This is a genomic window from Stenotrophomonas veracruzanensis, from assembly GCF_032911525.1.
Lineage (GTDB): Bacteria > Pseudomonadota > Gammaproteobacteria > Xanthomonadales > Xanthomonadaceae > Stenotrophomonas > Stenotrophomonas africana.
On record NZ_JAWJTI010000029.1, the window covers coordinates 1 to 48,616 of the forward strand.

A 48,616-nucleotide genomic window follows, 5' to 3' on the forward strand; every position below is an offset into this window, starting at 1 on the left:
TGAGCCGCATGGATGCGGCGACCGAGCTTACATGGACGTACTTGCAGCGTCCCCCTCGACCGGACCCACCCCGCCAACCCACGGATAGCCGGCTTTTGCCGTTGCTTCGGCCGTTGCCGTGGCTTCGACGGGTGCCGGGCAAAGCCCGGCCGAACTACAATCCCGCTCATGCTGAATTTCTCGAATACCTCCCGTCGGGGGCGCCGATGAGCGGCCGTGGGGGCAATGACGGCCAGGTCCGCATCATCGGCGGGCGCTGGCGCAATACCCGTCTGCCGGTGCCGACCCTGCCGGGGCTGCGGCCCAGCAGCGATCGCGTGCGCGAGACCCTTTTCAACTGGTTGATGCCCAGGCTGGGCGGCGCGCGGGTGCTGGACCTGTTCGCCGGCAGCGGCGCGCTGGGCCTGGAGGCGGTCTCGCGTGGTGCCGCCCACGCCACCCTGGTCGAGCGCGACGCACAGCTGGGACGCAATCTGACCGCGGCCGTGGCCAAGCTGCAGGCCTCCGAGCAGGTCACCGTCGTGCAGGCCGATGCCCTGCGCTGGCTGCAAGGGGCGCAGGCGCAGCAGGCCGACCTGGTCTTCATCGACCCGCCGTTCGCCGATGGCCTGTGGCAGGACGTGCTGGCCCAGCTGCCGCGGCATCTGGCTGCCGATGCCTGGCTGTACCTGGAATCGCCGGCCGGCCACGTGCCGATGCTGCCGCCGGACTGGTTGCTGCACCGCGAGGGCGGCACCCGTGAGGTGCGCTTTGCCCTGTACCGCCGCGCCACTGCTACACTTTGACCTCATCTGAACATCTGCATCCGCCCATGACCGTGGCCAACCGCCGCATTGCCGTCTACCCCGGCACGTTCGACCCCATCACCAACGGTCATATCGACCTGGTAAGCCGGGCCGCACCACTGTTCGAAAAGGTCGTGGTCGGCGTGGCACAGAGCCCGTCGAAGGGACCGGCACTGCCGCTGGAGCAGCGCGTGCAGCTGGCACGTGGCGCATTGGGCCACCACGGCAACGTCGAAGTCATCGGCTTCGACACCCTGCTGGCCCATTTCGTACGTTCGGTCCAGGGCGGGGTGCTGCTGCGCGGCCTGCGCGCGGTGTCCGATTTCGAGTACGAGTTCCAGATGGCCAGCATGAACCGCCATCTGATTCCGGAGGTCGAGACCCTGTTCCTGACCCCGGCCGAGCAGCACAGCTTCATTTCGTCCTCGCTGGTCCGCGAGATCGCGCGCCTGGGCGGCGACGTGTCCGGCTTCGTGCCGGCCGCGGTGCTCGAAGCCCTGCGCAAGGTCCGCGAAGCGAAGGCTGCACAGTCGTAAGCCCTGCTGTACCCGCACCCCATTACGTACAACACCACGCACCATTCCGGGAGGAAACCCATGAACACCACCATGCGCGCGATGCTGATCGCTTCGTTGGCCCTGGCCTTCACCGCCTGCAAGAAGGAAGAGGCCGCTCCGGTCGACGAGGCCAAGCAGGCCCTGGTCGCTCCGTCCAAGGACGACGATGCAGGCTGGAAGAAGTACCTGCAGGAAGTGGCCATCCAGAACATGGGCAACATCACCAACAGCCCGTTCCTGTACTACCTCTCGCCGGAGTCGGACCCGGACTTCCAGGCCAAGTACGAGCGCCAGACCGAGAGCGCGACCCAGGCCGTGGCCCGTGGCGTGCAGCCGGGCAACATGCTGGCCTTCGGTTCGTCGGCCTCGGGCAAGATGGCTGACATGATCCAGGCCGTCTTCAAGGACGTGTCGCCCGATTCGATGAAGGGCGTGCGCGTCGTCTTCATCGGCCAGTCGGCCGACAACGCCCGCGTACAGGCTGCGATCCAGCCGACCGGTGCCGAGTACATTTTCGTCGAAGCCAAGTAATACCGAGCCATGGCGGCCATGCTCCGGCATGGCCCGGGCGGCGTCCTGCAAGGGCGCCGCTGATGACCTGACCGGCCCGCGCGCCCGCGCTGGCCGGTCCTTTGTCCCAGGGCGCGGGCGAGGAGTATCGCCGTGTCGCTGAAAATCAACGAGCTCTGCGTCAACTGCGACGTATGCGAGCCGGCCTGCCCGAACCAGGCCATTGCGATGGGTGAAACCATCTACGTGATCGACCCTGCGCGCTGCACCGAATGCGTGGGTCATTTCGACGAGCCACAGTGCGTGGTCGTCTGCCCGGTCGAGTGCATCGACCCGGATCCGGAGATCGTGGAAACGGAAGACCAGCTGCTGGCCAAGCTGCGCCAGTTGCAGCACGATCACCCCGAACTCTACGCGGAGCCCCCATCCGAATGAAGACGCTGATCGTCCGCCCCCTGTTGCTGCTCGGCCTGCTGCTGAGCCCGATGGCCTGGGCCGACAGCCCGGCCCGTGCCGAGCGCCCCGACGGCGCAGCCATTGCCAGCGGCCACGCGCTGGCCACCCAGGCCGGCATCGACATCCTGGCGCAGGGCGGCAACGCCTTCGACGCCGCGGTGGCGGTGTCGTCCACGCTGGCGGTGGTCGAGCCGATCAGTTCCGGGCTGGGCGGCGGCGGCTTCTTCCTGCTGCACGACGCGGCCACCGGCAAGGACGTGATGCTGGATGCACGCGAGACCGCACCGGCCGCGGCAACTCCGCAGGCCTTCCTCGACAAGCAGGGCAACCTGGACCGTGATCGTTCGGTCAACGGCGCCTGGTCGGCCGGTATTCCCGGCTTGCCCGCGGCGCTGGTCGAGCTGTCGGCCAAGCACGGCAAGCTGCCGTTGTCGGCCTCGCTGCAGCCGGCGATCCGCATCGCGCGCGAAGGCTTCCCGGTGTACGACCGCATGGCCAAGGGCTATGCCTCGCGTCGCGAAGTGATGGAACGCTACCCCGGCACCCGTGAGGTCTACCTGCGCAACGGCAAGCCGATCGCCAGCGGCGACCTGTTCAAGCAGCCGGAACTGGCACAGACCCTGGAGCGACTGGCCGCGGGTGGCTTCGATGGTTTCTACAAGGGCCAGACCGGCAAGCTGCTGCTGGCCGGCGTGAAGCAGGCCGGCGGCCAGTGGACCTCTGAAGAGCTGGCCGGCTACCGCGTGAAGCAGCGCGAGCCGATCGTGTTCAACTACAACGGGTGGAAGATCACCACCGCGCCGCCGCCGTCGTCCGGCGGCATCGCGCTGGCCAGCATGCTGCAGATCCTGGAAGGCTGGGACATCAAGAAGATGGACCCGGCACATCGCACCCATCTGGTGGTGGAGTCGATGCGTCGCGCCTACCGCGACCGCACCTTCTTCCTCGGCGATCCGGACTTCGTGCAGATCCCGCAGAAGGTGCTGACCAGCAAGGATTACGCACAGGGCCTGCGCGCGACCATCCATCCGGAGAAGGCCACGCCCAGCGACCTGCTGTCGGGCAACCCGACGCCGCTGGAAGACGACGAAACCACGCACTTCTCGATCATCGACCGTGACGGCAACCGTGTCGGCGCCACCCAGACCGTCAATCTGCTTTACGGCTCGGGGCTGATTCCCAAGGGCACCGGCGTGCTGCTGAACAACGAGATGGACGACTTCGCACTGAAGCCGGGCACGCCCAATGCGTTCGGCGTGATGGGCTATGAAGCCAATGCGCCGAAGGCGGGCAAGCGCATGCTCAGCTCGATGACGCCGACCTTCATGGAGAACGCCGACAAGGTGGTGGTGCTGGGTACCCCCGGTGGCAGTCGCATCATCACCATGGTGCTGCTGGGCATCCTGGGCTACGACGACGGCCTGGACGCGCAGCAGGTTGCCGCGCTGCCGCGCTACCACCACCAGTGGCTGCCGGACCTGATCGAAGCCGAGGACGATGCGTTCGACGCGGCGACGGTGAAGCAGCTGCAGGCCATGGGTCACAAGATCGACCTGCCGGGCGACGTTGCCGCCGGTGGCCGCGGTTCCAGCCACGTGTGGGGCAATCTGCAGACCGTGGAATGGGACCGCAAGGCCAACAAACTGTTCGGCGGCAGCGACCCGCGCAATCCGGTGGGCAGTGCCCAGGTCGTACCGGCACACTGATCCGGTCGTGCCGGCCGTTGGCCGGCAATCTGGCCGATTACCGAAACCCCGCCTTTGCCGGTGGGGTTTTCTGTTTTCCTCCTAGCGATTATTTAACGAGCCGGCGCCGATAATCGACGCATGAAACTCTGGTCTATTCGTGGAAACTCGCAGCGCCTCGACGGCGGCGCGATGTTCGGCAACGCGCCGCGCGCGTTGTGGGAAAAATGGGCGGCACCGGACGAGCTCAATCGCATCGAGCTGGCCTGCCGTGCACTGCTTGCCAGCCCGCTGGAAGGCAAGACCGTGCTGTTTGAAACCGGTATCGGCGCGTTCTTCGATCCGCGCATGCGCGAGCGCTATGGCGTGCAGGAAAGCCAGCACGTGCTGATCGATTCGCTGCGCGAAGCCGGCTTCGAGCACGAGGATATCGACGTAGTGGTGCTCAGCCACCTGCACTTCGATCATGCCGGTGGCCTGCTGGCGGCGTGGAGCGAGGGTCGCGAGCCGGAACTGCTGTTCCCCAACGCAACCTACGTGGTCGGCGCGCAGCATTGGCAGCGCGCCGTGCAGCCACACCCGCGCGACCGCGCCAGCTTCATTCCGGAACTGCCCGGCCTGCTGCAGGCCAGTGGCCGTCTGGAAGTGGTGGACGGTGAATACTCCAAGGCGTTGGGGCGCAGCGTACGCTTCAGCTACAGCGACGGGCACACACCGGGGCTGATGCTGGCCGAGATCGTCGGCCATGCGCAGGCCGGCGAGGGGCCGCATGGCGGCGTGGTGTTCTGCGCCGACCTGATTCCCGGCCGTTCATGGGTGCACGTGCCGATCACCATGGGCTATGACCGCAACGCCGAGCTGCTGATCGACGAGAAGCGGCAGTTCCTCGAAGACAAGCTGGCGCGCAACGTGCGGCTGTTCTTCACCCACGACCCGCAGGTGGCACTGGCGCAGCTGGGCCGCGATGACAAGGGTCGTTTCGTGACCATGCACGAGCAGGGTGAACTGAAGGCGCGCGCGTTGGGGTAATGAAATGGCCGGGCATTGCCCGGCCATTCACTGATGCCCGTGGATCCACGCCACGCGTGTATTGTTTTCCCGGTCGCGACCGTTACGACGCCTTCAGGCAGCTGCTCATGAAGGTCTTGCGCGCATCACCGGCGAGCTTCTTGGCACCCGCGTCAGCGTTGCACTTGCGCATGCGTTCCTGCTGCGCATTGACAGGCTTGGTGTCGGCGGCATGGCCGCTGAGGCAGGAACTCTGTGCGGTCTTGTAGGCATCACCCTTCAAACCCTTGTTCTTGGCCGAGCATTCGGCCATGCGCTGCTGCTGCGGCGTGGTGGCGTTGGCAGCCAGGGGCAGGCTGACCAGCAGGACAGCGGCCAGCAGGAAAGAAGCTTTCATCGACAGCACTCCAAGCGGTGGCGGGTGCGCGGAGCATTCGCTTCCACACGGCAAGACCACGTGAAGAATCATGCCCCGGCCGCGCTTGCTTGCAGCGGCATTCAGATCGGCGTATTACTTAGCCATATGGGTAAGTATGATCCCGCCATCCAAGACGTGTTCCAGGCACTGGCCGACCCCACCCGATGCGCGATCGTAGCCGCGCTGGGGCAGGGGCCGCGCACGGTGTCGACGCTGGCAGAGCCGTTCGAGATGGCCTTGCCCTCGCTGATGAAACATCTGGCCGTGCTGGAGCGCAATGGCGTGGTGCGCAGCCACAAGCAGGGACGTGTACGCACCTGCGAACTGGTGCCGGAACGGTTGGCCCAGGCCGAGCAATGGCTGGCCGGGCAGCGTGCCGCATGGGAAGCGCGTGCCGACCGCATGGTCGATTTCGTCGAAACCCTTCACCGACAGGAGCAGGCCCATGGCCGTAGACGCAGGCAACAACCCTGACACCGATCTGGTCATCAGCCGCGTGCTGAATGCACCGCGTGCCGCCCTGTGGCGGGCCTGGACCGATCCGGAACTGCTGCGCCAGTGGTGGTGCCCGAAGCCCTGGACCACCGAGGTGCGAGCGTTCGACCTGCGCCCCGGTGGGGCCTTCCACACCTTCATGCAGGGCCCCGACGGCGGCAGCAGTGACAACCCGGGCAGCTTCCTGGAGATCGTGCCGCAGCAGCGCCTGGTGTTCACCTCGATGCTCGGCCCGGGCTGGCGGCCGCAGTCACCGTGGTTGGGTTTCACCGCCATCATCACGATGGAGGACGAAGGGCAGGGCTGCCGCTATACCGCGCGGGTGATGCACCCGGACAAGGCCCTGCGTGACCAGCATGAGCAGTTGGGCTTCTTCGACGGCTGGAACACCGTCATCGGCCAGCTGGAAGCGTTCGCCGCCGGCCTGTAGTACAGCGCTTGGGGTCAGATCCCTTTCTGCGAAAGGGATCCGACACCGGTCCGCCGGATCAGCCGACGCGGGTACCGAAGATGCGGTCACCGGCATCACCCAGGCCCGGAAGGATGTAGCCCTTGTCGTTGAGCTGGGCATCGACGGCTGCGGTGTAGATCTCCACGTCCGGGTGCACGGCCTTGACCGCTTCGATGCCTTCCGGCGCGGCCACCAGGAAGATGCCCTTGATGCGGCGGGCGCCGGCACGCTTGAGCATGTCGATGGTGGCGATCAGCGTGCCGCCGGTGGCCAGCATCGGGTCCAGGATCAGCGCGTCGCGCTCTTCCAGGCGGCCGGTCAGGCGCTCGAAGTAGGGCACCGGCTGCAGGGTTTCCTCATCGCGCTGCAGGCCGACCACGCTGACGCGGGCGGCCGGGATCAGCGACAGCACGCCGCTGAGCATGCCCAGGCCAGCGCGCAGGATCGGCACCACGGTGATCTTGGCGCCCGCAATGCGCTGCACGGTGACCGGGCCGGCCCAGCCGGGCAGGGTGTGCGGCTCGGTATCCAGGTCGGCGGTGGCCTCATAGGCCAGCAGCGTGCCGAGCTCGTTGGCCAGCTCGCGGAAGTCCTTGGTGCTGAGCGCAGCGTTGCGCATCAGGCCGATCTTGTGCTGCACCAGCGGGTGGCGCACTTCGACGATCTTCATGGTCGGAAGGGGGGAGAAGGAGAGAGGGCGCCATTTTGCCGGATTGGCGGGCCGAACCCAAACCTGGCCCGGAGCGGTGTTACTCGAAATGTGCAGACGCATGTCACGGCCATGCAACCTTGCGGACATACCGTGCAGACCCATTCTTAACAGGAATGGGGATTCCCAGTGCATATCAAGACTCCGTTGGCCGTTGCCATCACCCTGACCCTGGCAATGGGGGCCGCAGCACCGCTGCAGGCCGCCGGGCAGCAGGCGGTAGCCGCCACCGGCGCCGTGGCGTCGGATGCAGTCGACCTGGACCGCATCGAGGTGCGTGCCCAGCTCGAATCGCAGATCCGCGCAGTCGACCTCAAGCGCAGCAGCGACGCCATCGAAGACGCAGTGTCCTCCGATGCTCTGGGCCAGTATCCGGACAAGAACGTGGCCGAGTCGCTGCAGCGCCTGCCGGGCATCAGCGTGACCCGCGACCAGGGCGAAGGCCGCTTCGTGGTCATCCGTGGCCTGGACGCCAACCTCAACAGCGTCAGCGTAGATGGCATCGCGGTCGGCACGCCGGAGGATTCCAGCCGTGCCGCGCCGCTGGACGTGATCCCGTCCGACTCCACCGAGCGCCTGCGCGTGGTCAAGTCGCCGACCCCGGACATGCCCGGTGATGCCATCGGCGGCGCGGTGCTGGTGGAATCGGCCTCGGCCTTCGACCGCGACGGTCGCAGCCTGCGCGGCAAGATCGAGGGCAGCCACCAGCAGCTGTCCGGCGAGACAAGCCCCAAGGCCGCCTTCAACTACAGCGAAGTGTTCAACGACACGTTCGGCGTGGCGTTGGGCGTGAACTACCAGAAGCGCCGGTTCGAGTCGGACAACACCGAAGTGGAGTACGACGGCGAGGACGATGCCGCCCCCGGTGACGTGACCGCGATCAACCTGCAGCACCGCAAGTACGAGATCGAGCGCAAGCGCATCGGTGCCAACCTCAACCTCGACTGGCGGCCGAACGACGACAGCAAGTACTACCTGCGCACGCTCTACAGCCAGTTCGACGATGCGGAGACCCGCCAGCGCGTGATCTTCAACTTCGATGACGCGAAGATGGTCAAGACCGGCACTGACCAGTACCGCCTGGATGGCATGCCGAAGGATTCGATCGACAAGCGCATGCGCTACCGCACCAAGAAGGAAAACACCTTCGCGGCCAGTCTCGGTGGCGAGAACAAGCTGACCAACGCCGTGGTCGATTACCGGATCGGCTACACCCGCACCGAGGAGCGGGTGAACGACGAGATGGAGGCGCGCTTCAAGCTCAACGGCAAGGCCTTCAACGGCACGCTTGACCAGCGCAGCCGCCTGCCCAGCTACAGCTTCGACAACCCGCAGTGGCTGGACAACAGCAACTATGCGTTCGACCGCTTCGTACTCTCGCCCAAGCAGGTGAACGACAAGGAGCACAGCGCGCAGGTCAACGTACGCTTCGACGGCGACAGCAGCAGCATCAAGTTCGGCCTGCTGGGACGCTGGCGCGACCGCGACGTGAATGTGGACGAGCGCGAACTGCGCGTCGGCCCGAAGGTGGCGCTGTCGAGCTGGAGCACCTCCTCGCCCGAACACCGCCACGGCAACCTGGGTGACGGCATGGATTCGGCCGCGATGCGCGCCTTCTGGGCCGCCAACGGTGGCCAGTACAGCGCCCGCCCGCAGGATGCCGGTGGCAACGCGATGACATCGCTGGAAGAGGACTACGTTGCCAGCGAAGACATCTTCGCCACCTATGCGATGGGTACCTGGGACGTGGGCGCGCTGCGTATCATTGGCGGCGTGCGCGTGGAAAACACCCAGTTCAAGGCGGTTGGCAACCAGGTGGACGTGGCCGCCAACGGCCGCAGCTTCACCGTCACCCCGCGCGTGGCCAACAGCAGCTATACCAACGTGCTGCCGGGCCTGCACCTGCGCTATGACGCTGCAGACGACTGGGTGCTGCGTGCCTCGGCCAACAAGACCGTATCGCGCCCCTCGTTCGGTGACATTTCACCGCGCGTGGGCTACAGCCGCGGTGACGAGGAAGTGCGCCTGGGCAATCCGGAACTGGACCCGTACGAGTCGAAGAACATCGACCTGTCGGTGGAGAAGTACATCGGAAGCACCGGTATCGTCTCGCTGGGCCTGTTCCACAAGTCCATCGACGGCTACATCGTGGAGACCGTGCGCACCAACGACCCGGCTTACGGCGGCTTCGACGTGACCCAGCCGATCAACGGCCGCAAGGCCACCGTGCGTGGTGCCGAGTTCAACTGGCAGCAGCAGCTGGCCTTCCTGCCTTCCGGGCTGGATGGATTGCTGGTCGGTGCCAGTGGCACCTGGCTGGATACCAAATTCGATGCCGGCATCAAGGACCGTGCAGGGGAGGATTTCACGCTGCCGCGCGCCTCCAAGCATGTCTACAGCGCACACATCGGCTATGAAAAGTACGGTGTGAGCACGCGCCTGGCGGCCGTATACCGCAGCGAGTACCTGGACAGCATCGGCAAGGGCCGCGCGTTCGACATCTATGTTGCACCCAACACCCAGCTCGATTTCTCGCTGGATTACAAGTTCACCCCGCGGGTGAGCATGTACTTCGAGGCGCAGAACCTGCTGGACAAGCCGCTGGAGCTGTACCAGGGCACGCGTTCGCGCACCCTGCAGATGGAAGAATATGGCCGCACCTATGCGCTGGGCCTGAAGGTGGCACTGTGATGGCGCGTGGCATCACTGCCCTGGCCGTTGCACTGGCCGCCGGCTGCACACCGTCCGCCGGCAACGATCCTGCCATGGCCGCGACGCCAGCGAAGGCCAGCGGCGAGCGCACGGTGACCACCATCGCCGAGGCGTTCCTTTCGCCGATGACCCCGGCTGACAACATCGATTCGCCGGCGGCCTGGCGCGCTCCGGATGGCATGCTGTGGTTGATCGCCACGGCCAAGGCGACCGACAAGCTGGTGGTTTACGACGGCAGCACCGGCCAGCACCTGCGTGACGTGGGCAGCAGCGGCACCGCACCGGGGCAGTTCGACCGCCCAAACGGCATCGCGGTGACCGACGACCTGCTGTGGATCGTGGAGCGCGACAATCACCGCGTGCAGGTGCTGAGCCTGCCGGACTTCGCGCCGCTGGCGACCTTCGCTGCGGACGACCTGCGCAAGCCGTACGGGCTGTGGGTCGACCGCCGTGCCGATGGCTACAGCGTCTACGTCACCGACTCCTGGGACAACGGCGAGGATGCGCAGGGGCGTGACATCCTGCCGCCGCTGGCCGAGCTGGACAAGCGCGTGCGCCAGTACCACGTGACCCGCGACGGTGCGAAGGTCGAGGCGAAGCTGGTGGCCAGCATCGGTGACACCACCGCGGCCGGTGCGCTGCGCGTGGTCGAGTCGATCTGGGGCGATCCGGACAACGACCGCCTGCTGATTGCGGAAGAGGACGAGAGCTACGCCAGCGAGTTCAAGGTCTATACCCTGGCGGGCCGCTTCACCGGCACCACGTTCGGCCGCGATGTGTTCAAGGCGCAGGCCGAAGGCGTGACCCTGCGCACCTGTGGCAAGGACGGATGGTGGATCACCACCGAACAGGGCAAGCAGCGCAGCGTGTTCCACCTGTTCGACCGCCACACGCTGAAGCCGGTCGGCGCGTTCCAGGGCAATACCGTGGCCAACACCGATGGCATCTGGATGATGCGGCAACCCAGCGCGCGCTTCCCGCACGGTGCGCTGTATGCCGTGCACGACGACCAGGGTGTGGTGGCCTTCGACTGGGAGAGCATCGCCAAGCAGCTGGCGTTGCCGCTGGAGTGTGGTGCATGAGCGGGCAGTGCGTGATGCGTACGCTGGCGCTGGGCCTGTTGCTGGCGCTGCCGTCGCTGTCGTTCGCAGCGGCCGAACCGAATACCCAGGTGCCGGCGGGTAGTCGCCACTACGCAGCGACGACGGTGCCGGACCGCATCGTCGCCTCGCCGGCGGTCGACCCCAGCCATGGATTCGCCGTGGCCTGGCGTACCGACGGCAGCGTGCAGGCACCGCTGCTGGAGATTGCCCTCGGCGGTGATTCGCCGGCCATTGAGGGCATCCGCCAGGTGCGCGCAACGACCCGTGCGCTGCAGACCGAGAACGGTCTGTCGCATCATCATCGCGCCGACATCAGCGGCCTGCAGCCGGATACCCAGTACGTCTACCGCGTGCAAGGCAATGGCAGCTGGAGCGCCTGGAACCAGTTGCGTACGCTGGCCGCCGCCGACCAGCCGCTGACCCTGCTGTACTTCGGTGATACCCAGAACAAGAACGTCAGCCACGTCAGCCGGGTGGTGCGTGCCGCGCAGAAGGCTGCACCGCAGGCGCGCATGAGCCTGTTTGCCGGCGACCTGGTCAGCGGTGGCGACAACATGGATGACAGCGAGTGGGGCGAGTGGTTTGCTGCTACCAGCTGGCTGGCGCAGGAAACCCTGGTGGCCCCGGCCATCGGCAACCACGAGTACTTCGAGGAATTCGAGGACACCCCGCAGGAACGCCGCGTGCTGGGCAAGCATTGGCCGGTCACGTTCGCGCTGCCGGGCAATGGCGCCAGCGCCGCACAGCAGACCAGCTACTGGTTCGATGCGCAGGGCGTGCGCGTGGCCGTGGTCGATGGCACGTCGGCCCTCGACCTGGGCACCGCCAAGGCACAGGCACAGTGGCTGGACAAGGTACTGAGCGGCAATCCGCAGCCGTGGACCATCGTGCTGCTGCACCAGCCGTTCTATTCGCCGCGCGAAGGGCGTGAGAACGCCGCGCTGCGTGACGTGCTGCTGCCGGTGGTACGCCGCCACAACGTTGATCTGGTGCTGCAGGGTCACGACCATACCTACGGCCGTCGTGGCGAAGGACAGGCCGCGACGCCGCAGTACGTGGTGACCGTGGCCGGGCCGAAGCAGTACCGCCTTTCCGACGAAGCGCGCAGGACGATGGATCCGGTGGCCGAGGACACCCAGCTGTTCCAGGTGCTGAATATCGACCCACAGCACCTGCGCTATGAAGCACGCACCGTGACCGGTCGTCTCTACGACGCCTTCGAACTGCGCCGCGATGCCAACGGTAGCAAGCTGCGCACGGAGCTGACCGAAGGCCGCATCACGCCACGCGACTGCCCGCGCGCGCAGACCGCCAAGGGGCGTGCCGACCGCTGCTGGGAATGAGGAGACGCATATGAACGCGCCCCGTCGCATCGTTCCTCTCGCTGCCATCGGTGCCGCCCTGCTGTTGCTGGCCAGTGCGGTGACCGCTGCCGATACCGTGTTGCATCCGTTCCTGGTGGCGCAGCCGAAGCAGGCCCCGCAGGAGGTGAATCTGGCGGTGGAGATTCCGGCCGGCAGCTTCACCAAGTACGAGATCAAGGAAGACGGTCTGGTGCATGTGGACCGCTTCCAGTCGATGCCGGTGGCTTATCCGGCCAACTACGGCTCGATGCCGCGCACCCTGGCCGGTGACAACGATCCGCTGGATGCGCTGGTGCTGACCCGCGAACCGCTGCATCCGGGCGTGATCGTGCGCTTCCGGCCGATCGGCTACCTGAAGATGATCGACGGCGGTGAGCGCGACGAGAAGATCATCGGCGTGCCGACCGACAAGGTCGACCCGACCTACGCCACTATCCGCGATCTGCAGGATTTACCGGAGATCGAGCGCCAGCGCATCGAGGCGTTCTTCCGGGTCTACAAGGACCTGCCGACGGGGCGCAACCCGGTGCAACTCAACGGCTGGGGCAACGCCGCCGAAGCGCGTGCGCTGATCAGCAAGGCGATGGAGCGCTTCGAAAAGTAGATCCACGCCATGCGTGGATTCACCCCAGCAACGTCTCGATGAAGGCCTCGGCCTGCAGGCGGTCGCCCAGCACCCGGGCCACTGCCTGCACGGCAGCTTCCTGGTATTCGGCGCGGATGCCGCCGCCGTCGTCATCGTTGTAGAGATCATCTCCGGCTTCCAGATACACAGTGCCGGCCGCGGCCAGAATGGCCATCAGGGTCGGCAGGTCGTCGACAAGTGTGTCCTGCTCCCATCGTCCACAGCCATGTCGTGCGAACAGCACGCGGCCATCGTCCAGGTCGAGGATGAAAGGATCGGCGCCGAGATCGGCCACAACCAGCCAGTTGGCGGGCCAGTCTTCGATCGCCTCGCCGCTGATGCCGTTCCAGCGGTAACCGGCCTGATGGCGCCACAGCCGTTGCAGCGGTGGCACCCACACCTCGAGCCCGGGGATGGTGATGCCGGCATGGCCAACCCTGGCGTTGATCTCGCGCCCCAGTGGCCCGACCTGCACGTAGAAGCGCGCCAGCACCGATGGCAGCGGAAAGGGTCCGTCCCAGTCACGTTCATCCTGGGCCTGCAGCAGGCCGAAGCGAGCGAAGGGAGCGTGCAGCTCATCCATGGCGCAGGTGTTCCAGTAACGGGCCCGGCAGCCTAGCAGACCCCGCCGCGCGCAACGCCTTCACCGCCGCTGGCTATCATGTGCGGCATCCAGAACGAAGGCGATGCACGTGTCGGTAGCGTTGGTGTGGTTTCGCCGTGATCTACGGCTGCAGGACAATCCGGCCCTGCAGGCCGCGCTCGATGCCGGCCATGAAGTGGTACCGGTCTACATCCATGCGCCGCAGGAGGAGGGTGAGTGGTTGCCGGGCGCAGCATCGGACGCGTGGCGCCATCGCTCACTGGCCGCGCTCGACGCCGACCTGCGCGCGCGCGGTTCGTCGCTGGTGCTGCGCAGCGGTGACAGCCTAACGGCTCTGCAGTTGCTGATCGAACAGACCGGCGCCGAGGCGGTGTACTGGAACCGCAAGTACGAACCGGCCACCCAGCCACGCGACGCCACCATCAAGCGCACGCTGCGCGAGCAGGGCATCGACGCGCAGAGCTGTAATGGCAGTCTGCTGTTCGAGCCCTGGGACATCGCGACCCAGCAGGGCCAGCCTTACAAGGTGTTCACTCCCTACTGGCGCAACGTACTCAGTCATTGGCGCCTGCCGGCGCTGCAGGCCGCACCGAAGGCGCTGGCGGCGCACGCGGTCGACAGCCTCGCACTGGATGATCTCCAGCTGGCACCGACGCTGGACTGGGATACCGGCTTCTGGGAGCACTGGCAGCCTGGCGAGGCCGGCGCGCTGGAGGCGTTGTCCGTGTTCGAGGACGGTGCGTTGCGCGGTTACCGCGAGCAGCGCGACCTGCCGGATCGCGTGGGCACCTCGCGGCTTTCGCCGCACCTGCATTTCGGCGAAATCGCACCGTGGCGCATTGCCCATGCGCTGGAAGGCCTGCGCGGTGCGGGCACCGACGCCGACATCGACGGCTACCTGCGCCAGCTCGGCTGGCGTGATTTCGCCTACCACCTGCTGCATCACTTCCCGAAGACGCCCACCGACAACCTCAACCCGCGCTTTGACCGTTTCCCTTGGGCCACGCCCACTGCAGCGCAACTGCACGACTGGCAGCGCGGCAATACCGGCGTGCCTATCGTCGATGCCGGCCTGCGCGAGCTGTGGCACACCGGCTACATGCATAACCGGGTGCGGATGATTGTGGCCAGCTACCTGTGCAAGCACCTGCGTGCGCACTGGCTGCATGGTGCACGCTGGTTCTGGGACACTCTGGTCGATGCCGACCTGGCCAACAACACGATGGGCTGGCAATGGGTGGCCGGAACCGGTGCCGATGCCGCGCCGTACTTCCGCGTGTTCAACCCGGTCACCCAGGCCGAGAAGTTCGACCCACAGGCCCGCTACATCAGCCGCTGGGTGCCCGAACTGGCGGCACTGCCGGTGAAGGCGCGCTTCGCGCCGTGGCAGCATCCGCTACTGCTGGCGGCGCATGCCCCGGGCTATCCGCGTACCCCGCTGGTGGATCTGGCGGTTGGCCGCGACGCAGCGCTGGCGGCTTACCGCCAGTCGGGAGCAGGGTAAAGTGGCGGCTGAGTGATCCAGTCAGTTAGATGAACACGGCCCTGTCGCCACGCCGCATCATCATTCCGGCATCGCATCGGGCTGTTTATTCTCTCTGCGCCCGCAAGCCGCCGGCCCGACCGGAAACCAAGGAGAACCCCATGATCCGCAACACCACCCGCAACGTCGCACTGGCTCTGATGAGTGCGGCCGTCCTGTCGGCCTGCGCCACTGGCGGCTCCTATGTGCAGAGTGACCAGTACGGCAACCCGACCGAGCAGCAGAACCGCACCGGCCGTAATGCGCTGATCGGCACCGCGATTGGTGTGGCCGCTGGCCTGCTGACCGGCGACAGCGCCACCGAGCGTCGTCAGCACGCACTGATCGGTGCCGGTATCGGTGCGCTCAGCGGCGCCGCCGTCGGCCAGTACCAGGATCGCCAGGAACGCGCGCTGCGCGAGCGCACTGCCAACACCGGCATCGATGTGCAGCGCCAGGGCGACAACATCATGCTGAACCTGCCGGACGGCATCACCTTCGACTTCGGCAAGTCGACCCTGAAGCCGCAGTTCTACGGTTCGCTCAACGGCGTGGCAGGCACCCTGCGCGACTACAACCAGACCATGATCGAAGTGGTCGGCCACACCGACAGCATCGGCAGCGACGCGGTCAACAACCGCCTGTCGAAGGAACGTGCCGACTCGGTCGCGCAGTACCTGATCGGCCAGGGCGTGCAGAGCGTACGCATTGAAACTCTGGGTGCCGGCAAGGCGTACCCGATTGCCGACAACAGCACCGATGCGGGCCGCGCGAAGAACCGCCGCGTCGAGATCCGCGTGATTCCGCTCAAGCAGTAACGCGTAGCGTTACTGCTGTTCCGGCGTAGCCGGAACGAAAATGCCGCCCTTGCAGGCGGCATTTTCTGTAGGTGCCGAGCTTGCTCGGCACGCCGATAGCGCATGTAGAGTCGAGCCGTGCTCGACTCCTCTTCTGGTAGATGCCGACCTTGGTCGGCGCGGTCCCAACAGCAGTCGAGCATGGCTCGACTCTACAGAACGCCGCGCCGCGCGCTGGCCAGATCCATGCCGTGCGTGGATGCGTCCGGTTACGCCGCCGAAGCGGCCACCTTCTCCAGGATCCGCTTGCCGCTGCTTTCCAGCGCGGCGTCTTCCTTTTCCTTCTGCTGCTGCGCCAGCTTTGCGCCTGGGCATTGCGCCAGCATGTAGTTGGCATCGAAGTTGAGCTTCTCGACCAGGAAGTCGACGAACGCACGTACCTTCGGCGAAACCAGGCGGCCGCCAGCAAACACAGCGTTGAAGTCCACTTCCGGGCCGGTCCAGCCGGCCAGCACGCGGCGCACCATGCCCGATTCAACAAACGGCTTGGCCATCACATCGCCGGTCAGCAGCAGGCCTTCGCCACACACCAGCGCACCGTTCAACGCAGACATGTCGTTGGCGGTCATCAGCGGGGTGACCGGGAAGTCGCGCAGCTCGCCGCCGTTCTCGCCCAGCTGCCAGGTGAAGCGCGGCGAGTTGCCGGTGTGGTACGGCTTGCGCATCGCCAGGATGCGATGGAACTGCAGTTCTTCCGGATGTAGCGGTTCGCCATAGCGCTCGATGTAGGCCGGGCTGGCGAACACCTGCGTACGCAGGCTGCCCAGCTTGCGCGCCACCAGGTTGGAATCGGGCAGGGCACCGACGCGCAGCGCAAGATCCGCTTCACCTGCAATCAGGTCCAGCTTCTCGTTGCCCATATGCATGTCCAGGCGGATCTCTGGATACTGCGCATGGAACTGGCCCAGCAGCGGGGCGATCCAGGTGATGCCGATTGAATAGGGCACGGTGAAACGCAGCCAGCCACGCGGGCCGGACTGCAGCTGGCTCACTGCGCTCTCGGCTTCTTCCAGCTCGCGCGCAATGCGCTGGCAATGCTCGTGGTAGATCGAACCGGCTTCGGTGAGGCCGAGGCGGCGCGTGGTCCGGTGCAGCAGGCGCGCACCCAGGCGCGTTTCCAGTTCCTGCACTTTGCGGCTGACCGTGGTCTTGGGCAGGCCGAGCGATTTGGCAGCGGCAATGAAGCTGCCTTGCTCGACCACTTTGACGAAGATCAGCGTCTCGTTGAGATCGTGGGACATGGTCGGGGATCCTGGACGTCGGGGATGGGACAATCGTGACAGAACGATTGGACCGGGAGCGGGATGATTATTCCCCTTAATCAGGACTAATCAAGTAAAGGTTTGAGGTCTATCGTGGCGCCATTCGTTAATTGGAGCCCGTCCGCCATGAGCCTGCGCAACATTCTTGCCCGACTCCGGAACGCCGGCCAGAACACCCTGGACCTGGCGATGACCGTCGAAGCCCGTCCGAGTTCCTTGGTACACAAGGACTTCCGTGAGTTTACCGCGCCCATGCGTCAGCAGCGTGGCGGTGCCATCCGCCTGGTCCCGCACAAGGGTGACCGGCTGCGGCGAATCGGGACTATCCCGGATTTGGGAGGAAATGTCCCGTGAATGGGATACTGACGCCCGAAGTCCTGGTCCTCGGCGGCACCGGTGCCGTCGGCCAGGGCGTGGTGGGTGCATTGCTGGAAGCCGGAAGCCCGGTGCTGGTGGTCGGTCGTGATCCAGGCCGGCTGGCGGCGCTGCATGAGCAGTTCGCTGACGAGCCGGGCCTGGAGACGCTGCTGGGTTCGCTCAGCGATGACGGCTCGGCCCGTGCATTGGCCGAACGCATTGCGCATCGCCCGCGCCCGCTGGCAGCGGTGATCGCCGCAATGGGCGGCCCTTACCGCCGCGGCCGGGTGACCGACCGCAACGGCGATGAACTGCTGGGCGCGATGCAGGCCGATCTGATGCCGCACGTGCACGCAGTGCGTCATCTGCTGCCGCTGCTGCAGGACAACGTGCATGCGCGCCGCTACGTGATGATCGGCAGCCCGGCCAACGCCAAGCCATGGGCGGGTTACGGCGAGACCTCGATCACTACCGCCGCGCTGCGCATGTACGCGCAGGTGGTGCACCAGGAAGCGCAGGCGTTGGGCGTGCGTGCGCAGATGCTGGAAGTCTGCAGCCCCGTCTGTACCCCGGCCAACGCGGCCAATGCCTGCATCGAGTGGCCCAGCTCGCTGCTGGTCGGCCGCCGCGTGGTCTCGCTGCTGGATGGTTGCCGCGACAACCGCGCCATCGTCCGCTGTGACAGCAGCGATGCCGAACTGCCGCGCGGCCTGTTGCATCTTGAAGTTCCCCCATTGTGGCGCGATACCGCAGGCGTCGCTTGACCTCGACCATGGTTGAGGTCGCAGTATGCGCCGCCGATTTTTGCAACACGTTCTCTTAGAGCTGTACCACCCCTCCGTACGGATGCATGCCATGACTTCCCCCAATACCACCCCACATCGTTTCGGCCATCGCATCGCGATGGCCGGCGTGTCGATCCTCGCCGCGGCCGTGCTAGCGGCCTGCAGCGGCGGCCATGCCGAAGAAGCCGGTGCACCGCCGCCGCCGCAGGTCAGCGCCGCGCCGGTGCTGGTCAAGCAGGTCAGCCAGTGGGACGAGTTCAGCGGCCGCGTCGAAGCGGTACAGAGCGTTGAACTGCGTCCGCGCGTGTCCGGCTACATCGACAAGGTCAACTACGTCGAAGGCCAGGAAGTGAAGAAGGGCGAAGTGCTCTTCACCATCGACGCGCGCAGCTACCAGGCCGAGTATGATCGCGCTGCCGCCGAACTCGCCCGTGCCCGCACCCAGGCCACGCTGGCCCGTAGCGAATCCGAGCGTGCCAAGCGTCTGTCTGAGCAGCAGGCCATTTCCACCGAGACGGCCGAGCAGCGTCGTGCCGCCGCCGATCAGTCCGGCGCCGCCGTGCAGGCCGCGCAGGCGGCCCTGGATGCGGCCCGCCTCAACCTGGAGTTCACCAAGGTGCGTGCACCGATCGACGGCCGTGCCGGCCGCGCGATGGTCACCGCCGGCAACCTGGTCACCGCCGGCGACAGTGCCAGCGTGCTGACCACACTGGTCTCGCTGGATACCGTGTTCGTCTACTTCGATGCCGACGAAAGCACCTTCCTGCGCTACGCGCAGATGGCACGCAAGGGCGAGCGCCCGAGCGAGCGTGACAGCGAACTGCCGGTAAAGGTCGGTCTGTCCGGTGAGGAGGGTTACCCGCACGCGGGCAAGGTCGACTTCCTCGACAACCAGGTCGCCCGCAGCACCGGCACCATCCGTGTCCGCGCACTGCTGGACAACGCCGACCGCCAGTTCACCCCGGGCCTGTTCGCCCGCGTGCAGCTGCTCGGCAGCGGCCAGTTCCAGGCGCTGCTCATCGACGACAAGGCCGTGCTGACCGACCAGGACCGCAAGTATGTGTACGTGGTCGACAAGGATGGCAAGGCCCAGCGCCGCGACATCCAGCTCGGTCGCACCGCTGATGGCCTGCGCATTGTCGAACACGGCCTGGCCGCGGGCGACAAGGTGATCATCGACGGCGTGCAGAAGGTCTTCATGCCGGGCATGCCGGTGCAGGCCAAGGCGGTGGCGATGCAGCCACAGCCGGCGCCGGCACCGGGCCGCGATGCCACCGCCGCCCTGAAGCACTGATCCGCGTCCCCGCTTAGCTGCCGGCGCCAGCGGCAGCCGTTCCTGCCTTCGTCAACGTGACGAGGGGCAGGGCGGCTGTTGCCCGCCGAATGCCTTTCCCAGGAATTCCTCCATGGACTTTTCCCGTTTCTTCATCGACAGGCCGATCTTCGCGGCGGTGCTGTCGATCGTGATCTTCGCCGCAGGCCTGATCACGATTCCAATCCTGCCGATCAGCGAGTACCCGGAAGTGGTGCCGCCGTCGGTGGTCGTGCGCACGGTGTATCCGGGCGCCAACCCCAAGGTCATTGCCGAGACCGTCGCCACGCCGCTTGAAGAAGCGATCAACGGCGTCGAGGGCATGATGTACCTGAAGTCGGTGGCCGGCTCGGACGGCGTGCTGCAGATGACCGTCACCTTCCGCCCGGGCACCGACCCGGACGCAGCGGCGGTGAAGGTGCAGAACCGCGTGGCGCAGGCGCAGGCGCGCCTGCCCGAGGACGTGCGCCGGCAGGGCGTGACCACGCAGAAGCAGTCGCCGACCTTCCTGATGGTGGTGCACCTGACCTCCCCGCAAGGCAAGTACGACACCCTGTACCTGCGCAACTACGCCCGCCTGCACGTCAAGGATGCGCTGGCGCGCATTCCGGGCGTCGGTGATGCGCAGATCTTCGGTGGTGGCGACTACGCCATGCGCGCCTGGCTGGACCCGGACAAGGTGGCGTCGCGCGGCCTGACCGCCAGCGACGTGGTGCGCGCCATGCGCGAGCAGAACGTGCAGGTTTCGGCCGGCCAGCTCGGTGCGGAACCGCTGCCGAACAGCCAGTTCCTGACCCTGATCAATGCCCAGGGCCGGCTGAAGACCGAAAAGGAATTCGGCGACATCGTGCTCAAGAGCGGTGTGGACGGCGAGATCGTACGCCTGGCCGATGTGGCCCGCCTGGAACTGGGCGCCGGTGACTACACCCTGCGCTCGCAGCTGGACGGCAAGAACGCGGTCGGTATCGGTATCTTCCAGTCGCCCGGCGCCAACGCGCTGGAGATCCGCGACCAGGTCATCTCGACGATGGACGAGATGCAGAAGACCATGCCGGCCGACGTGAAGTACGAAGCCGTGTATGACACCACCATCTTCGTGCGTGACTCGATCAAGGCCGTGGTCTCCACGCTGCTGGAAGCCATCGCCCTGGTGGTGCTGGTGGTGATCCTGTTCCTGCAGACCTGGCGTGCCTCGATCATTCCGTTGATCGCGGTGCCGGTGTCGGTGGTCGGTACCTTTGCCGCGCTGTATCTGCTGGGCTTCTCGATCAACACGCTGAGCCTGTTCGGCCTGGTGCTGGCGATCGGCATCGTGGTCGACGACGCGATCGTGGTGGTGGAGAACGTCGAGCGCAACATCGAGGAAGGACTGTCGCCCACCGCGGCGGCCCACCAGGCCATGCGCGAGGTCTCCGGCCCGATCGTGGCGATCGCGCTGGTGCTGTGCGCCGTGTTCGTGCCGATGGCGTTCCTGTCGGGTGTTACTGGACAGTTCTACAAGCAGTTCGCGGTCACCATCGCCATCTCCACGGTGATCTCGGCGATCAACTCGCTGACCCTGTCGCCGGCCTTGGCCGCGCGCCTGCTGAAGGCCCACGGCGCACCGAAGGACGGCCCGAGCCGCCTGATCGACCGCCTGTTCGGCTGGGTGTTCCATCCGTTCAACCGCTTCTTCAAGTCCAGCTCGGAGAAGTACGAACGTGGCGTGGCCCGCATCCTCGGCCGTCGTGGTGCGGTGTTCGTGGTCTACGCGATCCTGCTGGTCGGTACCGGCGTGATCTTCAAGCTGGTGCCGCCGGGCTTCATCCCGACCCAGGACAAGCTGTACCTGATCGCCGGCGTCAAGCTGCCGGAAGGTTCGTCGATCGCGCGTACCGATGAAATGCTGCGCAAGGTTGCCAAGATCGCCCAGGAAACCGATGGCGTGGCCCACACCATCTCGTTCCCGGGCCTGAACGCGCTGCAGTTCACCAACACGCCGAATACCGGTGTGGCGTTCATTCCGCTCAAGCCGTTCGCCGAGCGCCATGGCCGTACCGCCGCGCAGATCAATGCCGAGATCAACCAGAAGATCGCCGGGCTGCAGGAAGGCTTCGCCTTCGCGATGATGCCGCCGCCGATCCTCGGCCTGGGTAACGGCAACGGCTACCAGATGTTCATCGAGGACCGCGGCAACCTGGGCTACGGCGCACTGCAGAATGCCGTGCAGGCCATGCAGGGTACCGTGGCGCAGACGCCGGGCATGGCCTTCCCGATTTCCAGCTACCAGGCCAACGTGCCGCAGCTGGATGCCGAGGTGGACCGCGTCAAGGCCAAGGCACAGGGCGTGCAGCTCACCGAACTGTTCGACACGCTGCAGACCTACCTGGGTTCGGCCTACGTCAACGACTTCAACCAGTTCGGCCGTACCTGGCAGGTGATCGCCCAGGCAGACGGTCCGTACCGCGAGACGGTCGAGGACATCGGCAAGCTGCGTACCCGCAACGACCGTGGCGAGATGGTGCCGATCGGTTCGATGGTCACCATCAAGCAGACCTTCGGCCCGGACCCGGTGCTGCGTTTCAATGGCTATCCGGCAGCAGACCTGGCCGGTGAAGCCGACCCGCGCCTGCTGTCCTCGGCCGAGGCGATGAACAAGCTGACCGAGATCGCCGGCAAGGTGTTGCCGGTGGGCATGACCACCGAATGGACCGACCTGAGCTACCAGCAGGCGACCCAAGGCAAGGCAGCCTTCATCGTGTTCCCGGTGGCGATCATGCTGGCCTTCCTGGTGCTGGCCGCGCTGTACGAGAGCTGGTCGCTGCCGCTGGCGGTGATCCTGATCGTGCCGATGACCCTGCTGTCCGCGTTGTTCGGCGTGTGGTTGACCGGTGGTGACAACAACGTGTTCGTGCAGGTCGGCCTGGTGGTGCTGATGGGCCTGGCGTGCAAGAACGCGATCCTGATCGTCGAATTCGCCAGAGAGCTGGAGATGGGCGGCAAGGGAATCGTTGAGGCCGCGCTGGAAGCCTGCCGCCTGCGTCTGCGCCCGATCGTGATGACCTCCATCGCGTTCATCGCCGGCACCGTACCGCTGGTGCTGTCGCACGGTGCGGGTGCCGAGGTGCGCTCGGTGACCGGTATCACTGTGTTCGCCGGCATGCTGGGCGTAACCCTGTTCGGCCTGTTCCTCACCCCGGTGTTCTACGTGGCCCTGCGCAAGTTCGTCACCCGCAACGGTGGTGGCCAGCTGGTGCAGCACGGCGAGCCGACCATCCATCACTGACATGGAAAACAGCGGCGCCGGCAATCACCGGCGCCCGCTTCCCCCTACCGAGGCAATGAATCCATGAACACCCATCAGAACAAGATCGCGCTGGTCACCGGCGCCACCCGTGGCATCGGCCTGGAAACCGTGCGCCAGCTCGCCCAGGCGGGTGTGCACACGCTGCTGGCCGGTCGCAAGCGCGATACGGCGGTGGAGCTGGCACTGAAGCTGCAGGCTGAAGGCCTGCCGGTCGAAGCCCTGCAACTGGACGTGACCGACGCGGCCAGCATCGCCGAAGCGGTCGAGCAGGTACGCCAGCGCCACGGACGACTGGATATCCTGGTCAACAACGCCGGCATCATGATCGAGAACCCGGCGCAGGCGCCGTCGGAACAGTCGCTCGACACCTGGAAGCGCACCTTCGATACCAACGTGTACGCGCTGGTGGCGGTCACCCAGGCTTTCCTGCCGCTGGTCAAGCAGGCCAAGTCCGGCCGCATCGTCAATGTGTCCAGCATGCTCGGCTCACAGACCCTGCACGCGGATCCCGCATCGGGCATCTACGACTTCAAGATTCCCGCCTACAACGCCTCCAAGGCCGCGGTGAACAGCTGGACCCTGAGCCTGGCCTACGAGCTGCGCAACACCCCGATCAAGGTCAATACCGTGCATCCGGGTTACGTGAAGACCGACATGAACGGCGGCAACGGCGAAATCGAAATCGCCGAAGGCGCGCGCTCCAGCGTGCAGATGGCGCTGATCGGCGAATCCGGTGCCAGCGGCAGCTTCACCTACCTGGGCGAGGTGCTGCCATGGTGATCCGCACGTTGGCGATGGCCGTCTCCAGCCTGGTGCTGGCGGGCTGTGTCAGCGTCGGCCCGAACTACAAGGCCCCGGTGCAGGAACCGGTGGTCCTCCAGAGCGCGCAGCAGCCGGTCTTCAGCACTACTTCGCCGGTGGCCAGCTGGTGGGCGCAGTTCGATGATCCGGTGCTGGAAGAACTGGTTCACGGCGCACTGTCGGACAATCTGGACCTGCGCGTGGCCGTGGCCCGCGTCAGCCAGGCCCGCGCGGTGTTCGTCGAAAGCCGCTTCGACCAGGCGCCGCACATCACCGCAGGCGGCAGCTACGACCGCCGCAAGCAACCCGATCCGCAGCTGGGTGGGCAGCGGGTGTTCAGTGAAAGCTACCAGCTCGGCTTCGATGCCGGCTGGGAGCTGGATCTGTTCGGCCGCAAGCGCCGTGCTGCAGAAGCCGCGCGCGCCGACCTCGACGCCGAGCAGGCCAACCTGGCCGACGCGCAGGTACTGATCGCTGCCGAAGTGGCGCGCAACTACTTCGAGCTGCGCGGCACGCAGAAGCGCATCGCCGTGGCCCAGCACACCCTGGTCAACCTGCGCGAGACGCAGAAGCTGACCGAGGCGCGCTGGGAGCTGGGCGCCGGCAGTGAGCTGGACGTGCAGAGCAGTCGTGCGCGGCTGAAGGCGATCGAGGCCGATATCCCGCTGCTGGAAGTGGCCGAAACGCAGTCGCGCAATCGTCTGGCGGTTCTGCTGGGCCAGCGGCCGGAGACGCTGACCGCCATGCTTGCGCCGCACGAAGTGCCGGCATTCGCCAAGGCACTGCCGCTGGGCGATACCCGCGAGCTGCTGCGCCAACGCGCCGACGTGCGCGTGGCGGAGCGTCGCCTGGCGGCCGCGACCGCCCGCGTGGGCGTGGCTACGGCGGATCTGTTCCCGCGGTTGTCGCTGTCCGGCTTCGTCGGCTTCCTCGGCGGCGATGCCAGTGGCCTGGTCAATGGCAACAACAAGGCCTGGTCGCTGACCCCGTCGCTGAGCTGGGCGGCATTTGACTTCGGTACCGTGCGTGCACGTTTGCGCGCCAGCAAGGCGGAGGCCGAAGGCGTGGCAGCGCAGTATGAGCAGGCCGTGCTGCTGGCCCTGGAAGATACCGAGAACGCGCTGACCCGCTATTCCAAGCAGCAGGCGCGATTGGCGATCGTGGTCGAGCAGGCGCAGGCGGCACGTCGTGCCGAATCGCTGGCACAGATCCGCTACCGCGAAGGCTCGGAAGATTTCCTCACGCTGCTGGATGCACAGCGCACGCAACTGGCTGCGGATGACGCGTTGGCCGCAGCCGAATCCGAAGTCAACGTCAGCGTGGTCGGTGTGTACAAGGCGCTGGGCGGCTGGGGACAGTCGCCTCAGCCACCGAGCGTGGCGCAGGTGCAGTAACCCGAAGGGGACGGAAGCGATGGCTTCCGTCCCTTTCTTCTTTCATGGCCAAAGATGGGCGGGTGCGGCACGAGCCGTGCACGTGGTCACAGTCATGACGTTTCTGACTCTGCCGGAAGCCGTATCCGCCGTGTAACTAGTGGGACAGGCTATTGGGAGGACAGACGATGACCGATGACAAACGGGATACCCAGCGCATGTTGTTCGGTGATCCGGGGCCACCCGATGCCGGGCTGTCGGTGGCCGTTGTGGTGCTGCTGGTACTGGCGACGATGGCTGCGGCGATCGGCTTCGTGCGCCTGCCGGATCCGTTGCTGGGGCTGGGCCTGATTGGCATCGCCGTGTTCCTTGCCGTAGGTGCCCGCATCTGCCAGGCACGCAATCAGCACCAGGCACTGTACCGGTTGTTGTCACGGCAGCCGCCACCGTAGCGGCTGCCGCGCAGGATCACGGCGTGGGCCAGTCGAGCTCGACCACCAGCGGGAAATGATCCGACGGCAGCACACCGTCGATGCGGCGGTCATCGGTGACGAAGCTGCGGGCATGGAAGCCGCGCACCAGCACCCAGTCCAGCTGCACGGTGGCCTTGCCGGTGAAGTCATGGAAGGTGAGGCGCGGGCCCTGTGGCGCCTTTACCTGGGGGCGCGTGTCCTGCAGCACGCGGGTGAACGCCTTGTAGGTGTCTCCTCCGGGTTCGCTGTTGAAGTCGCCGGTCAACACCACCGGCAGGTCAACCGGCAGCGTCGCCAGTCGCTTTCCGATCAGTCCGGCACCCTTCACCCGGCGCGGCTCGTCCTCGTCACGGTAGGGCAGGTGGGTATTCATGAAGTAGAAGCGGCGGCCGTCGTCCAGGCGCCGGAACAGGGCCCAGGTGACCATGCGTGGGTACAGGTTGCCCCAGGTGATGCTGCCGGGCACGTCCGGCGTATCCGAAAGCCAGAAGTTGCCGGATTCCTCGATGGCCAGCACCTTGCTGTCGTAGAACACGCCCATGTGCTCATCGCCGCTGCCACCGCGGCGGCCCTCGCCGAACCAGCGGTAGCCGGGCAAGTGTCCGGACAGGTAGTCAGCCTGTTCCTTCACCAGTTCCTGCGTGCCGATCACCGCCGGGTGCGCATCGAGGATGACCTTGACCATCGCGTCTCGACGATCGGGCCAGCGCTTGCCCGGTTCGGTATCAGCCGGGGTGCGGACGTTGAACGACATTACTTTCAGTGGCGCCGGTGTAGCGGCCCAGGCGACGGCAGGCAGGGCAAGCGCCAACAGCGCACACAGCGCAGGGCGACGGAAACGCGACAACATCGTGGAATCCCTCCATTCCATGAAAACGGTTTCACGAAGCATGCCATGGAAGGCGAGGACAGGGGTATGCCGGGATGGGCGGCTGGGAGATGCCGGACGGGCGGTGAAGGCGCCGCCCGGCGGATCGCGCGGGCGCGATCAGGGGTCGTACCTCATCCCGCTCTCGTCGCGGTTGTAGTGGTCGCTGGCTACGCGGGTGCCGTCGTCATAGACCACGTACAGCGTGCAGCGCTGATGGATGCCAAAGCCGGCACGGAAGGGCACGCACTCTTCCTGCAGGCCGACCTCTTCGGCGGCATTTGCCGGTGCTGAAGGCAGCAGCGCGGCAAGTGTCACCGCTGCAGCGAAGGAAAAAGCGGTGATTCGATTGTGCAGCGTCATTGATCACACTCCTTGTAGTCGTAGTCGGTGTCCAATGCAGATCAGTCTGCCGGGAGGTACCACTGACCGTTCTCGTCTATCCAGTACACCGACGTGAAAACGGTGCCATCTGCCAGAGTACGGGTTACGGTGCAGCGCTGATGCACGAGGTTGGGCCCAAGTCTTACGGGCACGCAATCGGTCGTCGATCCGGGGGATCCGGCCGCGTGGCTGGTTGCCGGTACCACGCTACCCAATGCAAACATCAATGCAGCCATCGAGGCCAGTTGCAGTTTCATCAGCATCATCCTTGCTTTCTGCAATCGCGCACATGCGCATGGCGTGTGTAACACGCGACCCAGACGGCCGGAAGTGCCTCGCCGTGATCAGTCTTCGATCTCGCCGCGACGGCTGGCAGCACGCACTGCCTGCGCGGTGGTCGCCACACCCAGCCGTTGGCGCGCGTGGCGCAGGTGGTTCTCCACCGTACGCGTGGAAAGCCCAAGGGTGGCCGCGATCTCAGCTTGCCGGCGCCCGGCGGCGACCCAGCGCAGCACTTCGCGCTCGCGGTTGCTGAGTGCGCTTCCCGAACGCTCGGCAGGCGATTCGGCAAGCCGGCGTGCGGCACGGAATGCTGCAGTTGCAGCAGCATCCAGCAGCAGTCGCGCGCTGGCCGAGGCATTGATCGCTGTCCCGGCAAAACTGATCGCGCCCTCCAGGCCGGTGGTACCGAACACCGGCACCTGCAGACCGTGCAGGCCTTCACCACGTGGCTGCTTCACCACCTGATAGCGTTCGCCGCGCACGCCCTGGCGCTTGCTCCAGAAGAATGGCGCGTCGCTGTCCAGCACGTGGCGATTGACCGGACAGGCGTGCAGGTAGCGCGCGAGGTCGGTACTGCTGCCGTCACCGAACCAGTCGCCCTCGATCCAGTACACGCGCGGGGTACCGCGCTCCAACCCCGTGCCGGTGGCGAACACCAGCACGCGGTCGTAGCCGAGCGGTGCAGAGATGCTGCGCAGTACCGCGCCGACCGCACTCAGTGAGCGGGCGCGTTCCAGCTCCAGCAACGCCTGCACCAATTCGCTCATCCGGGTCAGCGCCCGGCGAGGGCGTCGAGCAGCGTGCGTGCGGCCAGCTTGCCCAGCGCATTGCCGGCCAGCGGGCTGTCGCCGGTCAGCAGCAGGCGGTCCTGCAGCACGCTGCCATCGATGCCGTCGTTGACGATCTGCACGCCCTGCTGTGCCAGGCGCTCACCGAAGAACCACGGCAGCTGCCCGGGCATGTAGCCGATCTCCGGCGTCTGCCGGTCCATCGCATCGGGGAAGGCGCAGATGCGGTAGCCGCGGAACAGCGAACCACCATCGGTCTCGTCGACGCCTGCGGCCAGCAACGCGGCCGGGCCGTGGCAGAGGGTGACGATGTGGCGCTCATGGGCCATCGCCCAGTGCAGGACCGCCTTTACCGCGCGACTCTGCGGCAGTCCGATAAGGGCACCATGGCCGCCGGGAATGAACACGGCTGCATAGTTCGACGCGGCATCGAGGCCTGCCACCACCTCATCCAACGGCAGTGGCCGGCGGAAGCGGGCTTCGTAGCGGTCGTACAGGCCGCCTATCTCCGTGTCCTCGCGCGGGAACGCCCACCACTCGAACTTGGCGGCGTTGCCGGACAGCGTGGTCACATCGATATCGAAGCCGGCCTTGTCCAGGTGATACATCGGCAGCAGGGTTTCCACTGGATGATTGCCGGTGGAGAACAGGTGGCCGTTGGCGGTGGGCAGGTAACGCTCGTCGGCGGCGATCATCAGCACCTTCCAGCGGCCATCACGACGTGCGTCCGGGTAGTCCGCACCGGCAAGGTTGCTCTTGGCCGAGGTGAACTGTGACAGCGAGTACGGTGACGGGAAGAAGGCGTCGCGCTCGGCTGGATCGGGACTGGGCTGGCGGCTGGGCTCTTGCGCGTTCATGCGGACCTCCTGCGGGGAATGTCGGGCCAGCATAGGAGGGCGGGTGCGCAGGCGCGATGAGGGATTTCCCTCAGCTGCCCACGGCTATTGGGTCTGGTGCCCGTGTTGCTGCATGTCCTCATGCAGGATCCGGCGCAGCTCGACGATGGCCGGCGTGGCTTCCTGCACGCTGTGCCCGGATACGATCACCTTCTCCGACTCCGCCCGCGGCAGGTGCGAACTCCAGTAGGGCACCAGCCCGTCGTCACTCTTCTCCAGCGGGCCGTCGGCCTTGGCGCGCGCGATGATCGAGTGGTAGCGGACCTTCGGCGACATCGGCAGGTCGGCCACGGCGCGGACGAAAGGATCGTCCTTGTCCAGGTTCTGGATGCTGTTCATCTGATAGCCGTGCTTGCCGTCACTGCGATCGATCTGGCCGTCGTTGGCGATGGTGGCGACGTCTTCCAATACAGTCAGGGGCAACCGCACCAGGCGTCCGATCCATCGGCCCAGGCGGGTGCCTGCCACGTCGGTACCGCGGTGGGGGGTGGCAATGAACACCACGCGCGATACTTCCGGTTCCGGCAGGAAGGTCAGTACCGGTGCGCCTTTGGTGCGCAGCAGTTCGCGCTGTGCCGGCGTCATCTGCGCAGTCGCCAGCAGGGTGTCCACCAGGTGATCGCCGGAAGAGGAGATCATCAGTCGTGCGATCACGCCGCCCATGCTGTGCCCCACCAGCACCATGTCATGCGAGGCCTGCGCCTTGCCGCTGGGGTCGAAGTGCTTGAACACCTCGGCCAGCGTATGACGCATCGCATCGTGGCTCATCGCGATGGGCATGTTGGTCGGGTAGTAGAACTGCCAGATCTGGAAATCCCGGCGGATCTCGTCGTCACGCATCAGCTCGTTGGCGACGTTGACCCAGGCTTCCGGGCTGCTGGCCAGGCCATGGATCATCAGCAGTACGCGGCGGTTCGGGTCGTAGGGCTGCATCATGTACAGATGCGGCGTTTCGATGCCGCCCTTGCCGCCGAACAGCGATCGCAGCGACTGGTGACTGAAGTTGGAGCGGGCCAGCCACAGCGCATAGCCAGCGGTGAAGTTCGCGGCCAGCGGCACTTCCTGTCCGTGCAGGGTCACTTCCGTGACCTGGTAGGGATCGTGTATTTCCAGTTCCGGCTCGTCGTCGTGCAGCACTTCCCACAGGTTCTTTCCGGAGAAGCGCAGCAGCACGGTCATCGACGGCGAAGGCATTTCGCTCCAGCTCTGCGGGACCGGCGTGGTCTTCGTGGCGGGTGTTGTGGCCGGCGTCGCGGTGGCCGGGGTGGCGGTTGGATCGTCCATCACGGCCACCAGTTCGGCACCGAAGCCATCGCGGCGATGCACGCTGCGCAGGGTGCCGGTGAACGACAGCGAGGCCGCCGGTACCAGCTCGGTGGGCGTACGCTTGTCCAGCGGCGATGCCTCACCTGAAGGCGCCAGCACGAAGGTCCAGCGGCCGAGCTGGAAATGGCTGGCTTCAGCATGCACGCGCCCGGTGGCATAGGCGTTGTACAACTGCACCGAGGCTTCCTGCACGGCCAGGTTGTAGTAGTCGCGCACCTGGGTCTGGCGGTCCTCGAAACCCCGCTGGTTGGCCGTTCGCTCGGTGAAGAACAGATAGGCGTAAGCCTGCCGCGCGACCTGCATCCACGCGTCCAGGCGCGGCTGGAAGTCGGCGTCCAGTGCGGTGATCGCGCTCTTGGCGCGGCCTGACGTGGAGTACTCGCGCTTGGGCGCCGGCAGGGTCATCGCATACTGCAGCCACAACTCGGCCAGGCTCGACCGCTTGTCTTCCTCGCGCACCACGATGCTGGCTTCCATCGCCTCGATGCAGGGCAGGCCCGGCTTGGCACAGACGCCTTCATCGAGCCCGGCCACGCGCAGCGTTTCCGTCGTCGCCGAGCTGAGCTTCCCGGTGGTGAGGATGTCACCGCGCTTGAGCGCGATGTACTGGCCGGGCGTGACCGAGGCGACCTGTACCGACGGCCCGAACTGGCGCAACGTGGCACAACCACCCAGGGCGAGCAGCACGGTGATGATGAGGGTCGTGCGGCCAATGAAGCCCAAGCCCGTGGTAGCCATACGATCCTCCTGCGCGGTGGCGCCACTCTAGCGGTCGGCATGTCAAAGCGGAAGATACCGGGCGGTCGGTTTGTGCCATGAAACCCCTGCCATTCAAGCGATTCAGGTATTCCCGTGTGACACTGGGGTGAATGGGCGAATGCAGGGACTGCGATGCGCTGGCTTGAGACCCGCGTTCCACCGCCGCTGGTGATGCTGCTGTGTGGCGCCATCGGCTACCTGGCGAGCCGCCTGGCAGCGGGACCGGTGGTTCCGCTGCCGATGCCGGCACTGCTGGCCGGTGGGGTGGTGGCCATCGGCTTAACGTTGAACCTGCTGCCGAAGCTGGCTTTCCGGCGCGCGCGTACCACGGTGAATCCGCTGCGCCCGGCAATGGCGAGCGCACTGGTCACGCGTGGTGTGTATCGTTACACACGCAATCCCATGTATCTGGGTCAGGCCACGGTGCTGGCAGGCGTCATGCTGTACCTGCAGAGCCCGGTCGCATTGCTGGCTGTCCCGCTGTTCGTGCTGTACATCACGCGGCTGCAGATCGTGCCGGAAGAGCGGGCGCTGTCGGCCCGCTTTCCCGAGGCATAAGCCGCCTTCCGTCAGCGAGTACGACGCTGGCTGTAGCGCGGATCAGGCCACTACGGCGTGATCTGGCACTTCACCGCAGCGGAATAGCCCTCATAGTCGTCACCTGCGATGACGTGCAGGGTGTGGCGCTTGTCGATGGCCTTCACGTATGAAGGCTCCTCCGTGTTGGCGTGTTCGTTGATCGTGGTCACTGACCACGCCTTGGCCAGACGCTTGGAGTCGACGCCATTCAAGTAGACGAAGAGGCTCTTCTCGCCCTCGGCCACGTTCACATCGGCACTGGTGACGATACCGCCGAACAGCGCGACCGGCTTGTCCTCCGGCTCGAAGGTGCCACCCGGTTTCCTGGCCAGGCCCGCGGCCTGCAGTGCATCGATGGCCTCGGCCTCGTTGAAGTTGGAGCCGGCCTTGCAGGCCAGCAGGGCTTCCAGCGTGGCGGTGCCAGGTGGAGCAATGGCCGGTGGGGCGGCGTGCGTGGCCTGCGCTGCGGCGAATGCGGCGAGGAACATGGTGAGGGCAAGGGGGGCTTTCATGGCAGGTCCTTCAATGTGTCGAGGAATAGCCGGTGGCGGGGCGAACAGACCCCGGCCACCGGCCACATCCGGCGTGATGGGTCAGTCGAACCAGACCAGCGGCATGTCGGCATTGAGCGACATGTGGCGGAAATCTCCCAGTACCTGGGCCACGGCCTGCACGGTGTGGCAGCCCGGTGCCAGCGCGGACGATCCCGCGCTCAGGTAGCTGGCGGAGATGGTACGGGTGCTGACCGAGTCCGGCCTGGAACCCAACTGCTGGGTGCCGAGGCTGCCCACCTGCTGGCCATCGATCTTCAGGAACAGGAACACGCTGCCACCACCGTCGTTCGGGTCACCCTGCACGCGGGACTTCGTGGAGAACAGCACCACCCCGTTGTGCCCCTGCGGGATGCAGACCTGGCCCTCACCAATGACCACCTGTGAGCCCGCCGACGGGCAGCCGGGCGCGAAGCCATTGGTCCCGACGCAGACATAGGCGAAGCGGCGGTAGGGGCCTGCGGCAGCGTAGTTGAATCCTGGATTCAAGCCCTTGCCGACCACGCCAAATCCGTTGGACAGCGTCACCAGTCGCGAGTTGGCGCCGAATTTGTACTTTACGTTGTTGGTGTTGGCGTCCTGCGGTTGGTAGTACGGCGATTCGGACGCGACGAAGCTGACGGTGCTGTAAGCCGGCGGATTGACGAACAGGCCCTGCGAATAGAAGGGAGCCTGAGTTTCGGCGCCACTGAAGATGTCATTGATCGACCAGGTCATCGATTCGATGCCGGGTTCCTGCTCGTTCAGGAAAATCCCCAGCATGCCATCGCCGTAGTTGCCCCACGCGAACGCGCGGCCAGAGGCCATTGCCACGATGGGGCCACCGGGATTGCCTGCCTGCGCTGTCATCAGCAGCTTGCGGTCCTTCGCCTGCAATGCCATTCCTTCAGGGCTGCCGACGGTATTGAAGTCCAGCTGCGCGGTGTCGCTCGGAAGGCTGCTGTTGGTGACCGAGCCTGCGGAGGTGATGAGCACGGAGAGGTTGCTGGCGGAGCCGAAATTGACGGCCGAACCGATGGCCTGTCCGGCCAGGTTGACCGTATGGCGCCCGGCAGGAAGGTATTTGGCACCGATGACGTTGAAGGAGTGCTGTTGGGCCGACGTCGACTGCCGCCAGTCGATGTAGCTGTCGTTGGAGATCACCTCACCGTTGATGGTGATGTAGGCGTTGGCCGCAGAGCTGCCGCCGGGGAAGTACCGTCCATCCGACTGCACGTACACCCAGCCGGGGGCGCTCAGATCGATGGTGCTCGAAAGCAGGGTTGCCGTGCCGGGCTGTACCCGCTGGTCAGCGGCCAGCTGCAGATAACGCGAGCCTGGCGTGGCAGCGGAAGCCTGCCCCAGTGCCAACGCCACGGCCAAGCCCACAAACAGCGTGATGCGTTTCATCTGATGTCCTTTCAGGTTTCGGGTCACGTCGTGTGACGCAGGGACTTTACTGGATCTGCATCTCAGCTTCTGTGACTGGCTCCCGATGCGGGTGGCATTGGGGGATGTCGGGACATCAGACGGGGGCGCCATCTTCGGAAAACAAAAAAGCCGGAACTCCATTGACGGGAGATCCGGCTTCTTGCGGCCTCGACAGGCCATACAGATGGTGGAGGTGGGCGGAATTGAACCGCCGTCCGAAGGCACTCCATCCCCAGCACTACATGCTTAGCTCACCGTTGAATCTCATCCCCGAGCAGCACGGTGTGCAAAGCGCACCCGGGAACCAGCCTGTTGTGTTCTAGTGCCGGACTGACAGGCAGCCGCCCAGCGCGATTCCATGATAATGACTCTACGCTGCGAGCATGGACACAAGCAGTTTCGAGGCTCCGCCTAAGTCGGCAGAAGGTCACGCACCGCAGTTTTTAGGCTGCGAGAGCGACCGGAGCGTAGTTGTCGTCGTTGGCAACTAGAGTTTTGCAGCTGGATTTACGAGGAAAGCTACCCCCTCGGCATGCGCCAGGCGACTTCACAACCCCCGTCGAAACCAATGCACCCCCGGTTTCTTCAAGTTCTGCAAGGTACAAGGCCTGTTTCGTGTCGCCACGGCCAGTGCCTGCCCAACGCTGGCAATGCTACGCCAAATCAGCTGAACAGTCACCTTGGCAATCCACAACATGTTGTAGAGCCAGTGTCATAGCGGATTGCTAACGTCATTGGCACGGATTTGCGACACACTGGCGACGACCATCCGGGCCAGGACAGACACGGAGACTGTGGGTGACCGATGCAAGCCAACAACGCAGCCTGCGGCAGCTGATCGGGCCGGTCGGTGCCGATTACCAGCGGCGCGCGCTGCCGCCGGGCTGGGTCTGGGCGGTGCTGGCGGTTTTGCTCGCGGCTACATGGCTGACCGAACTGCCGGCAACGGCGGCCGCGGCATTGGTCGCCAGTGCGGTGGTGGTGCATTGGTCACAGCGCGGTCGCATCCATTGGCTGGGGTGGCGCCTGCCGGGCCTGGCGGTGCTCGCGGCCCTGCTGTGGGGGCCGGAAGTGCTGTCGCAGTGGTTCGAGCACGGGCTGGCCGTGGTGCTGATGTCGCTGGCCAGTCTCAGTATTGGCGTGCACGTGTGGCAGTCGCGGCAGATGGCCCGCCAGCTGCAGGGCGCGGCTGATGCGCTGGACGATGCCCAGCTGCTGGCACTGCTGCCAGCGGATGCTGCCGAACTGGCCCGGAAATGGCGGGCAGGTGATGACCGTTGTGCATCGGAACTGGCCGTGGTGATGCACCTGGCGGTGATGCACGCAGCCCTGGCACCGCGCATGCGCGGGCAGGGCGTGCTGGCGGGTTGACCCGCCTTTTGTAGAGTCGAGCCATGCTCGGCTGCTTTTCTTACCGAAGCCGAGCATGGCTCGGCTCTACAGAAAACCAAGGCAGTCGAGCATGGCTCGACTCGACAGGGTGCTGCGCAGCCGCCTTACGCGTCGCGGTTGCCGCGACGCATGACACGCTGCTTCTCGATCGCCCAGTCGCGGTCCTTGGCGGCATCGCGCTTGTCGTGGGTCTGCTTGCCCTTGGCCAGAGCGACTTCGAGCTTGATCTTGTTCTTGCTCCAGTACATCGCGGTGGGCACGATCGTGTAGCCATCGCGCTCGACCTTGCCAACCAGCTTGTCAATCTCGCTCCGGTGCAGCAGCAGCTTGCGCTCGCGCCGGTCGTTGGCCACCACGTGGGTGGAAGCCTGGATCAACGGCGTGATCTGCGCGCCGATCAGGAAGATCTCACCATCCTTCACGTAGGCGTAGGCGTCGACGATGTTGCCGCGGCCCGCACGGATCGACTTCACCTCCCAGCCCTGCAGGGCCAGGCCGGCTTCGAAGCGGTCTTCGATGTGGTACTCGTGGCGGGCACGCTTGTTCAACGCGATGGTCTTGGTGGCCGTCGCGCTCTTTGCTTTATCCTTGCCGCTGTTCTTGCTCATTTCCGTATTGTCTCCGATTCGGGCCTGCCCGGTCGATTGCCGAAACGTCCTGTATTCATGCCTACTATCCGCCGCAGCGCCCTGGTCGAACATTCGGCCGCGCGCATGTTCGACCTGGTCAATGACGTCCAGGCCTATCCGCGCCGCTTCCGCTGGTGCTCGGCCGCCCAGATCCTGGAGCAGGGCGAGGACCGCCTGGTGGCGCGTCTGGACCTGGGCCTGGGCTCGTTCAGCACCTGGTTCCAGACTGAAAACACCCTGCAGCGCCCGCACAGCATCGACATGCAGCTGCGCGATGGCCCGTTCAAGCAGCTGCACGGCCGCTGGGAGTTCCATGCGCTGGCCGAAGATGCCTGCAAGGTCACCCTGACCCTGGATTTCGAGCCCAGTTCGCGCCTGCTCGGTCCGGCGCTGGCGTTGGGCTTCCAGAGCCTGGCCGACCGCATGGTCAACGACTTCATCCGCGTTGCCGACGAGGCCTGAGCGATGATCGAGGTCGAGGTGGTGCTGGCTTGGCCGCAGCGGGTGCTTTCGCGCCGGTTGCAGCTGGACGAGGGCGCGACCGTGGCCGAGGCCATTGCCACTGCTGCGCTGGAAGGCAGTGCCGACTGCCCGGCGGTGGCCGTGCATGGGGTAGTGGCGCGCCCGCAGCAGGCACTGCTGGATGGCGACCGCATCGAACTGCTACGCCCGTTGCAGGCCGACCCCAAGGACAACCGCCGGCGACGCGCGCTCGGCGGTTGATTCCCGCGACCCGTCCCGGAGGACGGGCAGGGGCCTCAGCGGCCCTTCTTCTTCTTGTCCTTCGGCAGGTTGCGGCCGAACTGGCGCACGGTCTGCTGGGCCAGGGCCTTGTCGTTGCCCGGGAAGTAGTCGCCTTCCCAGCGGGTCACGTTGTCGTTCTCGAAGAACACCACGAAGTTCTTCACCTCGGTACGGCCCAGGCGGTTCACGCGCTGGCTGGAGGTGTAGTCCCAGCGCTGGGCGTGGAACGGGTCGGGAATGGACGGGGTGCCCAGCAGCGCGGTGACCTGCTGCTTGCTCTGCCCGACCTGCAACTTGGCCACGGCATCTTCCCGGATCAGGTTGCCCTGATAGATGGGTTGCTTGTAGATGATGCCGCACCCGGTGGTGGACAGGGCGACGGCGGCGACCAACAGGAGATTGCGCATCGGGACTGGCGGTTGGGGAAATCAAACCGATGATACACTCCCGGCGTGCCACCGCGACCCAATCCGAGGCAGCTGGCGCTAAATCGCCAATGAACGGAGACCTATGGAAACCCACGACCTGCGTAAAGTCGGCCTGAAGGTGACCCATCCGCGGATGCGGATCCTGGCGCTGCTCGAGCAGCGCAATGCCCAGCACCACATGACCGCCGAAGACATCTACCGCCAGCTGCTCGAGCATGGCGACGAGATCGGTCTGGCGACGGTCTACCGGGTGCTGACCCAGTTCGAGGCCGCCGGCCTCGTGCTCAAGCACAATTTCGAAGGCGGCCAGGCCGTCTACGAGCTGGACCGCGGCGGCCACCACGACCACATGGTCGACGTGGACAGCGGCAAGATCATCGAGTTCGAAAGCCACGAGATCGAGGAGCTGCAGCGCAAGATCGCAGCCGACCACGGCTACGAACTGGAAGAGCACTCGCTGGTGCTGTACGTGCGCAAGAAGCGCAAGTAAGCCGTTCCGGCCAGCCAGATGCGACGAAACCCCGGGCCTGCCCGGGGTTTTTCGTTGTTTACCGTAGATCCACGGTATGCGCCGATGGCCCCATCAGCACCTCCAGATCCACCGCCTCGGCCATCGCCCGGTTCCCCGCATCACCCGGATGCAGGTGATCGCCGGAGTCGTAGGCGGCGGCAATCCGTGAGGGGGCGACCGGGTCGCGCAGCGCCGCGTCCAGATCGATCACCGCGTCAAACGGGCTGTCCGTGCGCAGCCAGGCATTGAGCTGCTGGCGCAGGACCTCCTTGTCCGGGCGGTAGTAGTCGTCCAGCGGCGTGCCGGGCAGGGCGCCGGCGAACGGTGTCAGGGTGGCACCTACGATCCGAACACCTCGGCCTCGGGCCTGTTCGGCCAGGGCGCGATACCCCGCCTGCAGTTCGGCCAGCGTGGGCCGGGCCTGGCTCCGGGCGAACGCGGTGCCGGGCCAGCTGATGTCGTTGATGCCGATCAGCACGATCACGCTGGCCACGCCGGGCTGATCCAGTGCATCACGCTGCAGGCGGGCCAGAACCGAGTCGCCCATGCCGTCGCGCAACAGCCGGCCACCGGAAATGCCAGCATTGATCACGGCGATGCCCCGCGGTGCCAGACGTGCGGCCAGGTGGTCGGTCCAGCGCTGGTCCTGGTCCAGGCTGGCGGTGGCGCCGTCGGTGATCGAGTCGCCTAGCACCACCACGCCGCGTGCGCTGGCAGCGGCCTCGACCTCGATGCCGACCAGGAACAGGCGGGCAGTGGTGTTGCTGGCTCCGCTCAGTGCCCGGGCCTGACTCTGGTCGCCGGGCGCAATCCAACTGGTCTGCCGGCCCTCCCAATGGAACGTCTGCACCGGCGCAGGTCCCGGCACGAAGACGCTGACCTGCAACGCCTGGCGATCTTCGGTGGCTACCGCCAGCGGATCGCTCAGCCGTTCCTGCCCGGGGCCGATCAGCACCCCGGGCTGGCCGTCGAAACTGAGCGGCTGCGGGATGTCCCCCGCCCGGGCGGCCACGCTCGCCGCTCCGATCCGCAGCGGCTGCGTGCCGTAGGCATTGCTCAGTCGCACCCGCAGCCGAGGTCCGCCCAGGCTGATGCGCGCCGTCTGGCGGAAGGTCTGGTCCTGCAGTGCGGCCGGGACCAGGGTCGGGAACAGGAACGCCGCGCCCCAGACCGGTTGCGGGCTGGCCTGCCAGCTGGCGACCCAGTGCGGGACAGTTGAGGCGCCGGCGGCCCCGGACAAGCTGAGCAGGGCGGTGGCGGTTAGCAGGCGCAAGCGGTTCATCGGGCGGTCCTGAGTGAAGGGAGTGCCATGGTGATTCCGCGCGCATCTGTGAACTAGACTGCGCATGGACAATCATCTGTGAACCGGATTCATCGCCATGGCGCGCCCCGACATCAACCGATCCGGCGAACTGGAAGTGTTCGTGCGGGTGATCGAGACCGGGGGCTTCTCCGCCGCCGCCCGCACGCTGGACATGACGCCGTCGGCGGTGAGCAAACTTGTGGCCCGCCTGGAGCAGCGGCTGGGTACGCGCCTGCTGCAGCGGTCCACCCGCCAGCTGCAGCTGACCCCGGAGGGCTGTGCCTTCTACGAGCGCGGCCTGCGCGTACTGGCCGATCTGGAGGAGGCCGAGCGCTGCGCCAGCGCTCATGCCGAGCCGCGCGGACGCCTGCGGGTCAATTCCAATGTCCCATTCGGCCAGCACTTCCTGTTGCCACTGCTGCCGGCGTTCCTCGAGCGCAATCCGCAGGTGGGTGTGGACCTGACTCTCAACGACGAGGTGATCGACCTGCTTGAGCAGCGCACCGACGTGGCGGTGCGCGCCGGTCCGCTGAAGAGCTCCAGCCTGGTGGCACGGCGGCTGGGCGCGACGCGGATGATGATCGTGGCCGCGCCGGCCTACGCGCAGCGGCATGGACTGCCGCGCAACGTTGAGGAGCTGCTGTCGCACAACCGGCTGGACATCGGCCATGCGCGCGCGATGCAGGGCTGGCCCTTGCTGCAGGACGGACGCGAGCGGATGGTGCTGCCCAGTGGCAATGCCCGCGCCAGCAATGGCGATGCGTTGCGGCAGCTGGTGCTGGGTGGGCTGGGCATGGCACGCCTGGCAGCGTTCCAGGTGCAGCAGGACATCGCCGCCGGGCGCTTGCTGCCGGTGCTGGAAGAGGCCAACCCAGGTGACCTGGAAGAGGTGCACGCGGTGTTCCTGGGGCAGGGCGGTTACCTGCCGCTGCGGGTGCGCGCGTTTCTTGATTTCCTGGTGGAGAACGTGGACCTGACGCGGCCGCTGGGATAGTGCCGGCCGCTGGCCGGCAATCTCACGATCCTCGTTCACCTGTGTTGGTTGCCGGCCAGCGGTCGGCACTACCGCGCGGAAGCCGGGCCTATGCCCGGCTCGGGCGGCGTCAGACCTGCAGCAGCTTCCGTGCGGCGGCGCGCGCTTCCTTGCTCACCTCCACGCCGCCCAGCATGCGCGCCAGCTCTTCCTCGCGCGCCTTGCTGTCCAGCTTTTCCACCGCGCTCTGGGTCATGCCTTCCACCGGGGCCTTGCTGACCCGGTAGTGGGCATGGCCCTTGGAAGCGACCTGCGGCAGGTGGGTCACGCACAGCACCTGGCGCTTCTCGCCGAGCGCGCGCAGCTTCTGGCCAACGATGTCGGCCACTGCACCACCGATGCCGGAGTCGACTTCGTCGAACACCATGGTCGGCACCGCATCCAGATCCAGTGCGGCCACTTCAATGGCCAGCGAAATACGTGACAGTTCACCGCCCGAGGCCACCTTGCGCAGGGCGCGCGGCGGCTGGCCGGCGTTGGCCGCCACCAGGAACTCCACGCGTTCGGCACCCTGCGGGTCGGGCTTGCCGGAATCCTGGGGCTCCAGCTCGATCAGGAACTGGCCGCCACCCATGCCCAGCTCGGCGATGATGCCGGTGGTGGTGGCCGACAGTTCGGCCGCAGCGCTGCGACGGCTGGCGGTCAGCACGTCGGCCTGTGCGCGCCAGGCGGCGGCGGCCTTGTCGATCTCGCCGGCCAGGCGCTGCAGGCGTTCGTCGGCGCCGCGCAGCTGCTCCACTTCGGCGTGCATGCGCTCGCGCTGCGCGCCCAGTTCGTCCATCGGCACGCGGTGCTTGCGGGCCAGGTCGTGCAGGCGGCCCAGGCGGCGCTCGTTCTCCTCGAACTGTTCCGGGTCGGCGTCGAGGTCGTCATGTACCCGGTCCAGCAGCGACAGGGCTTCGTGAAGCTGGATCGAGGCGTTCTCGATCAGGCCGTCCACCTCGCCCAGGCGCGGGTCGTGCTCGATCAGGCGCGACAGCTCGTGGCGCACCTGCTGCAGCAGGTCCAGCGCAGAGCTGCCGTCGTCGCCGTTGAGCTGGTTGCTGGCGGCCTGGCAGGCGCTCAGCAGGGCGCTGGCATGGGCCTGGCGACGGTGGCTGGCGCCGAGTGCGGCAATCGATTCGGGCTCCAGGTCCTCGCGGTCCAGCTCGCGCAGCTGGTGCTCCAGGAAGCCGATCCGGTCACTGACGTCGCCCTGTTGCGACAGGGCCAGCGATTCATCGACCAGCGCCTGCCATGCGCCAGCGGCGCGGCGGACCTGGCGGCGCTCGTTCTCGTTGCCGGCATAGGCATCCAGCAGGGCCAGCTGCGACGGGCGCGTCAGCAGGGCCTGCTGTTCGTGCTGGCCATGGATCTCCACCAGCAGCGAGGCCAGGTCGCCCAGCTGCGCCAGGGTCACCGGTCGGCCATTGATCCAGGCCCGCGAACCGCCATCGGCGCGGATCACCCGGCGCAGCTGGCACTGTTCCTCATCGTCCAGCTCGTTGTCGGCCAGCCACTGGCGTGCGGCCTGCAGCTGGTCCAGCGCGAACTCGGCCGAAAGCTCGGCGCGCGCGGCGCCGTGGCGGACCACGCCGCTGTCGGCGCGCAGGCCGGACAGGAAGCCCAGCGCGTCGACCATCAGCGACTTGCCGGCGCCGGTCTCGCCTGAAACCACGGTCATGCCTGGCCCGAACTCCAGTTCGGTGGCGCGGACGACGGCGAAATCCTTGATTGAAAGATGTCTGAGCATGGGTAAGGGGGTATAAGCAGCCGCGCAACGCTAGCACGCGCGCGAGGGAGGTCCAATGACTTGCCAAGGTGATGCGTCGCCATTATCTAGTGTCCGTGTCTCACAGGTTGATTCCATGCACGGTTCTCCCGACCAGCTTGCCCCACGTGCGCGCCATCTGCTGCGCACGCTGATCGCGCGGTACATCCAGGACGGCGAGCCGGTCGGCTCGCAGACACTGGCGCGCGTGGCCGGCCTGGAGGTCAGCCCGGCCACCATCCGCAACATCCTCGGCGACCTGGAGGACCTGGGGCTGCTGGCGTCGCCGCACACCTCGGCCGGCCGCATCCCGACCGCGCACGGTTACCGGGTGTTCGTCGACAGCCTGCTGCAGATGCAGCCGCCGGGCGAGGGCGAACTGGCCCGGCTGCGCCAGGAACTGGCCGGCGGTGGCAGCACCCAGGCCCTGCTTGGCAGCGCCTCGGAGCTGCTGTCGGCGATGAGCCACTTCGTCGGCGTGGTCAGCGCGCCGCGGCGCGAGCAGTTCGCCTTCCGCCAGATCGATTTCGTGGCGCTGGACGGGCGCCGGGTGCTGGCGATCCTGGTGTTTGCCGACAACGAGGTGCAGAACCGGGTCATCGAGACCCGCCAGGAGTTCGCGCCGGGCCAGCTGGAGCAGGTGGCCAACTACCTCAATGCCCATTTCGCTGGCCTGCCGATGGCCGAGATCCGCACCCGCCTGCTGCTGGAGCTGCGCGACGCCCGTTCCGAGCTGGAGCAGCTGCTGGCGCACAGCATCGAGCTGGCCGAGCAGGCCCTGCAGCCGGCTGCCGACGACATGCTGGTGGCCGGCCAGACCCGTCTGATGGGGGTGCAGGACCTGTCCGACCTGGAGCGCCTGCGCGAGCTGTTCGAGCTGTTCTCCAGCAAGCGCGAGATCCTGCAGCTGCTGGAGCGGACCATCCAGGCGCCGGGCGTGCGCATCTTCATCGGCGAGGAGACCGGGATGATGCCGCTGCAGGGCGTCTCGCTGGTCACCGCCCCGTACACCGCCAATGGCCAGGTGCTGGGCGTGCTGGGCGTGATCGGTCCCAAGCGGATGGCCTACGACCGCATGATCCCGCTGGTCCAGGCCACTGCCGATGTGCTCGGCGCGGCCTTTTCGCCGGCCGGGCGCACTCCCGGAACATCCGACGCTTGAAACGCAGCATCCCGCCCACACTAGGGTGGGTGGAGGCGGAGATTGACCGCCAGGGACCCAGACATGAACCACGAACATCCAGATATCGAATCCCAGCAGAGTGCCGCCGATGCGGCCGCCACCGCCGGCGTCAACGACGAAGTTGAGCGCCTGCGCGCCGAAGTTGAGCAGGTCAAGGCCGATGCGCTGCGTGAGCGCGCCGACCTGGAGAACCAGCGCAAGCGCGTTGCCCGTGACATCGATCAGGCCCGCAAGTTCGCCAACGAGAAGCTGCTGGGCGAGCTGCTGCCGGTATTCGACAGCCTGGATGCCGGCCTGAAGGCGGCTGGCGACGACCCGCATCCGCTGCGCGAAGGCCTGGAGCTGACCTACAAGCAGCTGCTGAAGGTCGCCGCCGACAACGGTCTGGTCCTGCTGGATCCGACCGGCCAGCCGTTCAATCCGGAACACCACCAGGCCATCAGCCAGGTGCCGGCCCCGGGCGCCGCCCCGGGCAGCGTGGTGACCGTGTTCCAGAAGGGCTACCTGCTCAACGAGCGCCTGCTGCGGCCGGCGCTGGTGGTGGTGGCCGCCGACTGATCGGCCGTGCCGGGTGATGCCCGGCCGCGGTCGCGCCAGGCAACGCCTGGCAAGCTTTTCCAAGCGCTGAACACAGCGTTCGGGAGGTGGCTTGAATGTTCCACGAGCCTCCCCCACATCGTATTCATCCACCGGCCGAGCGGCCGGACTGACACCAACAAGCATCCTCAGGAGTCTCCCCCATGGGCAAGATCATTGGTATCGACCTCGGCACCACCAACTCGTGCGTGGCGATCATGGACGGCGGCAAGGCCCGCGTCATCGAGAATTCGGAAGGCGATCGCACCACCCCGTCGATCGTCGCCTACACCAAGGACGGCGAAGTCCTGGTCGGCGCCTCGGCCAAGCGCCAGGCCGTCACCAACCCGAAGAACACCTTCTACGCGGTGAAGCGCCTGATCGGCCGCAAGTTCACCGACGCCGAAGTGCAGAAGGACATCGCCCACGTCCCGTACGGCATCCTGGCCCATGACAATGGCGATGCCTGGGTGTCGACCAGCGACGGCAAGAAGATGGCCCCGCAGGAAATCTCGGCCAAGGTGCTGGAGAAGATGAAGAAGACCGCCGAGGACTTCCTCGGTGAGAAGGTCACCGAAGCGGTCATCACCGTGCCGGCCTACTTCAACGACAGCCAGCGCCAGGCGACCAAGGACGCCGGCCGCATTGCCGGCCTGGACGTCAAGCGCATCATCAACGAGCCGACCGCGGCTGCGCTGGCCTATGGCCTGGACAAGGGCGACAACAAGGATCGCAAGATCGTGGTGTACGACCTGGGCGGCGGCACCTTCGACGTCTCGGTGATCGAGATCGCGAACGTGGACGGCGAGAAGCAGTTCGAAGTGCTGGCCACCAACGGCGACACCTTCCTGGGCGGCGAAGACTTCGACAACCGCGTCATCGAGTACCTGGTTGAAGAGTTCAACAAGGACCAGGGCATCGACCTGCGCAAGGATCCGCTGGCCCTGCAGCGCCTGAAGGATGCTGCCGAGCGCGCCAAGATCGAGCTGTCCAGCGCCCAGCAGACCGAAGTGAACCTGCCGTACGTCACCGCTGACGCGTCGGGTCCGAAGCACCTGAACATCAAGCTGACCCGCGCCAAGCTGGAAGCGCTGGTGGAAGACCTGATCAAGAAGTCGATCGAGCCGTGCCGCGTGGCCCTGAACGATGCCGGCCTGCGTTCGAGCGACATCAGCGAAGTGATCCTGGTCGGTGGCCAGACCCGCATGCCGAAGGTGCAGCAGGCGGTGACCGAGTTCTTCGGCAAGGAACCGCGCAAGGACGTCAACCCGGACGAAGCCGTGGCACTGGGTGCTGCGATCCAGGGCGGCGTGCTGGGCGGCGACGTCAAGGACGTGCTGCTGCTGGACGTGACTCCGCTGTCGCTGGGCATCGAAACCATGGGTGGCGTGTTCACCAAGATCATCGAGAAGAACACCACCATCCCGACCAAGGCCTCGCAGGTGTTCTCCACCGCCGAGGACAACCAGTCGGCCGTGACCGTGCACGTGCTGCAGGGTGAGCGCGAACAGGCCCGCTTCAACAAGTCGCTGGCCAAGTTCGACCTGTCCGGCATCGAGCCGGCGCCGCGTGGCCTGCCGCAGGTGGAAGTGTCCTTCGACATCGACGCCAACGGCATCCTGCACGTGTCGGCCAAGGACAAGAAGACCAACAAGGAACAGAAGGTCGAGATCAAGGCCGGTTCGGGTCTGTCCGAGGAAGAGATCGCGCGCATGGTCGCCGACGCGGAAGCCAACCGCGAAGAAGACAAGAAGTTCCAGGAACTGGTGCAGGCCCGCAACCAGGCCGACGCCCTGATCCACGGCACCCGCAGCGCGATCACCGAGCACGGCAGCAAGGTCGGTGGCGATGTGATCGGCAAGGTCGAGGCGGCCCTGGCCGACCTGGAAACCGCGATGAAGGGTGACGACAAGGCACAGATCGAAGCCAAGTCGAAGGCGCTGGAAGAAGCTGGCCAGTCGCTGTTCGCCGCTGCTTCGGCCGACCAGGGCGGTGCCCCGGGTGCCGACGCCGGCAATGCCGGCAAGGCGCAGGACGACGTGGTCGACGCCGAGTTCACCGAAGTCAAGGACGACAAGAAGTCCTGATCCGGACCGACACGGGACGCTGGCCATCAGCGTCCCGTTGTCGCATCAGGGTCCTGACCGCCCACCGGCGTGTCGGGGCGCCCGACGCAAGAGCGGACCTGGTTCCGCTCTTCCGCTTTGACGAATCCCGACTTTCCGGAACCCGATTCACGATATGAGCAAGCGCGATTACTACGAAGTGCTGGGCGTCGCCCGCACCGCCACCGACGAAGAGCTGAAGAAGGCCTACCGTCGCTGCGCGATGAAGTTCCACCCGGACCGCAACCCGGGTGATGCGGCGGCCGAAGCCTCCTTCAAGGAGTGCAAGGAAGCCTACGAAGTGCTGTCCGACGGCAACAAGCGCCGCATGTACGACAGCCACGGCCACGCCGCGTTCGAGCACGGCATGGGCGGTGGCGGCGGTCCGGGCGGCCCGGACATGAACGATATCTTCGGCGATATCTTCGGCAACATTTTTGGCGGTGGCGGCGGTGGTCCGCGCCAGGCCCGTCGCGGTGCCGACATCGGCTACGTGATGGAACTGGACCTGGAAGAAGCCGTGCGCGGCGTCGAGCGCCGGATCGAGATCCCGACCCTGGCCGAGTGCGGCGACTGCGATGGCAGTGGCTCCGAGGACGGCAAGGTCGAGACCTGCAACGTGTGCCATGGCCGCGGCCAGGTGCGCATCCAGCGCGGCATCTTCGCCATGCAGCAGGCCTGCCACAACTGCGGCGGCCGTGGCCAGATCATCGCCAAGCCCTGCAAGACCTGCCACGGCAACGGTCGTGTCGAGGAAGACAAAGTGCTGTCGGTGAAGGTGCCGGCGGGCGTGGATACCGGTGACCGCATCCGCCTGCAGGGCGAGGGCGAGGCCGGTCCGGCCGGTACGCCGCCGGGCGACCTGTACGTGGAAGTACGTGTGCGCGAGCATGCGATCTTCCAGCGCGATGGCGATGACCTGCACTGCGAAGTGCCGATCCGCATCTCGCAGGCGGCACTGGGCGACACCGTGCGCGTGGCCACCTTGGGCGGCGAGGCGGAGATCCGCATCCCGGCAGAGACCCAGACCGGCAAGCTGTTCCGCCTGCGTGGCAAGGGCGTGCGTTCGGTGCGCAGCCGCAGCGAGGGCGACCTGTACTGCCGCGTGGTGGTGGAGACTCCGGTCAACCTCACCAACGAGCAGCGCAAGCTGCTGGAACAGTTCGAAGCCACCTTTGTCGGCGAGGAGGCGCGCAAGCATTCGCCGAAGTCGGCCACCTTCATGGATGGCGTGAAGGGCTTCTGGGACCGGATGACGTCCTGAGTTTTCAACGCAATCGTTGAACGGTAGCGCCGGGCCATGCCCGGCGTTTTCGTTTGTGATGTCCGCCGGGTTCCGCCGGGCATGCGCCGCTGTAGTAGATCCAGGCCATGCGTGGATGCCGTTACCGGAAAAACGCCGCCGGTGTCTGCCCCAGCTGCCGCTTGAACATGCTGGTGAACGCGCTTGGGCTGTCGTAGCCCGTCGCCAGCGCGACATCGATGACCTTGTCACCGACCGCCAGCCGTTCCATCGCGGCCAGCAGCCGCGCCTGTTGTCGCCACTGTCCGAAGGTCATGCCCAGTTCGCTGGCGAAATGACGCTGGATGGTTTTCACGTCCACCTGCAGGGCCTGCGCCCAATCCTGCAGCGTGGCGTCGTCGCCGGGATGCTTCTGGATGTGCTGGCAGATCCGCTGCAGGCGCGGGTCGGTGGGTGAAGGCAGGTGCAGCGGCAGCGCGTCCATGCGGTGCAGCTCGTCCAGCAGCAGGCGCACCACGCGGCCGTCGCGGCTGTCGTCCACATGCGCGGTCTCGATCAGGCTGGCGGCCAGCAGCAGCTCGCGCAGCAGCGGCGCCACCTGTACCGCGAACGCTTCGTCCGGCAGCTGCGGCGCGAAGTCCGGCTCTACGTACAGGCTGCGCATGTGTACTTCGGCGATGCAGTCCACCGCATGGGCCATGCCGGCCGGGACCCAGATCGCGCGGGTTGAAGGCACTACCCAGCGGCCGCCGTCTGCACGCACCACCATCAGTCCGGACATGGCGAACACCAGCTGGTGACGCCGGTGCCGGTGGGGCGCGATGTGGGTCCCGGGCTTGTAATGGCGGGCGCGGCAGGTCACTGGGCGGTGCACCGGAACCTCGTTCCATGGCGCAGTCTCGCGAACCGGGCAAGAAGTGTCCTTTTTGCGATAGGCCATGACCCGAACGCGGCAGAAGGGAGGGGAGGGCAACCGTAGCATGCGTGGCTCGCCCCCAACCTGACTGTATCCATGTCGACCCTGGCTTCTCCCGCAACGACCTCACGCCCGGTGGCCCCCGGCGTGCTGGCCGCCATCTCCACCTCGCATGTCGTCAACGACATGATGCAGTCGCTGATCCTGGCCATCTATCCAGTGATCAAGGGCGGCTTCAACCTCAGCTTCACCCAGATCGGCCTGATCACGCTGACCTACCAGCTCACCGCCTCGATCTTCCAGCCGTTGATCGGCATGGCTACCGACCGCCGCCCGGCGCCGTACTCGCTGCCGATCGGCATGGCCTCGACCCTGTGCGGCATGCTGCTGCTGGGCTTCGCACCGAACTACGCGGTGGTGCTGATGGCGGCGGCGATGGTCGGCATTGGTTCGGCCATCTTCCATCCGGAAGCCTCGCGCATCGCGCGGCTGGCCTCGGGCGGTCGCCATGGCTTCGCGCAGTCGGTGTTCCAGGTCGGTGGCAACTTCGGTACCGCGCTGGGCCCGCTGATTGCCGCCGCCGTGATCGTGCCGTATGGCCAGCACGCCGCATCGTGGTTTGCCGGCGCGGCCCTGATCGGAATCGCTCTGCTGACCTATGTCGGCCGCTGGTACGCGTTGCATCTGGGCACGCCACGCCCAGTCAGCACGGCTGCGATGGCGCCGCGGCACCCGCCGCGCACCGTGGCCAAGGTGCTGGCGATCCTGCTGGTGCTGATCTTCAGCAAGTACTTCTACATGGCCAGCATCGGCAGCTACTTCACCTTCTACCTGATCCACCACTTCGGCATCCCGGTGGCACAGGCGCAGCTGCATCTGTTCGCGTTCCTGGTGGCGTCGGCCGCCGGTGGTTTCCTGGGCGGTCCGCTGGGCGATCGCATCGGCCGCAAGCCGATCATCTGGACCTCGATCCTTGGCGTGGCCCCGTTCGCGCTGATGCTGCCGCATGCCGATCTGTTCTGGACCACGGTGCTGGCGGTGCTGATTGGTTTCGTGTTGTCCTCGGCGTTCTCGGCGATTGTGGTGTACGCACAGGAAATGATGCCGCATCGCATCGGCATGGTGTCCGGCCTGTTCTTCGGCTTCGCCTTCGGAATGGGTGGACTCGGTGCTGCCGTGCTCGGCCTGCTGGCGGACAAGACCAGCATCGAGTACGTCTACCAGCTGACCGCGTTCCTGCCGCTGCTCGGTATCGTGGCGGCGTGGCTGCCGCCGTCCCGGCCTGCTGCTCACTGAGGGGGTTGGGTTTGCAGGGCTTGCAGCCCTGCACCTGCAGAGGCAACGTCAACAGCAGAAGCGGGCTATCCGTGGGTTGGCGGGGCGGGTCCGGTTGCAGGGGACGCCGTAAACCCATCCCTGGGGGCTTGGCCGCGGCATCCATGCCGCGGAC

49 protein-coding genes and 1 other RNA gene are annotated in these 48,616 nt (G+C 66.2%); 32 read left to right on the forward strand and 18 right to left on the reverse strand.

Going from position 1 to position 48,616, the window contains the following annotated elements:
* Positions 1-206: 206 nt before the first annotated feature.
* The 6 genes from rsmD to R1H25_RS15485 all read left to right on the forward strand — a co-directional run bounded on the left by rsmD (position 207) and on the right by R1H25_RS15485 (position 5,022).
* On the forward strand, positions 207-785 hold the full coding sequence (rsmD, locus tag R1H25_RS15460) for a 16S rRNA (guanine(966)-N(2))-methyltransferase RsmD (RefSeq protein ID WP_049446249.1): 579 nt from the start codon (positions 207-209) through the stop codon (positions 783-785).
* A gap of 26 nt (positions 786-811) precedes the next feature.
* Positions 812-1,321, forward strand: a complete 510-nt coding sequence (gene coaD, locus R1H25_RS15465) for a pantetheine-phosphate adenylyltransferase (RefSeq protein ID WP_005409091.1) — start codon at positions 812-814, stop codon at positions 1,319-1,321.
* Between the two features lie 60 nt (positions 1,322-1,381).
* Positions 1,382-1,873 (forward strand): hypothetical protein, encoded by a 492-nt coding sequence (locus R1H25_RS15470; protein ID WP_004153167.1) that lies wholly within the window; start codon positions 1,382-1,384, stop codon positions 1,871-1,873.
* A gap of 132 nt (positions 1,874-2,005) precedes the next feature.
* The gene (locus R1H25_RS15475) at positions 2,006-2,287 is read left to right on the forward strand and encodes a YfhL family 4Fe-4S dicluster ferredoxin (protein ID WP_004153175.1); all 282 of its coding nucleotides are present in this window, start codon (positions 2,006-2,008) and stop codon (positions 2,285-2,287) included.
* The gene (gene ggt / locus R1H25_RS15480) at positions 2,284-4,014 is read left to right on the forward strand and encodes a gamma-glutamyltransferase (RefSeq protein ID WP_317224035.1); all 1,731 of its coding nucleotides are present in this window, start codon (positions 2,284-2,286) and stop codon (positions 4,012-4,014) included. Before R1H25_RS15475 ends, ggt begins: the two co-directional genes overlap by 4 nt.
* A gap of 120 nt (positions 4,015-4,134) precedes the next feature.
* Positions 4,135-5,022 carry an MBL fold metallo-hydrolase gene (locus R1H25_RS15485; RefSeq protein WP_317224036.1) on the forward strand — a complete coding sequence of 296 codons (888 nt, stop codon included), beginning with the start codon at positions 4,135-4,137 and terminating at the stop codon, positions 5,020-5,022.
* An 82-nt stretch (positions 5,023-5,104) separates the two neighbouring features.
* Here the strand turns inward: R1H25_RS15485 and R1H25_RS15490 are convergent, their stop codons facing one another.
* On the reverse strand, positions 5,105-5,398 hold the full coding sequence (locus tag R1H25_RS15490) for a PsiF family protein (protein ID WP_049446255.1): 294 nt from the start codon (positions 5,396-5,398) through the stop codon (positions 5,105-5,107).
* Between the two features lie 60 nt (positions 5,399-5,458).
* Between R1H25_RS15490 and R1H25_RS15495 the strand changes: the two genes are divergently transcribed.
* Positions 5,459-5,893 (forward strand): metalloregulator ArsR/SmtB family transcription factor, encoded by a 435-nt coding sequence (locus R1H25_RS15495; protein ID WP_317224037.1) that lies wholly within the window; start codon positions 5,459-5,461, stop codon positions 5,891-5,893.
* Positions 5,865-6,344, forward strand: a complete 480-nt coding sequence (locus tag R1H25_RS15500; protein ID WP_197593743.1) for an SRPBCC family protein — start codon at positions 5,865-5,867, stop codon at positions 6,342-6,344. Before R1H25_RS15495 ends, R1H25_RS15500 begins: the two co-directional genes overlap by 29 nt.
* 58 nt (positions 6,345-6,402) lie before the next feature.
* Here the strand turns inward: R1H25_RS15500 and upp are convergent, their stop codons facing one another.
* Positions 6,403-7,035: a uracil phosphoribosyltransferase gene (upp, locus tag R1H25_RS15505; protein WP_057499348.1), complete on the reverse strand. Its 633-nt coding sequence runs from the start codon at positions 7,033-7,035 to the stop codon at positions 6,403-6,405.
* A 216-nt stretch (positions 7,036-7,251) separates the two neighbouring features.
* On the opposite strand from upp, the gene R1H25_RS15510 reads away from it, so the two are divergent.
* The 4 genes from R1H25_RS15510 to R1H25_RS15525 are packed head-to-tail and all read left to right on the forward strand — an operon-like array spanning position 7,252 to position 12,857.
* Positions 7,252-9,765 (forward strand): TonB-dependent receptor, encoded by a 2,514-nt coding sequence (locus R1H25_RS15510; RefSeq protein WP_373695569.1) that lies wholly within the window; start codon positions 7,252-7,254, stop codon positions 9,763-9,765.
* The gene (locus tag R1H25_RS15515) at positions 9,765-10,868 is read left to right on the forward strand and encodes a phytase (RefSeq protein ID WP_317224039.1); all 1,104 of its coding nucleotides are present in this window, start codon (positions 9,765-9,767) and stop codon (positions 10,866-10,868) included. Before R1H25_RS15510 ends, R1H25_RS15515 begins: the two co-directional genes overlap by 1 nt.
* A 14-nt stretch (positions 10,869-10,882) precedes the next feature.
* Positions 10,883-12,232, forward strand: a complete 1,350-nt coding sequence (locus R1H25_RS15520; protein ID WP_317224056.1) for a metallophosphoesterase family protein — start codon at positions 10,883-10,885, stop codon at positions 12,230-12,232.
* Positions 12,233-12,242: 10 nt separating this feature from the next.
* Positions 12,243-12,857, forward strand: coding sequence for an inorganic diphosphatase (locus tag R1H25_RS15525; protein WP_317224040.1), 615 nt, complete (start codon positions 12,243-12,245; stop codon positions 12,855-12,857).
* Between the two features lie 19 nt (positions 12,858-12,876).
* Here the strand turns inward: R1H25_RS15525 and R1H25_RS15530 are convergent, their stop codons facing one another.
* Positions 12,877-13,461: a hypothetical protein gene (locus R1H25_RS15530; RefSeq protein WP_154348869.1), complete on the reverse strand. Its 585-nt coding sequence runs from the start codon at positions 13,459-13,461 to the stop codon at positions 12,877-12,879.
* Between the two features lie 109 nt (positions 13,462-13,570).
* Between R1H25_RS15530 and R1H25_RS15535 the strand changes: the two genes are divergently transcribed.
* Together R1H25_RS15535 and R1H25_RS15540 are read left to right on the forward strand one after the other, a co-directional pair.
* Positions 13,571-14,986 (forward strand): deoxyribodipyrimidine photo-lyase, encoded by a 1,416-nt coding sequence (locus R1H25_RS15535; protein WP_317224041.1) that lies wholly within the window; start codon positions 13,571-13,573, stop codon positions 14,984-14,986.
* Positions 14,987-15,126: 140 nt separating this feature from the next.
* Positions 15,127-15,822: an OmpA family protein gene (locus R1H25_RS15540; protein ID WP_053442840.1), complete on the forward strand. Its 696-nt coding sequence runs from the start codon at positions 15,127-15,129 to the stop codon at positions 15,820-15,822.
* 248 nt (positions 15,823-16,070) lie between these two features.
* On the opposite strand, the gene R1H25_RS15545 is transcribed toward R1H25_RS15540, so the two are convergent.
* Complete coding sequence (locus R1H25_RS15545) at positions 16,071-17,102, reverse strand: LysR family transcriptional regulator (protein WP_005409107.1); 1,032 nt, start codon at positions 17,100-17,102, stop codon at positions 16,071-16,073.
* Between the two features lie 147 nt (positions 17,103-17,249).
* On the opposite strand from R1H25_RS15545, the gene R1H25_RS15550 reads away from it, so the two are divergent.
* The 7 genes from R1H25_RS15550 (at position 17,250) to R1H25_RS15580 (ending at position 25,489) form a co-directional block, all read left to right on the forward strand.
* The gene (locus R1H25_RS15550) at positions 17,250-17,477 is read left to right on the forward strand and encodes a hypothetical protein (protein ID WP_049414419.1); all 228 of its coding nucleotides are present in this window, start codon (positions 17,250-17,252) and stop codon (positions 17,475-17,477) included.
* A complete protein-coding gene (locus R1H25_RS15555; RefSeq protein WP_057499354.1) occupies positions 17,474-18,244 on the forward strand; it encodes an SDR family NAD(P)-dependent oxidoreductase in 771 nt (256 codons plus the stop codon). Before R1H25_RS15550 ends, R1H25_RS15555 begins: the two co-directional genes overlap by 4 nt.
* Before the next feature lie 91 nt (positions 18,245-18,335).
* Positions 18,336-19,559 carry an efflux RND transporter periplasmic adaptor subunit gene (locus tag R1H25_RS15560; protein ID WP_317224042.1) on the forward strand — a complete coding sequence of 408 codons (1,224 nt, stop codon included), beginning with the start codon at positions 18,336-18,338 and terminating at the stop codon, positions 19,557-19,559.
* A 112-nt stretch (positions 19,560-19,671) separates the two neighbouring features.
* On the forward strand, positions 19,672-22,842 hold the full coding sequence (locus tag R1H25_RS15565) for a multidrug efflux RND transporter permease subunit (protein ID WP_317224043.1): 3,171 nt from the start codon (positions 19,672-19,674) through the stop codon (positions 22,840-22,842).
* Positions 22,843-22,905: 63 nt separating this feature from the next.
* Positions 22,906-23,643: an SDR family oxidoreductase gene (locus tag R1H25_RS15570; RefSeq protein ID WP_154348872.1), complete on the forward strand. Its 738-nt coding sequence runs from the start codon at positions 22,906-22,908 to the stop codon at positions 23,641-23,643.
* Positions 23,637-25,058 (forward strand): efflux transporter outer membrane subunit, encoded by a 1,422-nt coding sequence (locus R1H25_RS15575; RefSeq protein ID WP_057499356.1) that lies wholly within the window; start codon positions 23,637-23,639, stop codon positions 25,056-25,058. The genes R1H25_RS15570 and R1H25_RS15575 overlap by 7 nt, the downstream gene beginning before the upstream one ends.
* A gap of 167 nt (positions 25,059-25,225) precedes the next feature.
* A complete protein-coding gene (locus tag R1H25_RS15580; RefSeq protein WP_049446280.1) occupies positions 25,226-25,489 on the forward strand; it encodes a hypothetical protein in 264 nt (87 codons plus the stop codon).
* Positions 25,490-25,505: 16 nt separating this feature from the next.
* Here the strand turns inward: R1H25_RS15580 and R1H25_RS15585 are convergent, their stop codons facing one another.
* The 6 genes from R1H25_RS15585 to R1H25_RS15610 form a co-directional block, all read right to left on the reverse strand.
* Entirely contained in the window at positions 25,506-26,360 is an 855-nt protein-coding gene (locus R1H25_RS15585; RefSeq protein ID WP_317224044.1) for an endonuclease/exonuclease/phosphatase family protein, read from the reverse strand.
* Between the two features lie 138 nt (positions 26,361-26,498).
* Complete coding sequence (locus R1H25_RS15590) at positions 26,499-26,741, reverse strand: hypothetical protein (RefSeq protein ID WP_317224045.1); 243 nt, start codon at positions 26,739-26,741, stop codon at positions 26,499-26,501.
* Positions 26,742-26,782: 41 nt separating this feature from the next.
* The gene (locus R1H25_RS15595; RefSeq protein WP_080392814.1) at positions 26,783-27,019 is read right to left on the reverse strand and encodes a hypothetical protein; all 237 of its coding nucleotides are present in this window, start codon (positions 27,017-27,019) and stop codon (positions 26,783-26,785) included.
* Positions 27,020-27,106: 87 nt separating this feature from the next.
* Complete coding sequence (locus R1H25_RS15600; RefSeq protein ID WP_317224046.1) at positions 27,107-27,811, reverse strand: PA1136 family autoinducer-binding transcriptional regulator; 705 nt, start codon at positions 27,809-27,811, stop codon at positions 27,107-27,109.
* Between the two features lie 5 nt (positions 27,812-27,816).
* Positions 27,817-28,689 carry a glyoxalase III HchA gene (gene hchA / locus R1H25_RS15605; protein WP_317224047.1) on the reverse strand — a complete coding sequence of 291 codons (873 nt, stop codon included), beginning with the start codon at positions 28,687-28,689 and terminating at the stop codon, positions 27,817-27,819.
* A gap of 84 nt (positions 28,690-28,773) precedes the next feature.
* Entirely contained in the window at positions 28,774-30,792 is a 2,019-nt protein-coding gene (locus R1H25_RS15610) for an alpha/beta fold hydrolase (protein WP_317224048.1), read from the reverse strand.
* 153 nt (positions 30,793-30,945) lie between these two features.
* Between R1H25_RS15610 and R1H25_RS15615 the strand changes: the two genes are divergently transcribed.
* Positions 30,946-31,371 (forward strand): isoprenylcysteine carboxylmethyltransferase family protein, encoded by a 426-nt coding sequence (locus R1H25_RS15615; RefSeq protein WP_317224049.1) that lies wholly within the window; start codon positions 30,946-30,948, stop codon positions 31,369-31,371.
* Between the two features lie 50 nt (positions 31,372-31,421).
* Here R1H25_RS15615 and R1H25_RS15620 read toward each other — a convergent pair whose 3' ends face one another.
* From R1H25_RS15620 to ssrA, 3 genes are all read right to left on the reverse strand, one after another.
* Positions 31,422-31,904 (reverse strand): hypothetical protein, encoded by a 483-nt coding sequence (locus R1H25_RS15620; protein ID WP_317224050.1) that lies wholly within the window; start codon positions 31,902-31,904, stop codon positions 31,422-31,424.
* 81 nt (positions 31,905-31,985) lie between these two features.
* A complete protein-coding gene (locus tag R1H25_RS15625; protein WP_317224051.1) occupies positions 31,986-33,332 on the reverse strand; it encodes a hypothetical protein in 1,347 nt (448 codons plus the stop codon).
* Positions 33,333-33,538: 206 nt separating this feature from the next.
* Positions 33,539-33,931, reverse strand: a transfer-messenger RNA (tmRNA) gene (ssrA, locus tag R1H25_RS15630).
* 220 nt (positions 33,932-34,151) lie between these two features.
* On the opposite strand from ssrA, the gene R1H25_RS15635 reads away from it, so the two are divergent.
* Positions 34,152-34,724: a hypothetical protein gene (locus R1H25_RS15635; protein ID WP_049446296.1), complete on the forward strand. Its 573-nt coding sequence runs from the start codon at positions 34,152-34,154 to the stop codon at positions 34,722-34,724.
* Positions 34,725-34,849: 125 nt separating this feature from the next.
* Here R1H25_RS15635 and smpB read toward each other — a convergent pair whose 3' ends face one another.
* Positions 34,850-35,353, reverse strand: a complete 504-nt coding sequence (gene smpB, locus R1H25_RS15640; RefSeq protein ID WP_088479964.1) for an SsrA-binding protein SmpB — start codon at positions 35,351-35,353, stop codon at positions 34,850-34,852.
* Between the two features lie 57 nt (positions 35,354-35,410).
* Between smpB and R1H25_RS15645 the strand changes: the two genes are divergently transcribed.
* Both R1H25_RS15645 and R1H25_RS15650 read left to right on the forward strand, forming a co-directional pair.
* The gene (locus tag R1H25_RS15645; RefSeq protein WP_010484449.1) at positions 35,411-35,836 is read left to right on the forward strand and encodes a type II toxin-antitoxin system RatA family toxin; all 426 of its coding nucleotides are present in this window, start codon (positions 35,411-35,413) and stop codon (positions 35,834-35,836) included.
* A 3-nt stretch (positions 35,837-35,839) separates the two neighbouring features.
* Entirely contained in the window at positions 35,840-36,097 is a 258-nt protein-coding gene (locus R1H25_RS15650) for an RnfH family protein (protein WP_099588866.1), read from the forward strand.
* Between the two features lie 35 nt (positions 36,098-36,132).
* Here R1H25_RS15650 and R1H25_RS15655 read toward each other — a convergent pair whose 3' ends face one another.
* Positions 36,133-36,525: an outer membrane protein assembly factor BamE gene (locus R1H25_RS15655; RefSeq protein ID WP_049446301.1), complete on the reverse strand. Its 393-nt coding sequence runs from the start codon at positions 36,523-36,525 to the stop codon at positions 36,133-36,135.
* 103 nt (positions 36,526-36,628) lie between these two features.
* Between R1H25_RS15655 and fur the strand changes: the two genes are divergently transcribed.
* The gene (gene fur / locus R1H25_RS15660; protein ID WP_005409235.1) at positions 36,629-37,036 is read left to right on the forward strand and encodes a ferric iron uptake transcriptional regulator; all 408 of its coding nucleotides are present in this window, start codon (positions 36,629-36,631) and stop codon (positions 37,034-37,036) included.
* Between the two features lie 58 nt (positions 37,037-37,094).
* Here fur and R1H25_RS15665 read toward each other — a convergent pair whose 3' ends face one another.
* Entirely contained in the window at positions 37,095-38,339 is a 1,245-nt protein-coding gene (locus tag R1H25_RS15665) for an SGNH/GDSL hydrolase family protein (protein WP_317224052.1), read from the reverse strand.
* A gap of 97 nt (positions 38,340-38,436) precedes the next feature.
* Here R1H25_RS15665 and R1H25_RS15670 point away from each other — a divergent pair, with 97 nt between their 5' ends.
* Positions 38,437-39,354, forward strand: a complete 918-nt coding sequence (locus R1H25_RS15670; RefSeq protein WP_317224053.1) for a LysR family transcriptional regulator — start codon at positions 38,437-38,439, stop codon at positions 39,352-39,354.
* A 109-nt stretch (positions 39,355-39,463) separates the two neighbouring features.
* Here the strand turns inward: R1H25_RS15670 and recN are convergent, their stop codons facing one another.
* On the reverse strand, positions 39,464-41,125 hold the full coding sequence (recN, locus tag R1H25_RS15675; RefSeq protein WP_049446307.1) for a DNA repair protein RecN: 1,662 nt from the start codon (positions 41,123-41,125) through the stop codon (positions 39,464-39,466).
* Between the two features lie 115 nt (positions 41,126-41,240).
* Between recN and hrcA the strand changes: the two genes are divergently transcribed.
* The 4 genes from hrcA (at position 41,241) to dnaJ (ending at position 46,271) form a co-directional block, all read left to right on the forward strand.
* The gene (gene hrcA / locus R1H25_RS15680) at positions 41,241-42,305 is read left to right on the forward strand and encodes a heat-inducible transcriptional repressor HrcA (protein ID WP_008266321.1); all 1,065 of its coding nucleotides are present in this window, start codon (positions 41,241-41,243) and stop codon (positions 42,303-42,305) included.
* Positions 42,306-42,368: 63 nt separating this feature from the next.
* A complete protein-coding gene (gene grpE / locus R1H25_RS15685; RefSeq protein ID WP_317224054.1) occupies positions 42,369-42,884 on the forward strand; it encodes a nucleotide exchange factor GrpE in 516 nt (171 codons plus the stop codon).
* A 182-nt stretch (positions 42,885-43,066) separates the two neighbouring features.
* On the forward strand, positions 43,067-44,989 hold the full coding sequence (gene dnaK / locus R1H25_RS15690; RefSeq protein WP_057500812.1) for a molecular chaperone DnaK: 1,923 nt from the start codon (positions 43,067-43,069) through the stop codon (positions 44,987-44,989).
* A 154-nt stretch (positions 44,990-45,143) separates the two neighbouring features.
* A complete protein-coding gene (gene dnaJ / locus R1H25_RS15695; RefSeq protein ID WP_099551177.1) occupies positions 45,144-46,271 on the forward strand; it encodes a molecular chaperone DnaJ in 1,128 nt (375 codons plus the stop codon).
* A gap of 121 nt (positions 46,272-46,392) precedes the next feature.
* Here dnaJ and R1H25_RS15700 read toward each other — a convergent pair whose 3' ends face one another.
* Positions 46,393-47,190 carry a helix-turn-helix transcriptional regulator gene (locus tag R1H25_RS15700; RefSeq protein ID WP_317224055.1) on the reverse strand — a complete coding sequence of 266 codons (798 nt, stop codon included), beginning with the start codon at positions 47,188-47,190 and terminating at the stop codon, positions 46,393-46,395.
* A 72-nt stretch (positions 47,191-47,262) separates the two neighbouring features.
* On the opposite strand from R1H25_RS15700, the gene R1H25_RS15705 reads away from it, so the two are divergent.
* Positions 47,263-48,462 (forward strand): MFS transporter, encoded by a 1,200-nt coding sequence (locus tag R1H25_RS15705; protein ID WP_097047888.1) that lies wholly within the window; start codon positions 47,263-47,265, stop codon positions 48,460-48,462.
* Positions 48,463-48,616 lie beyond the last annotated feature (154 nt).

Excerpts from the sequence above, each read along its gene's own strand:
- R1H25_RS15515 (WP_317224039.1), top strand. The coding sequence starts at position 9,765 with ATGGCGCGTGGCATCACTGCCCTGGCCGTTGCACTGGCCGCCGGCTGC.
- hchA (WP_317224047.1), bottom strand. The coding sequence starts at position 28,689 with ATGAACGCGCAAGAGCCCAGCCGCCAGCCCAGTCCCGATCCAGCCGAG.
- R1H25_RS15580 (WP_049446280.1), top strand. The coding sequence starts at position 25,226 with ATGACCGATGACAAACGGGATACCCAGCGCATGTTGTTCGGTGATCCG.
- R1H25_RS15550 (WP_049414419.1), top strand. The coding sequence starts at position 17,250 with ATGAGCCTGCGCAACATTCTTGCCCGACTCCGGAACGCCGGCCAGAAC.
- R1H25_RS15585 (WP_317224044.1), bottom strand. The coding sequence starts at position 26,360 with ATGTTGTCGCGTTTCCGTCGCCCTGCGCTGTGTGCGCTGTTGGCGCTT.
- R1H25_RS15595 (WP_080392814.1), bottom strand. The coding sequence starts at position 27,019 with ATGAAACTGCAACTGGCCTCGATGGCTGCATTGATGTTTGCATTGGGT.
- R1H25_RS15530 (WP_154348869.1), bottom strand. The coding sequence starts at position 13,461 with ATGGATGAGCTGCACGCTCCCTTCGCTCGCTTCGGCCTGCTGCAGGCC.
- R1H25_RS15545 (WP_005409107.1), bottom strand. The coding sequence starts at position 17,102 with ATGTCCCACGATCTCAACGAGACGCTGATCTTCGTCAAAGTGGTCGAG.
- R1H25_RS15600 (WP_317224046.1), bottom strand. The coding sequence starts at position 27,811 with ATGAGCGAATTGGTGCAGGCGTTGCTGGAGCTGGAACGCGCCCGCTCA.
- R1H25_RS15525 (WP_317224040.1), top strand. The coding sequence starts at position 12,243 with ATGAACGCGCCCCGTCGCATCGTTCCTCTCGCTGCCATCGGTGCCGCC.
- R1H25_RS15490 (WP_049446255.1), bottom strand. The coding sequence starts at position 5,398 with ATGAAAGCTTCTTTCCTGCTGGCCGCTGTCCTGCTGGTCAGCCTGCCC.
- R1H25_RS15625 (WP_317224051.1), bottom strand. The coding sequence starts at position 33,332 with ATGAAACGCATCACGCTGTTTGTGGGCTTGGCCGTGGCGTTGGCACTG.
- R1H25_RS15540 (WP_053442840.1), top strand. The coding sequence starts at position 15,127 with ATGATCCGCAACACCACCCGCAACGTCGCACTGGCTCTGATGAGTGCG.
- R1H25_RS15590 (WP_317224045.1), bottom strand. The coding sequence starts at position 26,741 with ATGACGCTGCACAATCGAATCACCGCTTTTTCCTTCGCTGCAGCGGTG.
- R1H25_RS15470 (WP_004153167.1), top strand. The coding sequence starts at position 1,382 with ATGAACACCACCATGCGCGCGATGCTGATCGCTTCGTTGGCCCTGGCC.
- grpE (WP_317224054.1), top strand. The coding sequence starts at position 42,369 with ATGAACCACGAACATCCAGATATCGAATCCCAGCAGAGTGCCGCCGAT.
- smpB (WP_088479964.1), bottom strand. The coding sequence starts at position 35,353 with ATGAGCAAGAACAGCGGCAAGGATAAAGCAAAGAGCGCGACGGCCACC.
- R1H25_RS15620 (WP_317224050.1), bottom strand. The coding sequence starts at position 31,904 with ATGAAAGCCCCCCTTGCCCTCACCATGTTCCTCGCCGCATTCGCCGCA.
- R1H25_RS15520 (WP_317224056.1), top strand. The coding sequence starts at position 10,883 with ATGCGTACGCTGGCGCTGGGCCTGTTGCTGGCGCTGCCGTCGCTGTCG.
- R1H25_RS15610 (WP_317224048.1), bottom strand. The coding sequence starts at position 30,792 with ATGGCTACCACGGGCTTGGGCTTCATTGGCCGCACGACCCTCATCATC.
- ggt (WP_317224035.1), top strand. The coding sequence starts at position 2,284 with ATGAAGACGCTGATCGTCCGCCCCCTGTTGCTGCTCGGCCTGCTGCTG.
- R1H25_RS15665 (WP_317224052.1), bottom strand. The coding sequence starts at position 38,339 with ATGAACCGCTTGCGCCTGCTAACCGCCACCGCCCTGCTCAGCTTGTCC.
- R1H25_RS15575 (WP_057499356.1), top strand. The coding sequence starts at position 23,637 with ATGGTGATCCGCACGTTGGCGATGGCCGTCTCCAGCCTGGTGCTGGCG.
- R1H25_RS15655 (WP_049446301.1), bottom strand. The coding sequence starts at position 36,525 with ATGCGCAATCTCCTGTTGGTCGCCGCCGTCGCCCTGTCCACCACCGGG.
- recN (WP_049446307.1), bottom strand. The coding sequence starts at position 41,125 with ATGCTCAGACATCTTTCAATCAAGGATTTCGCCGTCGTCCGCGCCACC.
- dnaJ (WP_099551177.1), top strand. The coding sequence starts at position 45,144 with ATGAGCAAGCGCGATTACTACGAAGTGCTGGGCGTCGCCCGCACCGCC.
- rsmD (WP_049446249.1), top strand. The coding sequence starts at position 207 with ATGAGCGGCCGTGGGGGCAATGACGGCCAGGTCCGCATCATCGGCGGG.
- upp (WP_057499348.1), bottom strand. The coding sequence starts at position 7,035 with ATGAAGATCGTCGAAGTGCGCCACCCGCTGGTGCAGCACAAGATCGGC.
- R1H25_RS15500 (WP_197593743.1), top strand. The coding sequence starts at position 5,865 with ATGGCCGTAGACGCAGGCAACAACCCTGACACCGATCTGGTCATCAGC.
- dnaK (WP_057500812.1), top strand. The coding sequence starts at position 43,067 with ATGGGCAAGATCATTGGTATCGACCTCGGCACCACCAACTCGTGCGTG.
- R1H25_RS15510 (WP_373695569.1), top strand. The coding sequence starts at position 7,252 with ATGGGGGCCGCAGCACCGCTGCAGGCCGCCGGGCAGCAGGCGGTAGCC.
- R1H25_RS15650 (WP_099588866.1), top strand. The coding sequence starts at position 35,840 with ATGATCGAGGTCGAGGTGGTGCTGGCTTGGCCGCAGCGGGTGCTTTCG.
- R1H25_RS15670 (WP_317224053.1), top strand. The coding sequence starts at position 38,437 with ATGGCGCGCCCCGACATCAACCGATCCGGCGAACTGGAAGTGTTCGTG.
- coaD (WP_005409091.1), top strand. The coding sequence starts at position 812 with ATGACCGTGGCCAACCGCCGCATTGCCGTCTACCCCGGCACGTTCGAC.
- R1H25_RS15705 (WP_097047888.1), top strand. The coding sequence starts at position 47,263 with ATGTCGACCCTGGCTTCTCCCGCAACGACCTCACGCCCGGTGGCCCCC.
- R1H25_RS15700 (WP_317224055.1), bottom strand. The coding sequence starts at position 47,190 with ATGGCCTATCGCAAAAAGGACACTTCTTGCCCGGTTCGCGAGACTGCG.
- R1H25_RS15570 (WP_154348872.1), top strand. The coding sequence starts at position 22,906 with ATGAACACCCATCAGAACAAGATCGCGCTGGTCACCGGCGCCACCCGT.
- R1H25_RS15560 (WP_317224042.1), top strand. The coding sequence starts at position 18,336 with ATGACTTCCCCCAATACCACCCCACATCGTTTCGGCCATCGCATCGCG.
- R1H25_RS15485 (WP_317224036.1), top strand. The coding sequence starts at position 4,135 with ATGAAACTCTGGTCTATTCGTGGAAACTCGCAGCGCCTCGACGGCGGC.
- fur (WP_005409235.1), top strand. The coding sequence starts at position 36,629 with ATGGAAACCCACGACCTGCGTAAAGTCGGCCTGAAGGTGACCCATCCG.
- R1H25_RS15645 (WP_010484449.1), top strand. The coding sequence starts at position 35,411 with ATGCCTACTATCCGCCGCAGCGCCCTGGTCGAACATTCGGCCGCGCGC.
- hrcA (WP_008266321.1), top strand. The coding sequence starts at position 41,241 with ATGCACGGTTCTCCCGACCAGCTTGCCCCACGTGCGCGCCATCTGCTG.
- R1H25_RS15565 (WP_317224043.1), top strand. The coding sequence starts at position 19,672 with ATGGACTTTTCCCGTTTCTTCATCGACAGGCCGATCTTCGCGGCGGTG.
- R1H25_RS15615 (WP_317224049.1), top strand. The coding sequence starts at position 30,946 with ATGCGCTGGCTTGAGACCCGCGTTCCACCGCCGCTGGTGATGCTGCTG.